58 protein-coding genes and 1 pseudogene (1 of these 59 only partly in view) are annotated in these 55,917 nt (G+C 49.7%); 44 read left to right on the forward strand and 15 right to left on the reverse strand.

The window, feature by feature from the left end:
* Both C504_RS18970 and mtaB read right to left on the reverse strand, forming a co-directional pair.
* Positions 1–255 (reverse strand): annotated as a pseudogene (locus C504_RS18970) (signal recognition particle-docking protein FtsY); the annotation flags it as partial.
* Between the two features lie 11 nt (positions 256–266).
* Positions 267–1,559 carry a tRNA (N(6)-L-threonylcarbamoyladenosine(37)-C(2))-methylthiotransferase MtaB gene (gene mtaB, locus C504_RS0113430; protein ID WP_018689876.1) on the reverse strand — a complete coding sequence of 431 codons (1,293 nt, stop codon included), beginning with the start codon at positions 1,557–1,559 and terminating at the stop codon, positions 267–269.
* Between the two features lie 149 nt (positions 1,560–1,708).
* Between mtaB and C504_RS0113435 the strand changes: the two genes are divergently transcribed.
* Positions 1,709–2,347 carry an SH3 domain-containing protein gene (locus C504_RS0113435; protein WP_018689877.1) on the forward strand — a complete coding sequence of 213 codons (639 nt, stop codon included), beginning with the start codon at positions 1,709–1,711 and terminating at the stop codon, positions 2,345–2,347.
* On the opposite strand, the gene dapF is transcribed toward C504_RS0113435, so the two are convergent.
* Together dapF and C504_RS18575 are read right to left on the reverse strand one after the other, a co-directional pair.
* Complete coding sequence (gene dapF / locus C504_RS0113440) at positions 2,348–3,226, reverse strand: diaminopimelate epimerase (RefSeq protein WP_018689878.1); 879 nt, start codon at positions 3,224–3,226, stop codon at positions 2,348–2,350.
* A 75-nt stretch (positions 3,227–3,301) separates the two neighbouring features.
* Positions 3,302–3,463, reverse strand: a complete 162-nt coding sequence (locus C504_RS18575; protein ID WP_018689879.1) for a DUF1328 domain-containing protein — start codon at positions 3,461–3,463, stop codon at positions 3,302–3,304.
* Positions 3,464–3,631: 168 nt separating this feature from the next.
* On the opposite strand from C504_RS18575, the gene C504_RS0113450 reads away from it, so the two are divergent.
* Complete coding sequence (locus tag C504_RS0113450; protein WP_018689880.1) at positions 3,632–4,279, forward strand: carbonic anhydrase; 648 nt, start codon at positions 3,632–3,634, stop codon at positions 4,277–4,279.
* Between the two features lie 101 nt (positions 4,280–4,380).
* Positions 4,381–5,289 carry a YghX family hydrolase gene (gene yghX, locus C504_RS0113455; protein ID WP_018689881.1) on the forward strand — a complete coding sequence of 303 codons (909 nt, stop codon included), beginning with the start codon at positions 4,381–4,383 and terminating at the stop codon, positions 5,287–5,289.
* Between the two features lie 53 nt (positions 5,290–5,342).
* Here yghX and C504_RS0113460 read toward each other — a convergent pair whose 3' ends face one another.
* Together C504_RS0113460 and C504_RS0113465 are read right to left on the reverse strand one after the other, a co-directional pair.
* Positions 5,343–6,146, reverse strand: a complete 804-nt coding sequence (locus C504_RS0113460; RefSeq protein ID WP_018689882.1) for a lipid II flippase Amj family protein — start codon at positions 6,144–6,146, stop codon at positions 5,343–5,345.
* Positions 6,147–6,307: 161 nt separating this feature from the next.
* The gene (locus tag C504_RS0113465) at positions 6,308–6,898 is read right to left on the reverse strand and encodes a HupE/UreJ family protein (RefSeq protein WP_026317501.1); all 591 of its coding nucleotides are present in this window, start codon (positions 6,896–6,898) and stop codon (positions 6,308–6,310) included.
* A gap of 167 nt (positions 6,899–7,065) precedes the next feature.
* Here C504_RS0113465 and C504_RS0113470 point away from each other — a divergent pair, with 167 nt between their 5' ends.
* From C504_RS0113470 to C504_RS0113555, 18 genes are all read left to right on the forward strand, one after another.
* Positions 7,066–7,524 (forward strand): Rrf2 family transcriptional regulator, encoded by a 459-nt coding sequence (locus C504_RS0113470; RefSeq protein ID WP_026317502.1) that lies wholly within the window; start codon positions 7,066–7,068, stop codon positions 7,522–7,524.
* Positions 7,514–8,392, forward strand: coding sequence for an NAD(P)/FAD-dependent oxidoreductase (locus C504_RS0113475; RefSeq protein ID WP_018689886.1), 879 nt, complete (start codon positions 7,514–7,516; stop codon positions 8,390–8,392). Before C504_RS0113470 ends, C504_RS0113475 begins: the two co-directional genes overlap by 11 nt.
* A 33-nt stretch (positions 8,393–8,425) precedes the next feature.
* Positions 8,426–9,097 (forward strand): class I SAM-dependent methyltransferase, encoded by a 672-nt coding sequence (locus C504_RS0113480; RefSeq protein WP_018689887.1) that lies wholly within the window; start codon positions 8,426–8,428, stop codon positions 9,095–9,097.
* A 224-nt stretch (positions 9,098–9,321) separates the two neighbouring features.
* Positions 9,322–10,878 (forward strand): signal recognition particle protein, encoded by a 1,557-nt coding sequence (gene ffh, locus C504_RS0113485; RefSeq protein WP_018689888.1) that lies wholly within the window; start codon positions 9,322–9,324, stop codon positions 10,876–10,878.
* A 43-nt stretch (positions 10,879–10,921) separates the two neighbouring features.
* Positions 10,922–11,365, forward strand: coding sequence for a 30S ribosomal protein S16 (gene rpsP / locus C504_RS0113490; protein ID WP_018689889.1), 444 nt, complete (start codon positions 10,922–10,924; stop codon positions 11,363–11,365).
* A gap of 222 nt (positions 11,366–11,587) precedes the next feature.
* Positions 11,588–12,163 (forward strand): AprI/Inh family metalloprotease inhibitor, encoded by a 576-nt coding sequence (locus C504_RS0113495; RefSeq protein WP_245555206.1) that lies wholly within the window; start codon positions 11,588–11,590, stop codon positions 12,161–12,163.
* A 79-nt stretch (positions 12,164–12,242) separates the two neighbouring features.
* Positions 12,243–13,379, forward strand: coding sequence for a cell division protein ZapE (zapE, locus tag C504_RS0113500; RefSeq protein ID WP_018689891.1), 1,137 nt, complete (start codon positions 12,243–12,245; stop codon positions 13,377–13,379).
* A gap of 2 nt (positions 13,380–13,381) precedes the next feature.
* Positions 13,382–13,768 carry a VOC family protein gene (locus tag C504_RS0113505; RefSeq protein ID WP_018689892.1) on the forward strand — a complete coding sequence of 129 codons (387 nt, stop codon included), beginning with the start codon at positions 13,382–13,384 and terminating at the stop codon, positions 13,766–13,768.
* 218 nt (positions 13,769–13,986) lie between these two features.
* Positions 13,987–14,949, forward strand: a complete 963-nt coding sequence (mdh, locus tag C504_RS0113510; protein WP_018689893.1) for a malate dehydrogenase — start codon at positions 13,987–13,989, stop codon at positions 14,947–14,949.
* Positions 14,950–15,014: 65 nt separating this feature from the next.
* Entirely contained in the window at positions 15,015–16,208 is a 1,194-nt protein-coding gene (gene sucC / locus C504_RS0113515) for an ADP-forming succinate--CoA ligase subunit beta (protein ID WP_018689894.1), read from the forward strand.
* Positions 16,209–16,212: 4 nt separating this feature from the next.
* The gene (locus C504_RS0113520; RefSeq protein WP_018689895.1) at positions 16,213–16,416 is read left to right on the forward strand and encodes a hypothetical protein; all 204 of its coding nucleotides are present in this window, start codon (positions 16,213–16,215) and stop codon (positions 16,414–16,416) included.
* Entirely contained in the window at positions 16,416–17,336 is a 921-nt protein-coding gene (sucD, locus tag C504_RS0113525) for a succinate--CoA ligase subunit alpha (RefSeq protein ID WP_018689896.1), read from the forward strand. Before C504_RS0113520 ends, sucD begins: the two co-directional genes overlap by 1 nt.
* Before the next feature lie 114 nt (positions 17,337–17,450).
* Positions 17,451–20,441 (forward strand): 2-oxoglutarate dehydrogenase E1 component, encoded by a 2,991-nt coding sequence (locus C504_RS0113530; protein WP_018689897.1) that lies wholly within the window; start codon positions 17,451–17,453, stop codon positions 20,439–20,441.
* A 37-nt stretch (positions 20,442–20,478) separates the two neighbouring features.
* Positions 20,479–21,690: a 2-oxoglutarate dehydrogenase complex dihydrolipoyllysine-residue succinyltransferase gene (gene odhB / locus C504_RS0113535; RefSeq protein ID WP_018689898.1), complete on the forward strand. Its 1,212-nt coding sequence runs from the start codon at positions 20,479–20,481 to the stop codon at positions 21,688–21,690.
* Positions 21,691–21,699: 9 nt separating this feature from the next.
* Positions 21,700–22,206: a hypothetical protein gene (locus C504_RS0113540; protein WP_018689899.1), complete on the forward strand. Its 507-nt coding sequence runs from the start codon at positions 21,700–21,702 to the stop codon at positions 22,204–22,206.
* Between the two features lie 27 nt (positions 22,207–22,233).
* Positions 22,234–23,643, forward strand: coding sequence for a dihydrolipoyl dehydrogenase (gene lpdA, locus C504_RS0113545; protein ID WP_018689900.1), 1,410 nt, complete (start codon positions 22,234–22,236; stop codon positions 23,641–23,643).
* 2 nt (positions 23,644–23,645) lie between these two features.
* Positions 23,646–24,128: a DUF2867 domain-containing protein gene (locus C504_RS0113550; RefSeq protein ID WP_018689901.1), complete on the forward strand. Its 483-nt coding sequence runs from the start codon at positions 23,646–23,648 to the stop codon at positions 24,126–24,128.
* Between the two features lie 214 nt (positions 24,129–24,342).
* Positions 24,343–25,977 (forward strand): BCCT family transporter, encoded by a 1,635-nt coding sequence (locus C504_RS0113555; RefSeq protein WP_018689902.1) that lies wholly within the window; start codon positions 24,343–24,345, stop codon positions 25,975–25,977.
* Positions 25,978–26,216: 239 nt separating this feature from the next.
* Here the strand turns inward: C504_RS0113555 and C504_RS17930 are convergent, their stop codons facing one another.
* The 3 genes from C504_RS17930 to C504_RS0113570 all read right to left on the reverse strand — a co-directional run bounded on the left by C504_RS17930 (position 26,217) and on the right by C504_RS0113570 (position 28,630).
* Complete coding sequence (locus C504_RS17930; RefSeq protein ID WP_018689903.1) at positions 26,217–26,432, reverse strand: hypothetical protein; 216 nt, start codon at positions 26,430–26,432, stop codon at positions 26,217–26,219.
* 75 nt (positions 26,433–26,507) lie between these two features.
* Positions 26,508–27,602 (reverse strand): TraB/GumN family protein, encoded by a 1,095-nt coding sequence (locus C504_RS0113565; protein WP_018689904.1) that lies wholly within the window; start codon positions 27,600–27,602, stop codon positions 26,508–26,510.
* A 74-nt stretch (positions 27,603–27,676) separates the two neighbouring features.
* On the reverse strand, positions 27,677–28,630 hold the full coding sequence (locus tag C504_RS0113570; protein ID WP_018689905.1) for a tyrosine recombinase XerC: 954 nt from the start codon (positions 28,628–28,630) through the stop codon (positions 27,677–27,679).
* An 81-nt stretch (positions 28,631–28,711) separates the two neighbouring features.
* Here C504_RS0113570 and rimM point away from each other — a divergent pair, with 81 nt between their 5' ends.
* The 5 genes from rimM (at position 28,712) to C504_RS0113595 (ending at position 32,553) form a co-directional block, all read left to right on the forward strand.
* Positions 28,712–29,323, forward strand: coding sequence for a ribosome maturation factor RimM (rimM, locus tag C504_RS0113575; protein ID WP_026317504.1), 612 nt, complete (start codon positions 28,712–28,714; stop codon positions 29,321–29,323).
* The gene (gene trmD, locus C504_RS0113580; RefSeq protein WP_018689907.1) at positions 29,320–30,015 is read left to right on the forward strand and encodes a tRNA (guanosine(37)-N1)-methyltransferase TrmD; all 696 of its coding nucleotides are present in this window, start codon (positions 29,320–29,322) and stop codon (positions 30,013–30,015) included. The genes rimM and trmD overlap by 4 nt, the downstream gene beginning before the upstream one ends.
* Before the next feature lie 206 nt (positions 30,016–30,221).
* A complete protein-coding gene (gene rplS / locus C504_RS0113585; protein ID WP_018689908.1) occupies positions 30,222–30,749 on the forward strand; it encodes a 50S ribosomal protein L19 in 528 nt (175 codons plus the stop codon).
* Positions 30,750–30,930: 181 nt separating this feature from the next.
* Entirely contained in the window at positions 30,931–31,707 is a 777-nt protein-coding gene (locus C504_RS0113590) for a transporter substrate-binding domain-containing protein (protein WP_425393383.1), read from the forward strand.
* 21 nt (positions 31,708–31,728) lie between these two features.
* A complete protein-coding gene (locus C504_RS0113595) occupies positions 31,729–32,553 on the forward strand; it encodes an amino acid ABC transporter permease (protein ID WP_026317505.1) in 825 nt (274 codons plus the stop codon).
* 3 nt (positions 32,554–32,556) lie between these two features.
* Here C504_RS0113595 and C504_RS0113600 read toward each other — a convergent pair whose 3' ends face one another.
* Positions 32,557–33,450 carry a DMT family transporter gene (locus tag C504_RS0113600; RefSeq protein ID WP_018689911.1) on the reverse strand — a complete coding sequence of 298 codons (894 nt, stop codon included), beginning with the start codon at positions 33,448–33,450 and terminating at the stop codon, positions 32,557–32,559.
* A gap of 145 nt (positions 33,451–33,595) precedes the next feature.
* Between C504_RS0113600 and leuC the strand changes: the two genes are divergently transcribed.
* Both leuC and C504_RS0113610 read left to right on the forward strand, forming a co-directional pair.
* Entirely contained in the window at positions 33,596–35,002 is a 1,407-nt protein-coding gene (gene leuC / locus C504_RS0113605; RefSeq protein WP_018689912.1) for a 3-isopropylmalate dehydratase large subunit, read from the forward strand.
* A gap of 193 nt (positions 35,003–35,195) precedes the next feature.
* Positions 35,196–36,389, forward strand: coding sequence for a GGDEF domain-containing protein (locus C504_RS0113610; RefSeq protein ID WP_156815953.1), 1,194 nt, complete (start codon positions 35,196–35,198; stop codon positions 36,387–36,389).
* Here the strand turns inward: C504_RS0113610 and C504_RS0113615 are convergent.
* On the reverse strand, positions 36,386–37,333 hold the full coding sequence (locus C504_RS0113615; protein WP_026317506.1) for an AEC family transporter: 948 nt from the start codon (positions 37,331–37,333) through the stop codon (positions 36,386–36,388). The genes C504_RS0113610 and C504_RS0113615 overlap by 4 nt on opposite strands.
* A 147-nt stretch (positions 37,334–37,480) precedes the next feature.
* Between C504_RS0113615 and C504_RS18400 the strand changes: the two genes are divergently transcribed.
* The 7 genes from C504_RS18400 (at position 37,481) to C504_RS0113650 (ending at position 43,297) form a co-directional block, all read left to right on the forward strand.
* Entirely contained in the window at positions 37,481–37,789 is a 309-nt protein-coding gene (locus C504_RS18400; protein ID WP_156815954.1) for a hypothetical protein, read from the forward strand.
* Between the two features lie 214 nt (positions 37,790–38,003).
* Complete coding sequence (sdhC, locus tag C504_RS0113625) at positions 38,004–38,396, forward strand: succinate dehydrogenase, cytochrome b556 subunit (RefSeq protein ID WP_026317507.1); 393 nt, start codon at positions 38,004–38,006, stop codon at positions 38,394–38,396.
* An 11-nt stretch (positions 38,397–38,407) separates the two neighbouring features.
* Positions 38,408–38,788, forward strand: coding sequence for a succinate dehydrogenase, hydrophobic membrane anchor protein (gene sdhD, locus C504_RS0113630; RefSeq protein ID WP_018689917.1), 381 nt, complete (start codon positions 38,408–38,410; stop codon positions 38,786–38,788).
* Positions 38,788–40,635: a succinate dehydrogenase flavoprotein subunit gene (sdhA, locus tag C504_RS0113635; RefSeq protein WP_018689918.1), complete on the forward strand. Its 1,848-nt coding sequence runs from the start codon at positions 38,788–38,790 to the stop codon at positions 40,633–40,635. The genes sdhD and sdhA overlap by 1 nt, the downstream gene beginning before the upstream one ends.
* A 9-nt stretch (positions 40,636–40,644) precedes the next feature.
* Entirely contained in the window at positions 40,645–41,424 is a 780-nt protein-coding gene (locus tag C504_RS0113640; protein ID WP_018689919.1) for a succinate dehydrogenase iron-sulfur subunit, read from the forward strand.
* A gap of 180 nt (positions 41,425–41,604) precedes the next feature.
* Complete coding sequence (msrA, locus tag C504_RS0113645) at positions 41,605–42,252, forward strand: peptide-methionine (S)-S-oxide reductase MsrA (protein WP_018689920.1); 648 nt, start codon at positions 41,605–41,607, stop codon at positions 42,250–42,252.
* A gap of 142 nt (positions 42,253–42,394) precedes the next feature.
* Positions 42,395–43,297 carry a 1-acyl-sn-glycerol-3-phosphate acyltransferase gene (locus tag C504_RS0113650; RefSeq protein WP_018689921.1) on the forward strand — a complete coding sequence of 301 codons (903 nt, stop codon included), beginning with the start codon at positions 42,395–42,397 and terminating at the stop codon, positions 43,295–43,297.
* Here C504_RS0113650 and C504_RS0113655 read toward each other — a convergent pair.
* Positions 43,294–43,983 carry an SDR family oxidoreductase gene (locus C504_RS0113655; RefSeq protein WP_018689922.1) on the reverse strand — a complete coding sequence of 230 codons (690 nt, stop codon included), beginning with the start codon at positions 43,981–43,983 and terminating at the stop codon, positions 43,294–43,296. The genes C504_RS0113650 and C504_RS0113655 overlap by 4 nt on opposite strands.
* Before the next feature lie 75 nt (positions 43,984–44,058).
* Positions 44,059–44,715 (reverse strand): fructose-6-phosphate aldolase, encoded by a 657-nt coding sequence (fsa, locus tag C504_RS0113660; protein ID WP_018689923.1) that lies wholly within the window; start codon positions 44,713–44,715, stop codon positions 44,059–44,061.
* A 75-nt stretch (positions 44,716–44,790) separates the two neighbouring features.
* On the opposite strand from fsa, the gene C504_RS0113665 reads away from it, so the two are divergent.
* Entirely contained in the window at positions 44,791–46,989 is a 2,199-nt protein-coding gene (locus C504_RS0113665; RefSeq protein WP_018689924.1) for a primosomal protein N', read from the forward strand.
* Between the two features lie 21 nt (positions 46,990–47,010).
* Here the strand turns inward: C504_RS0113665 and C504_RS17940 are convergent, their stop codons facing one another.
* Complete coding sequence (locus tag C504_RS17940) at positions 47,011–47,499, reverse strand: winged helix-turn-helix transcriptional regulator (RefSeq protein ID WP_245555207.1); 489 nt, start codon at positions 47,497–47,499, stop codon at positions 47,011–47,013.
* A 93-nt stretch (positions 47,500–47,592) separates the two neighbouring features.
* Between C504_RS17940 and C504_RS0113670 the strand changes: the two genes are divergently transcribed.
* Positions 47,593–47,973 carry a VOC family protein gene (locus tag C504_RS0113670; RefSeq protein WP_018689925.1) on the forward strand — a complete coding sequence of 127 codons (381 nt, stop codon included), beginning with the start codon at positions 47,593–47,595 and terminating at the stop codon, positions 47,971–47,973.
* Between the two features lie 755 nt (positions 47,974–48,728).
* Here C504_RS0113670 and C504_RS0113680 read toward each other — a convergent pair.
* Positions 48,729–48,932 (reverse strand): DUF2061 domain-containing protein, encoded by a 204-nt coding sequence (locus C504_RS0113680; protein ID WP_018689927.1) that lies wholly within the window; start codon positions 48,930–48,932, stop codon positions 48,729–48,731.
* Between the two features lie 126 nt (positions 48,933–49,058).
* Between C504_RS0113680 and C504_RS0113685 the strand changes: the two genes are divergently transcribed.
* The 7 genes from C504_RS0113685 to atpD all read left to right on the forward strand — a co-directional run.
* On the forward strand, positions 49,059–49,895 hold the full coding sequence (locus C504_RS0113685; protein ID WP_018689928.1) for a helix-turn-helix domain-containing protein: 837 nt from the start codon (positions 49,059–49,061) through the stop codon (positions 49,893–49,895).
* 42 nt (positions 49,896–49,937) lie between these two features.
* Complete coding sequence (locus tag C504_RS0113690; RefSeq protein ID WP_018689929.1) at positions 49,938–50,840, forward strand: DMT family transporter; 903 nt, start codon at positions 49,938–49,940, stop codon at positions 50,838–50,840.
* Positions 50,840–51,232 (forward strand): AGROH133_08824 family phage infection protein, encoded by a 393-nt coding sequence (locus tag C504_RS0113695; protein WP_018689930.1) that lies wholly within the window; start codon positions 50,840–50,842, stop codon positions 51,230–51,232. The genes C504_RS0113690 and C504_RS0113695 overlap by 1 nt, the downstream gene beginning before the upstream one ends.
* A 196-nt stretch (positions 51,233–51,428) precedes the next feature.
* Positions 51,429–51,986: a F0F1 ATP synthase subunit delta gene (locus tag C504_RS0113700; RefSeq protein ID WP_425393381.1), complete on the forward strand. Its 558-nt coding sequence runs from the start codon at positions 51,429–51,431 to the stop codon at positions 51,984–51,986.
* Entirely contained in the window at positions 51,986–53,515 is a 1,530-nt protein-coding gene (gene atpA / locus C504_RS0113705; protein ID WP_018689932.1) for a F0F1 ATP synthase subunit alpha, read from the forward strand. Before C504_RS0113700 ends, atpA begins: the two co-directional genes overlap by 1 nt.
* 33 nt (positions 53,516–53,548) lie before the next feature.
* Positions 53,549–54,433 (forward strand): F0F1 ATP synthase subunit gamma, encoded by an 885-nt coding sequence (locus C504_RS0113710; RefSeq protein ID WP_018689933.1) that lies wholly within the window; start codon positions 53,549–53,551, stop codon positions 54,431–54,433.
* 17 nt (positions 54,434–54,450) lie between these two features.
* Positions 54,451–55,917, forward strand: the 5' portion of a protein-coding gene (gene atpD, locus C504_RS0113715) for a F0F1 ATP synthase subunit beta (RefSeq protein WP_018689934.1). The gene runs 75 nt beyond the window's last position; the window shows 1,467 of its 1,542 coding nt (coding positions 1–1,467); its start codon is at positions 54,451–54,453; the stop codon falls past the right edge of the window.

Below are 55,917 nucleotides of genomic sequence, written 5' to 3' on the forward strand. Positions count from 1 at the left end.
CTCTGGCTCTGGCTCTGGCTCTGGCTCTGGCTCTGGCTCTGGCTCTGGCTCTGGCTCTGGCTCTGGCTCTGGCTCTGGCTCTGGCTCTGGCTCTGCGATTTGTTCGGTTTTAATGGCTTTGGCGGCCGCGTCTATCGTTTCAGCTTCCGGTGCCGTGTCATCTGGCTGTGTTTCTTCTTCAGGCACTTCGGCTGGTTGTTCCTCAACCGCCTTTTTGCCAAAAGAAAATACCTTTTTGATAAACCCGAATGCCATTTATAAAATTCCTATTGCGCGGCGACAGGCGCTGCATGACGCCCGATAAGGCGCTCACCATCATTGTTTAATACCTGAACCGCACAAATTGCACCAGCGCGGGCCACAGAACCGTCAACAAAAACGGGGGTGAAATCTTGAGTGCGCCCGATGCCGTCTTTCTCAAACAGTACTGTTTGCACCGTGCCATCAAATTTCTTTAAATGTTGTTGCCAAGCGCTTGCAGCTTTTGCGCGAAGGCGCGCGGCACGGTCTTTGATTAGGGCGCGGTCAAGCTGGGGCATTTTGGCAGCGGGTGTTCCTTCTCGCGGCGAGAATGGAAAGGCGTGAACCCGCGCAAGGCCGCAATCATCAATGATCGATAATGCGTTTTCAAACATTGCTTCGGTTTCGGTTGGAAAGCCCGCAATGATGTCTGCACCAAATGAAGCATCAGGGCGCAGATCGCGCACGGTCTGGCAAAATTCGATGGAATGATCGCGCAGATGGCGGCGCTTCATGCGCTTTAAGATCATGTCATCGCCATGTTGCAGCGACAGATGGAAGTGCGGCATCAAGCGCTGCTCGGATGCGATGGCGTCAAATAATGCTTCATCGGCTTCAATGGAATCAATCGATGAGAGGCGCAGACGCTCAAGCGATGGTACTTGCGTCAGAATTTTTTGCACCAGAACGCCGAGCGATGGTTTGCCGGGCAGGTCCGGTCCAAAGCTTGTGAGGTCAACTCCGGTTAAGACAATTTCCGAATAGCCATTATCTGCTAGCCGTTTAACCTGATCAATAATGCCGCCAATGGGCACGGAACGCGATTGGCCACGGCCATAGGGAATGATGCAGAATGTGCAGCGGTGATCGCAGCCATTTTGCACCTGAACAAAAGCACGGGTGCGCCCTTCAATCGAATCGACCATATGGGGTGCGTTTTGTGTCACCTCAAAGATATCGTTGACGCGGACTTTTTCGAACTGATTGACGCCGAATTCGGGCAAGGCGCGGTAGGATGAGGCTTTGAGCTTGTCCTCATTGCCGATCACCAGATCAACTTCATCCATCGCGCCAAAATCATCAGGATTGATTTGCGCGGCGCAGCCCGTAACGATGATGCGGGCGTTTGGCTGTTCACGGCGGGCGCGGCGAATGGATTGCTTGGCTTGGCGCACGGCTTCGCCGGTAACCGCGCAAGTATTGATGATCACTGCGCCGCCTTCAAGCTGGCCCAGACCTGCGGCTTCTGCCTCGCGCTTTACCACTTCGCCTTCATAGGCGTTTAGGCGGCAGCCAAATGTGAGTGTCTTAATTGTCATGCGTTTCGCGGTTTAAAATTGCATTGGCTTTATGAAGCACTTGGGTGCCCAATGCCAGTCATGGCCGTGATATGCAAATCGGCGTGCCTGCTTGCAAGCCCTTGTTGTTTATTGCCATGATGTTTTGGGACTAATTTGAGGGGAATATAATGCGTTTAATGAAGATTTCCATGATCTGTCTGAGTTCTGTGTTTTCATTTGGAGCACTAGCATCACCGCAACCTGCTTTTGAATGTAAAGGGGCAAGCGCAGCAACGGCGCAGCTTGCGCCTGATACGGGCGGTGTTGGTGATTTTATCTATGTCATTGATGATGAACGCTATGCTGTATCGGCGTATCCGGCTGGCGATGATGATTATCTTAATTTAGAGGCGGCGAGCGGTGAGGGTGCGCTTTATACGGGCAAACATATCCGCTTTTTCAAAGCATCCGATGCAAGCGGTTTGCAGTCAAATGTTCAAATTATCAGCACCGATGAGAGCTTTGAGTGCAAATCCACGAAGGTGGCATCCAATATAGAGGGTGCAGGCGATAAGGGCTGGGTTGGCGGCATGGCGCTAGAAACAATTGTGCGTGATGGCCCAAATGTGGATGCAAAACGGCTTGATAAACTGCCGCTTAAAGAGCCGATTGCGATTTTGCGCAATGAGGGTCAGCCTCATCAAGGCTATCCGTGGTTTCAAATCGAATATAGCGAAGGCCTGCGCGGTTATGCGTGGGGCGGCACTTTGTGCAGTGAAGGCCAGATGATTGAGGGTGTTGCTGCTGAATGCGGCGACGTTCAGTAATTACACCTCTTCGACAAGGCGCATCCATTTGCCGGTTTGGGCATCAAGCTTGCCGGCAAATTCCCACTCGGTTGGGCCTGTCATGATGACATGGCTATCGTCGCGCCATTCTATAAATAGATCCCCGCCCGGCACCGTGATTTTAACATCGCGGCCCGTTAGCTTTTTGCGCGCAGCACTAACAGCTGTTGCACAAGCTGCAGAGCCGCAGGCCTGCGTTAAGCCAACACCGCGTTCCCATGTGCGGATGATAATGTGATCATCGCTTTGCACCTGCGCGATAGAAATATTGGCGCGCTGGGGAAAAATCGGATGGTTTTCGAGCAAGGGCCCGAATCTGTCCAAATCATAAGACCAGACATCTTTTTTAACCCAAAAAATCGCATGGGGATTGCCCATATTGGCAACCGATGGCGTGTGCAAAACCGGTGCATCAATCGGGCCGATTTGTAGCTCAATGCCGGTCGTGTCACCGAACTCTTCTTCCAGCGGGATCTGGTCCCAGCGAAAACGCGGGCGGCCCATATCAACCGAAACCATACCGTCTTCGCTTTCGTCAGCGGTTAAAATGCCGCCAAGTGTTTCGAAGGTGAAATGGTTTTTTCCGGTTTCGGCGCTGAGCGCGGATACGACGCAGCGGGTTCCATTGCCGCAAGCTTCTGCTTCTGAACCATCATTGTTGAGGATCATCACATAGGCATCGGTACCCTCAGATTTAGGGTCATGAATGGCCATGATCTGATCGAAACCAGTGTCGCTTTGCGCGTTAAGCTCAATGGCTGCTTGCGGGATAATTTTGTCCGCACGTCCGCGCATATCGGCAACAATGATCCTGTTGCCCAATCCGTTCATTTTCGCAAAATTAACGTCAAGTGCCATGATTGCGTCCGCTCAGTGATATTTACACTTATATGAGCGAACGCTTGTTAAATTTAAAGTGTTTTCTTTTGTCTGCTAAGCGATGACGAGTATGCCGAAAAGCATGAGCAAGAACAGAATAAGCACAATACCAATTAATAGTTTCGCGCCACTAAGTGCAGCGCCGGACAAGCGGCTAAATCCCAAGAGACCAAGAACTGCGGCTGCGACGAGGAGTATAAGAATCCATTTAATCATAGTTTCATCCTTGTATTGTAATTGCCTTATTTAACGCACATTCTTGAATTGAGTTCCCTGAGGTCTTTTTTGCTCCTATAAACTGGGAAAACTTGGGCTTAGTCAGGGTTTTGAGATGAACTGTCAGAGACTATTGCCAAAATTTTCGCGCCGTTATATTTGAAAGCCATGACATTTCCCAAACACCTCCTCGACGGTTATCAAAATTTTGCGAACGGCAGACTGCCGGAACAGCGTGAACTTGCACGTGAGCTTGCAGAAAAAGGCCAAAAGCCTGAAACAATGGTGATTGCGTGCTGTGATAGCCGCGCGGCGCCAGAAACGATTTTTTGCGCTGATCCGGGCGAAATGTTCGTGGTGCGCAATGTTGCCAATCTCGTGCCGCCCTATACGCCAGATGGTGAGTTTCACTCGACATCTGCTGCGCTTGAGTTTGCGGTGCAAAGTCTTCGGGTAAAACATATTGTGGTGATGGGGCATGGGCGCTGCGGCGGTATTTCTGCTGCTCTAACGCCGGATATGGAGCCGCTATCGCCAGGTGATTTTATCGGCAAATGGGTGAGCCTTCTTGCGCCTGCTGCTGAAGCTGTGGGTGCCAATGCCTATATGACAGGCGCGGAGCGCCAGACGGCGCTGGAGCGAATTTCTATTCGCAACTCAATTGAGAATTTAAAGACGTTTCCTTGCGTGAATATTCTTCATGGTAAAGGCAAGCTGACACTGCATGGTGCGTGGTTTGATATTTCTACCGGCGAATTGTGGACCATGAATGATACGGGCGATTTTAAACGCGAAGATAATCCCCAAGCGGAATAATCGGCATTTCTAATATTACAATTTGGCAATGTACGAAATTGTTACTTGCCGAAAAGGCGGGTGTGTATCTGTAATGGGTCTTCACATATGGAGAGCGCCCAATGAACGAGATGTCACCGATAAAAAACCGCAAGACGGCAAAAGATTTCCCGCAGGAACTGCTCGATCTTTATGATTATTACGCGCATGGCAAAATGACCAAGCGCGAGTTTTTGGACCGTGCAGGAAAATTTGCCATTGGCGGTGTAACGGCCGCGGTTCTGCTTAATCAATTATCGCCCAATTATGCGCTGGCGCAACAAGTGCCCGCTGATGATGCGTCGATTACCACCGAACGCCTGACCTATAATTCGCCGAACGGCAATGGCGATGTGAACGGCTATTTGTGCAAGCCCGCAAATGCGACAGGTAAATTGCCTGCCATTTTGGTAATCCATGAAAATCGCGGTTTGAATCCTTATATTGAAGATGTGGCGCGGCGCTTTGCCAAAGCTGGCTTTATGGCGCTTGCACCGGATGGTTTGACATCTGTTGGCGGTTATCCGGGCAGCGATGATGCCGGACGCGAGCTGCAACAGAAGGTCGATGGCACCAAACTGATGAATGACTTCTTTGCCGGATTTGAGCATTTGTTGGCGCGTGAAGATTCAACGGGCAAAGTTGGCGCTGTTGGCTTTTGCTATGGCGGCGGTGTGGTCAATGCGATTGCCGTTGCTTATCCAGAACTTGCAGCAGGTGTGCCGTTTTATGGACGGCAACCCGCAAGCGAAGATGTAAAAGACATCAAGGCAGCGATGATGATCCAAAATGCGGCACTTGATGAGCGTATCAATGAAGGTGCAGCTGCCTATGAAGCAGCGCTAAAAGAAGCGGGCGTTGATTTTGTCGCTCATATGTATCCTGATGTGAATCACGGTTTCCATAATGATACGACCCCGCGCTATGACGCGGCGGCGGCAAAGCTGGCCGAAGACCGCACGGTTGCGTTTTTCAATGAAAAACTAAGTTAAGCTGCCTTTTGGGCCGTGATAACCCGCCCCTGTATTTGGGCGGGTTATAAAGTTCAAATTATCCGGCCAAGCCAAGCGATTAATTGCGCAGACGGTACGAGCAGCAATTGCGCGAGTATCGTGCCTGCAAGTCTGCTTAAAACCATCCATATGATGAATTTCCGGTAGTAATTCTCGCTGACTTTTCCGCCTGCAACATCATCGGTCAGACCGGCCAGATAGGGGTCGATCAGAATAAACATCATGATTGTCGCCAGCCCGTTGATAACGGCCGATAGGCTGCTTGCGGTGACGCGAAATTCTGGCTCCAGATAGCCTGCATAGATCGACGCTAATACGCCCACCGTCCAAAGCGCGGTGGCAAGCACGTTTAAGATGATGATCTTTGCTGGAAACTCACTTTTGATCGACAATTGGGTAATGTTTTGCCAGCGCGGTAGCGCAACAGAGGATGTGATTGCTGAAATGCCGCGCGGTGTTGCCAGCCTTATAATTAAGGCAGGCATGGAGCGGTTTTTGCGGAAGCTTTCAACCGCAACACTGCCAAAGCGCTGTACGGTGGGAATAAGCAGGCCGCCGATGATGGTGGCAGCGGATGCAGCCAGCAAGATGAGCATGAAATCATTCAGCAGATTATGCACCGCGTGGGCGTTGATTGTGTTTTCAACGCGCTTTGCCAGCAATGGGCCTTGGAACGAATTGGAAATCCGCGACACGAGCACCATCACATTGAAAATCGAAAACGCTATGGCAATTTGGCGACTGCGAACGCCTGCGATCCGAAACCCATAGGCGAGCGTGCCGATCAGGTGGATGATGAAGGTGAGAAAGAGAATGGCTAGAAGCTGAACGTCCACGAAAATCTATCCTCGCTGGTGCCTGTATAGGGCCTTGCGCTCTATAAAGTGCGGCAATGCGGAATGATACTGAAATTCGAACGTTTAGTCGTGGCCAATATGGCTTTACCAATTTTGTCATGAGCGGATCTTTGATTAAAGCCCGCTCATGAAGGCGATTTTTAAGCCGTCATAAGGCCGATTCCGGCGACGAATGTCAGGCCGCCAAGCACGCGCGTGATGATTACTGCAATGCGTGTGTTGTCTTTAAAAGCAGCATTGAGACCGTAGCCAATTGCGATGCCGAAGCCATGTAGAATAGCTGTGGCAATGGCAAATCCGGCAGCGTAACTGGCCTGCGTTGCCAATCCGATTTCACCGCCATGGGCAAAACCATGAAACAGGGCAAAAATGCCGACGATAGCAGCGCTAAGATAAACAGGAACTTTGACGGCCATTGCCACCAATAAACCCAATGCGACGACGGATGCCAGAATAGCAGGCTCAACGAAAGGCAATTGCATGCCTGTTAGAGCCAGAACAAAGCCGAAAATCATCGTGCCAACAAAGGCGCTTGGCACAATCCAAAGCGCTCTTTGACCAATTTGCCAAGCCCAAAGGCCAACAGCAATCATGACAAGAATATGGTCCGTGCCAAATAGGGGGTGTGAAAAACCAGCAGCAAATGACCCATGCTCATTGGGATTTAAATGAGCGAAGGCGGGTGTTGCGGTTAAGAGCATTAACGGTAGGCAAATAAGTATTTTCTTCATATCAGAACCTTTGTTTAAGTCGTTCAAGCACCCCAGAATGGGTCGTGCTGTTTAGGTATTTCACATTTTTTGAACTTGCGAAAGTTCGAAACGAATTTTTGCTGATGTGAGGCGTTGTCACTTGCCGTGTGTTGACATTTATCGCGAATCGTAACAATGAATGTTACATGAAAAAGAACAGCCGCCTTTCCGCCGTTTTGCATGCGCTTCTCCACATGGCAGAGCATGATGAACCAATGACCTCTGATGCGCTTGCGCAATGTTTGAGCACCAATCCCGTTGTCGTGCGCCGAACGATGGGGCTTTTGCGCGATGCTGAAATTGTCACTTCTGAGCGCGGCCATGCGGGTGGTTGGCGCATCGCTGTGGATTTGTCTTCTGTTACGCTGCGCCAATTGCATGAGACGCTGGGTGAGCCTGCGATTTTTGCCATCGGAAACTCTAATGAGGATTCGCAGTGCCTTGTCGAGCAGGCGGTCAATGCCGCGCTTGAAGACACATTTATAGAAGCCGAAGCCCTTCTGTTGAAGCGTTTTGGAGAAATTACGCTGGCAGATTTGGCGAGGGATTTTGCGCGCCGTCATGCGCAGTGGCACCAACAAAAGGAACTAGAAAATGAATCATGATGTCATCATCATTGGCGGTAGCTATGCTGGCTTGGCTGCGGCTTTGCAGCTTGTGCGGGCACGTAAATCGGTGCTGATTATTGATGCAGGACAGCGACGCAACCGTTTTGCCAGCCACTCACATGGCTTTCTTGGACAAGATGGTGTCGAGCCTGCTGTGATTGCACGCACCGCACGCGATGAAGTTGAAGCATATCCAACGGCGACTTTCGTTGAAGATGTGGCTGTCGCAATTTCAGGTGAGAAAGATCAGTTCTCTGTTTTAACGAAAGCGGGCGAAAATTATCGCGGGCGCCGCATTTTACTGGCAACGGGCGTTGCCGATGAATTGCCGCCCATTGATGGTTTGGCAGAGCGTTGGGGGCAATCTGTTTTTCATTGCCCTTACTGCCATGGCTATGAACTTGAGGAAGGCCAAATCGGTGTGATTGCGACCGGAGAAATGTCGACACACCAAGCCGAATTACTGACGGAGTGGGGTCAAGTCACGCTGCTCGTTAACGGGGCTTTTACGCTTGATGCTACTGCAAGGCGCTCTTTAGAAGACATGGGCGCTGTGATTGAAGAAACGCCGATTGATAAAATTACAGGCGTGGCAGATGTGCACCTTACCGATGGGCGCGTTTTGAGTTTTGCCGGCATGTTTACAGCGTCGCGCTGTTCGCCATCAACGCCGCTTGCTGAGGATGCTGGATGTGCGCTGGAAGAAACAATGATGGGTATTCAGATACAAACCAATGAGACGAAAGAAACTTCTGTCGCTGGCATTTTTGCCTGCGGTGATACGGCGCGTATTCCCCATTCGGTTTCACTTGCTGTTGGCGATGGGGCCATGGCAGGCGTGATGGTGCACCGTTCGCTTGTTTAGCCTTAAAATGAGTTGAGCAAAAAGGTTGGTTTGATGACGGATCATCCTGCGCTGTCCGGCGCTCACGAGGCAGATTATGCTGGTCGGGTGAGTAAACAAATTCCTGGCTTGGGGGATATGCACCTTATGGCAGGACTTTTGCTGGCTGAACATGTGCCGACAAATGGGCGTGTTCTTGTGCTGGGTGCAGGCGGCGGGCTTGAACTAAAAGCTTTTGCGCAATTGCAGCCAGATTGGCAGTTTGACGGTGTTGACCCGTCGGACGTGATGCTCAATCAGGCAAATCATACGCTGGGCAGTTTAGCTGCGCGTGTTCGCTTTCATGAAGGTTATATCGATGATGCGCCCGATGGCCCTTATGATGGAGCAGCGTGTCTGCTGACTTTGCATTTTTTGCCGGAAGCAGAGCGGCGCAGAACTGTGACGCAAATGGCAAAACGTTTAAAGCGCGGCGCGCCTTTGGTGGTGATGCACCATAGTTTTCCGTTAGCAGAAACAGATAAATGGCTTTCGCGTTATTCGGCCTTTACCAATGCAAAAGGCGCATCGCCCATTGGGTTGCAACAAATCGGGATGATGAAGAGAAAACTGCCCGTCCTGTCGCCCAAAGAAGATGAAGCCGTTTTACGCGATGCGGGATTTGAGGACATCGACATGTTTTATGCTGCATTCACCTTTAAGGGGTGGGTGTGCCGTAAGGTGTGAGTCTTGACTCTGGCGCACTTCTTGGTCATAAGCGCGGCTGTTCAGCGATATTTTTAAACGCCGAGCCACTGACCGGTGCGTAAAATCTTTATGATGCCGGAGGTCAACACCCGACAGCGCGATGCGCCCTCGGGTGCTTTTTGGCTATGTGCGCGGGGGTTTAACAAATTAGCTGAATGCTTATCTTGGTTTCACATGGTGTGAAATGAAGAGCAGGAACAAATATGTTTGAATCACTTCAGGACCGTTTAGGTTCGATCTTTTCTGGCCTCACAGGCCGCGGCGCACTTTCCGACAAGGATGTGGCAGCGGCGCTGCGCGAGATTCGCCGTGCGCTGATCGAAGCGGATGTTGCGCTGGAAGTGGTGCGTGATTTTACCGATCGCGTGCGCGAAAAAGCCGTTGGCGTTGATGTCGTCAAGTCCGTTAAACCGGGCCAGATGGTCGTCAAGATCGTGCATGACGAGCTGGTTGAAATGCTCGGCAGCGAAGGCGAGACAATCGACCTTAACGCGCCGTCGCCTGTTGTCATTATGATGGTGGGCTTGCAGGGTTCTGGTAAAACAACGACCTCTGCAAAAATTGCTAAGCGCTTAACAGGCCGCGATAAGAAAAAGGTCTTGATGGCCTCGCTCGATACGCGCCGTCCAGCGGCCCAAGAGCAGCTTCGCCAGCTTGGTGAACAGGTGGACGTGGTTACCCTGCCGATCATTGAGGGCCAGTCGCCTTCTGATATCGCAAAACGTGCGGTGCAAGCTGGTAAGCTTGGCGGCTACGATGTTGTTATCCTCGACACGGCAGGCCGCACGCATATTGACGAGCCGCTGATGATCGAGATGGCGGATATTCGCAAACATGCGGACCCGCACGAAATTCTGCTTGTTGCTGACTCGTTGACGGGTCAGGACGCTGTTAATCTTGCCAAAAGCTTTGACGAGCGTGTGGGCATTACTGGCCTTGTGCTTACCCGTATGGACGGCGATGGACGCGGCGGTGCTGCTCTTTCTATGCGTGCTGTTACGGGCAAACCAATCAAGCTGATTGGTACGGGCGAACGCATGGACGAGATGGAAGAATTCCATCCCAAGCGTATTGCCGACCGTATTTTGGGTATGGGCGATATTGTTTCGCTGGTTGAAAAAGCCGCCGAAAATATCGACCAAGAAAAAGCGGCCCAAATGGCCAAGAAGATGCAGGAAGGCAAGTTCGATATGAACGATCTTGCGGATCAATTGCATCAGATGAAGAAAATGGGCGGCATGGGCGGTATCATGGGAATGATGCCGGGCATGGGCAAGATGAAAGACCAGATGGCTGCGGCCGGAATGGATGACAGCATCTTTAACCGTCAGCTTGCGATCATTGGTTCTATGACCAAGCATGAGCGCGCGCGCCCTGATATCTTAAAACATAGCCGCAAGAAGCGTATTGCCGCTGGTTCTGGCACGAACGCTGCTGAAATCAACAAGCTTTTGAAAATGCACCGCCAGATGGCCGACATGATGAAATCCATGAAGGGCAAAAAAGGCGGCGGCATGATGGGCAAGATGATGGGCGGTCTTGCTGGCAAAATGGGCATGGGCGGCGGAATGCCGGGCGGTATGGGCGCTGGTATGCCTGATCTGTCTAGCATGAGCCCGAAAGAAATCGAAAATCTGCAAAAGCAGGCCGAGCAAATGGGTCTTGGCGGCGGCGGCATGCCGAAACTGCCGGGCCTTGGCGGTCCGAAATTACCTGGTTTAGGCGGCGGCGGTTTGCCGGGCCTGCCTAAAAAGAAATAACGAAACAATCACACTTTAAAGAATACAAATAAGGAAAACTAAAATGGCTACTAAAATTCGTCTTGCACGCGCTGGTTCAAAAAAGCGTCCTTACTACCACATTGTTATTGCTGACGTTCGCGCGCCACGCGACGGCCGCTTCATCGAGCGTGTTGGTAAATGGGACCCAATGTTGCCAAAAGATGGCGATGCGGTTCGTGTTGAGCTGAACGAAGAGCGTATCAAGTACTGGGTAGAAAACGGCGCCGTGCCTACAGACCGCGTTTTGCGCTTTATGGCTGCTGCTGGTCTTGCGACACGCGATGAGCGCAACAACCCGAACAAAGGTAAGCCTGGTAAAGCTGCTCAAGAGCGTATTGCTGAAAAAGAGCAAAAAGAGCTTGATAAAAAAGAAGCTGAAGAAGCGGCAAAAGCAGCAGCTGCTGAAGCTGCGGCTGCTCCAGCTGAAGAAGCGCCTGCAGAAGAAGCTGCAGCGACAGAAGAATAAGTTTCCGTATATTACGGTTATGACAAACGGGGCAGCGATGCCCCGTTTTTTTGTTGTCTATTCATTAACGTAAGCGTTGCACATTAAGCGCATGAAGCGCGCAATTTCGCGCCGATGACCGTTTATTTGAGAAACATTTATTGCGAATTTCCTTGTTTCGCCATTTTATGACGGTATGTAGTTGAATCGGGACAGGTAATTTTATTGCCAATTTGGAGTTATATGATGGGGATTTCATCCATTAAGCCGATCACGGTTTTACTGGTTGCAGGTGTTGCACTGGCTGGTTGCCAGAGTTCGCGTATAGGCGCTTTGCAAACACAATCGCAGCCTGCACCGCTGACACCTGCGCCTGCCGGTACAGTGACAAGCAATCAATTGCCGCCGCCTGTGCAGCCAAACGCTCAGCAGCCAAATGGCAATTTCCCGACTGCGCCTGAAAATGCATCCAATCCAAATGGAACAGATGTGGCCAATTTGGAAAACCCGTCCAGCATTCAAAATGTTACAACCAATGCGCCTGTTACAAAAGAAGCATTGGTTGGTGCGTGGAAAGTTTCTACCGGCGGCTCTAACTGCCAGATGTTTATGGCTTTGACCAAGTGGACGGGCGGTTTCCGCGCAGCTTCACGCGGTTGCCCGGGCGATGCGGCTGCCGTTTCGGCGTGGAATGTGTCTGGCAACAAAGTCGTGTTGAGTGATACCAATGGCAATCAGGTTGCGACATTGTTCCAATCCGGTGCAACTCGGTATGACGGGCAAACGAGCGGCGGCAGCGCCATTAGCCTTTCACGCTAATTGTTTTTACGCAATTTTGAACGGAAAATCGGTGCCCATTTTTCCTGCATTTGCTTTAGAACATATTGGACGCTGAGCCATGCCTGAACGTATCTTGCCGGGCGATTCAGTTCGTGCGCGTTACAACGAACTTGTTGCCGATGGTGTCATCATGGATGATGCCGCGCAGCATGATTTAGCCGATAAGCTTGATGATCTGAACGCGCGCATTGGTTCTGCGCGTTTGGCCGTTTCGTCCTCTTCGCTCGGCTGGCTATTTGCTAAAAGAGCACCGAAGAAGAACGTTGTTCGCGGGCTTTATATTCACGGCTCGGTGGGCCGTGGTAAAACCATGTTGATGGATTTCTTTTTTCAAGCATGCCCTGAAAAAAAGAAAAGACGCGCTCATTTCAATGATTTTATGGCCGATGTGCATGACCGCATTGGCCTTTACCGCGATAAGGTGAAAGCCGGAACGGTTAAAGATACCGACCCTATTGTGCCGGTTGCGCATGATATAGCGTCAGAAACCAAGGTGCTTTGTTTTGACGAGTTTTCGGTGACAGACATTGCCGATGCGATGATTTTATCGCGGCTTTTTACAGCCTTGTTTGAGCAAAATGTCGTGCTGGTTGCGACCTCTAATGTGGTGCCGGATAGTCTTTACAAGGACGGCTTGAACCGCAGCCTGTTTACGCCGTTTATTGATATTCTAAAACGCCATACCGATGTGACGAGCCTTGATGCGGATCAAGATTACCGCCTGTCAAAGCTGGCTTTGTCAGAGCGCTATTTTTCGCCGATCAATGCGGTGTCTGACGCTGGTATGGACGATCTATGGCAATCAATTGCTGGTCCTGAACCAAGGTCGATGACGCTTGAGGTTAAAGGGCGCAAGGTAAAGGTGCCGCAAGCGGGCCTTGGCGCTGCACGGTTCACATTTGAGGATCTATGCGCCAAGCCGCTTGGTGCGCGCGATTATATGACGATTGCTCGTGCCTATCACACGCTGTTTGTTGATCATGTGCCGATTATGGATATGACCACGCGCAACGAGGCGAAACGCTTTATTACTTTGATAGATACGCTGTATGATACCCATACCAAGCTGGTGATGTCTGCTGAGGCTGAACCGACTGAGCTTTATAATTCGAAATCCGGCACCGAAGGATTTGAGTTCGACCGCACCGCATCGCGGCTGATCGAGATGCGATCCGACAATTGGATGGAGGGTTGAACATGGACTCCTTTATATCTGCGGTCACATTGACCGTTCCAGACTATGATCAGGCGATTGAATTTTATGTCGGCGTGCTGGGTTTTGACCTGCTTGAAGACACGAAACTCAGCGATACAAAGCGCTGGGTTAAGATTGCGCCTAAGGGCGCACAAACAGCACTGGTTATCGCGCAGGCTGAGGGGCCGTCACAAATTGCTGCTGTTGGAAATCAAAATGGTGGGCGTGTGTCATTTTTTCTTCAAACAGATGACTTTATAAGTCGCTATGAGGCCATGAGAAATGCGGGCGTTACCTTTACGGAAGAGCCGCGCCGCGAATCTTATGGGCATGTTGTTGTTTTTAGCGACCCATTTGGAAATCTGTGGGATTTAATCCAACCGATTTGATCATTTGCCAACTGATTTGAATGTCTCAATTGTTGTTTTGATTGACGTTTACGTAATTCCCGCAATATCTAAACGATTGAAAATATTGCTTTCTCACTTTTCGGTTGATTTTTTATTCAATGCGAGTCACCAACACTAGGACTGCGGGAGAGTGCCTAGCTTTGCCAGTGCCTCTTTTCGCACCTTGATAACCACAAGCGATATGGAAAACTATCATTATGGCACGCAATAAAATTGCACTCATCGGCTCCGGTATGATCGGTGGCACATTGGCCCACATGATCGGCCTGAAAGAACTCGGCGATGTTGTTCTTTTCGACATTACTGAAGGCATTCCTCAGGGCAAAGGCCTTGATATTGCCGAATCCTCACCTGTGGACGGGTTCGACACAAAATTCACTGGCGCCAATGATTACGAAGCCATCAAAGGCGCTGATGTTTGTATCGTAACAGCTGGTGTTCCGCGCAAGCCGGGCATGAGCCGCGATGACCTTCTTGGCATTAACTTGAAAGTTATGGAGCAGGTTGGCGCAGGCATCAAAAAATATGCACCGGACGCTTTTGTGATTTGTATCACCAACCCGCTCGACGCGATGGTTTGGGCTTTGCAAAAATTCTCTGGTCTGCCGAAAAACAAAGTTTGTGGCATGGCGGGTGTTTTGGACTCAGCGCGCTTTACCTATTTCCTTTCAGAAGAATTCAATGTGTCTGTTGAAGACATCAACACATTCGTTCTTGGTGGCCACGGCGACACAATGGTGCCGCTCACACGTTATTCAACGGTTGCAGGCATCAATATTCCTGACCTGATTAAAATGGGTTGGACAACAAAAGAACGTATCGATGAGATCGTTCAGCGCACACGCTCAGGCGGCGGCGAAATTGTTGGCCTTCTTAAAACAGGTTCTGCTTATTATGCACCGGCAGCGTCTGCTGTGATGATGGCTGAAGCCTATTTGAAAGACAAAAAACGCGTTCTGCCATGTGCTGCGCATTTGTCTGGCCAATACGGCGTTAAAGACATGTATGTTGGCGTGCCAACCGTTATCGGTGCTGGCGGCGTTGAGCGGATCATCGAGATCGACCTGAACAAAGCTGAGCAGAAAATGTTCGACAATTCGGTTGAGAGCGTCGCGGGTCTTTGTGAAGCATGTGAAAACATCGCGCCAAGCCTTAAATAAAATTTGGAAGCGGGCCAATCGGCCTGCTTTTTCTCTATTCTTATTGAAAGACAGGACGTTCAAACATGAACATTCACGAATATCAGGCAAAGCGCCTTCTACATTCTTACGGCGCACCAATTGCTGGCGGCGTTGCAATTTATTCAGCTGAACAAGCTGAAGAATGGGCAAAGAAAATGCCTGGACCGCTTTATGTGGTTAAAAGCCAAATCCACGCCGGTGGCCGCGGTAAAGGCAAATTCAAAGAACTTGGCGAGGAAGCTGCAGGCGGTGTTCGTCTTGCGCGTTCTGTTGAAGAAGTTGTTCAACACGTCAAAGATATGCTCGGCAATACGCTGGTCACAAAACAGACTGGCCCTGAGGGCAAGCAAGTAAACCGTCTTTACATTGAAGATGGTGCGGACATTGAACGCGAATTGTACCTTTCTATCCTGATCGACCGCACAGTTGGTCGTCCGGCATTTGTGGTTTCCACAGAAGGCGGCATGGACATTGAGGCGGTTGCTGAAGAGACACCTGAGAAAATCTTCACACTGCCAATCGATCCGCTTAAAGGCATGACCGATGCGGATTCTAGAAAAATCAACCGTGCTTTGAAGCTGACTAAAGAGGCCGCTAAAGACGGGTTGGAACTTTTCCCGATCCTCTACAAAGCTTTCACTGAAAAAGACATGTCTTTGCTTGAAGTGAACCCGCTGATCGTCATGAAAGACGGCCGTTTGCGCGTTCTTGATGCGAAGGTTTCTTTTGATGGTAACGCATTGTTCCGCCATGAAGACATTATGGCGCTGCGCGATTTGAGCGAAGAAGACGACAAAGAGATCGAAGCGTCTAAGCACGATCTTGCCTATGTTGCTCTCGACGGCAATATCGGCTGCATGGTGAACGGTGCTGGTCTTGCAATGGCAACGATGGACATCATCAAGCAATATGGCGAAGAGCCAGCGAACTTTCTTGATGTGGGCGGCGGCGCGACAACTGAAAAAGTGACCGCAGCGTTTAAAATCATCACGGCTGACCCGAAGGTCAAAGGCATTCTCGTCAATATTTTCGGCGGCATCATGAAATGTGATGTGATCGCGGAAGGTGTTGTTCAGGCGGTTAAAGATGTTGGTCTTAAAGTGCCGCTCGTTGTGCGCCTTGAGGGCACGAATGTTGAAAAAGGCAAGCAGATCATCAACGATTCTGATGTTGATGTGATCGCAGCTGATGACCTTGATGATGCGGCTCAGAAAATCGTGAAAGCGATTAAAGGCTAATTGGATGGAAGCTGGCCCCCTGATCGGAACATTGCTTCCTTTTGCTGTCCTGTTCGGGGGACTGTTTCTTTTCTTACGTGCGACGAACCGTCATTATCAAAAACATGTTCATGAAGTGAACTCGGTGAACCAAGAAATAGCGGATACGAACCGTGAAATGATTGCCGAACTTCGTGAGATCAAACAGTTATTAAAGGACCGACACTAATGTCCATTCTAATCGACAAAAATACGAAAATTCTTGTCCAAGGTCTGACCGGTAAAACCGGTACATTCCACACGGAACAAGCGCTTGCCTATTTCGGCACAAAAATGGTCGCGGGTATTCACCCGAAAAAAGGCGGCGAAACGTGGACTGCAGGCGAGGGCGCTGGCGAAGCTGCCGGCACTGAATTGCCGATTTTCGCAAGCGTTGCGGAAGCTAAAAAAGCAACGAAAGCCAATGCTTCTGTGATTTATGTTCCACCAGCAGGTGCGGGCGCTGCGATCATTGAAGCGATCGATGCGAAAATTCCACTGATCATCTGTATCACTGAAGGTATTCCGGTGATGGATATGGTTGAGGTTAAAGCCAAGCTCGATAAATCTAAATCACGTCTTATCGGCCCGAACTGCCCAGGCGTTATGACACCAGACGAATGTAAAATCGGCATTATGCCGGGCAACATTTTCAAAAAAGGTTCTGTTGGCATTTTGAGCCGTTCAGGCACTTTGACATATGAAGCCGTGTTCCAAACAACCAATGAAGGTCTTGGCCAGTCTACGGCTGTTGGTATCGGCGGCGATCCGGTTAAAGGCACAGAATTCATCGATATGCTTGATCTGTTCCTTGATGATCCTGAAACAGAATCAATCATCATGATTGGTGAAATTGGCGGTTCTGCGGAAGAAGAAGCCTGCGAATGGCTTCAAGAGCAGGCCAAAAAAGGCCGTTCAAAACCAATGGTTGGCTTTATTGCAGGACGCACAGCACCTCCAGGCCGCACAATGGGCCATGCTGGTGCCGTGATTTCCGGCGGTAAAGGCGGCGCGGAAGACAAAATCAAGGCGATGGAAGCTGCGGGTATTCGCGTTTCACCATCACCGGCAAAACTTGGCGAAACACTTGTAAGTGTTTTGAAGGGTTAAGTTCGCAATAGTGAACCAAAATGACTTTCCCCCGCCACAATTCGGGGGAAAGGGAACCTGAGGGGAAACCCTTAATACAAATTTGCGGAAGATCCTGAAAGCAAGGCGATCGAAATGGCACGCACCGATAATCAAAACGACATAATGGCGCTGACCTCATTTTTGTATGGTGGCAATGCCCACTATATTGAAGAGCTATATGCGCAATATCAGGACGATCCGTCATCGGTGTCTGATGACTGGAAGGAATTCTTCAAGGATTTGAAGGATGCGCCGGAAGACATTCGTAAGAACGCGCAGGGCGCATCTTGGGAACGTGATAATTGGCCAATTGATGCCAATGGCGAACTGACATCTGCGCTTGATGGCAATTGGGGCGCTGTTGAAGCCCAGATTGAGAAAAAGATTAAAGACAAGGCAGCGGTTGCGCCGGGCAAATTGTCTGATGTTGATGTCTTGCAGGCAACACGCGATTCTGTGCGCGCGATCATGATGATCCGTGCCTACCGTATGCGTGGTCATTTGCATGCTAATCTTGACCCGCTCGGCATTGCTGGCACACGCGAAGATTATCAAGAACTGCACCCTGCGTCATACGGCTTCAAAGAAGCTGATTATGACCGCAAAATCTTCATCGATAATGTGCTTGGTCTTGAATATGCGACAGTGCGCGAAATCGTTGATATTTGTAAGCGCACTTACTGCGGCACGATGGCCGTTGAGTTTATGCATATTTCGAATCCAGAGGAAAAACTCTGGTTGCAGGAACGCATTGAAGGGCCAGGCAAGGGCGCTGATTTTACCGATGAGGGTAAAAAAGCGATCATGCAGAAGCTTATCGAGTCAGAAGGCTTCGAGCAGTTTTTGGATGTGCGTTATAAAGGCACAAAACGCTTCGGTCTTGATGGCGGTGAATCGCTGATCCCAGCGCTTGAGCAGATTATCAAACGCGGCGGCCAGCTTGGGCTGCAAGATATTGTTTTGGGCATGCCGCACCGTGGCCGCTTGAACGTGCTGACACAGGTGATGGGCAAACCGCACCGCGCTTTGTTTAACGAGTTCAAAGGCGGCTCGTTTATGACGGATGATGTGGAAGGTTCAGGCGATGTGAAATATCACCTCGGCGCATCTTCTGACCGTGAATTTGACGGTAATTCTGTCCATTTGTCTTTGACAGCAAACCCATCTCACCTTGAGATCGTCAACCCTGTTGTTATGGGTAAAGCCCGTGCCAAGCAGGACCAGCTTGCTGGTGGATCGCACCGCGCTGAAATTGTGCCGCTTGTCGAGCGCGTTAAAGTATTGCCATTGCTATTGCACGGCGATGCGGCGTTTGCTGGACAGGGTGTTGTGCCTGAATGTCTTGGCCTATCTGCGCTTCGCGGACACCGCGTTGGTGGTACAATCCACTTCATCGTCAACAACCAGATTGGCTTTACGACGAACCCGTATTTCTCGCGTTCATCGCCTTATCCATCTGACGTTGCGAAAATGATCGAAGCGCCGATTTTCCATGTGAATGGCGACGATCCTGAAGCGGTGGTTTTTGCGGCCAAGATTGCGATTGAATTCCGTATGAAGTTCCATAAGCCGGTTGTCATCGACATGTTCTGTTACCGCCGCTTTGGTCACAATGAAGGCGATGAGCCGTCGTTCACACAGCCGCTGATGTATAAGAACATTCGCAGCCACAACACGACTGTTTCTCTGTACGCTGATAAATTGGCCGCCGATGGTGTTATGACCAAGGATGAAGTCGATCAGCAGAAAGCTGAATGGCGTGACCATTTGGAACAAGAGTTTCAGGCGGGCGACGAATATAAGCCAAACAAGGCCGATTGGCTGGACGGTGCATGGTCTGGGCTGGCACGTGCGAGCAATGAAGACGAGCGCCGTGTTGGTAAAACCGCTGTGGCAATGAAAACGCTAAAAGAGATCGGCAAAAAGCTCTCGACGGTTCCGGATGATTTGAAGGTTCATAAAACCATTCAACGCTTCATGGATAACCGTGCGAAAATGGTTGATACTGGTGAAGGTATCGATTGGGCGATGGGCGAAGCTCTGGCCTTTGGCTCACTTGCGCTTGAAGGTTATGGCGTGCGTCTTTCCGGTCAGGATTGTGAGCGCGGTACATTCTCGCAGCGCCATTCGGTTCTCTACGACCAGCAAGACGAAACGCGCTATACGCCTTTGAACAATATCAAAGCGGGTCAAGCGCGCTATGAAGTCATCAACTCGATGTTGTCGGAAGAAGCGGTGCTTGGTTTTGAATATGGCTATGCATTGGCTGAACCAAACGGGCTAACACTTTGGGAAGCGCAGTTTGGCGATTTTGCCAATGGCGCGCAGGTTATCTTTGACCAGTTCATCTCATCGGGTGAGCGTAAATGGCTGCGTATGTGCGGTTTGGTTTGCTTGTTGCCGCATGGCTATGAAGGCCAAGGCCCAGAACACTCATCAGCACGTTTGGAGCGTTTCCTTCAAATGTGTGCGGAAGATAATATGCAGGTGGCGAACTGTACAACGCCGTCGAACTATTTCCACATTCTGCGCCGTCAGATGAAGCGTAACTTCCGTAAGCCGCTCATTTTGATGACGCCAAAATCATTGCTGCGCCATAAAAAGGCGACATCAACTTTGGCAGAAATGTCCGGTGAAAGTGCATTCCACCGTCTGCTATGGGATGATGCGGAATATCGCAAAGACCATGAGATCAAATTGGTCACAGACAGCAAAATCCGCCGTGTCGTTCTTTGTACGGGTAAGGTTTATTACGACCTTGAAGAAGAACGCACAGCACGCGGTATTAACGATGTGTATTTGCTTCGTATCGAGCAGCTTTATCCATTCCCTGCCAAAGCGCTGATCAATGAATTGTCACGCTTTAAAAATGCAGAAATGGTTTGGTGTCAGGAAGAGCCGAAAAACATGGGCGCTTGGTCGTTCATTGATCCGTATTTGGAATGGGTGTTGGCGCATATTAATGCCAAGCATCAGCGCATTCGCTATACGGGCCGCGCTGCGGCGGCTTCTACGGCAACAGGCTTGATGTCCACGCATAAAGCGCAGCTCGCGGCTTTCCTTGATGATGCTTTATCTGAGTAAGCTGACCAACTTATTTTAATTTAAGAGAGATAGAATAATGGCCACAGAAATTCGCGTACCAACCCTTGGTGAATCCGTTTCAGAAGCAACTATTGGCAAATGGTTCAAAAAAGTTGGCGAAGCATTTAGCGATGGCGAAACATTGGTTGAGCTTGAAACTGACAAAGTAACGCTGGAAGTGCCTGCACCGTCTGCTGGCACGTTGAGCGAAATCACTGCGCAAGAAGGTGACACTGTTGAAGTGGACGCTCTACTTGGCATGATGGAAGCTGGTGATGGTAAGGCTGCAGCACCAAAAGAAGACAAAAAAGAAGAAGCGCCAGCAAAATCTGAACCTGCAAAATCCACGTCTGAGACAAAATCTGGCGATATGCCTGCAGCACCATCTGCGGCAAAATTGTTGGACGAAAACAACATCTCGAAAGATGATGTTGATGGGTCAGGCAAGCGCGGTCAGGTGCTAAAAGGCGATGTGCTTGAAGCATTAAACCGTGTGCCAGAAGCACCGGCTGCACCGAAGGCTGCACGCGCAGCATCGGGCGATGATGCATCGCGTGAAGAGCGCGTAAAAATGACACGCCTTCGCCAGACAATCGCGCGACGCTTGAAAGACGCGCAGAATACAGCGGCCATGCTGACTACTTATAACGAAGTCGACATGACTGCCGTTATGGAAATGCGCAAAAAGTACAAAGATCTTTTCGAGAAAAAACACGGTGTGAAGCTCGGCTTTATGGGCTTCTTCACGAAAGCTGTTTGTCATGCATTGCAGGAAATTCCAGCGGTTAATGCTGAGATTGATGGCACTGATCTTATCTACAAGCACTTCTGTCATATCGGTGTTGCGGTTGGCACAGAGAAGGGTCTTGTTGTGCCAGTTGTTCGCGATGCGGACGCAATGGGCATTGCCGATGTTGAAAAAGAAATTGGACGTCTTGGTAGAGCCGCACGCGATGGCCAGCTTTCTATGGCTGATATGCAAGGCGGTACATTCACGATTTCCAATGGCGGCGTTTATGGCTCGCTGATGTCATCGCCGATTTTGAACGCACCGCAGTCCGGTATTTTGGGCATGCACAAAATTCAAGAACGTCCAGTGGCTGTGAACGGCGAAGTTGTTATTCGTCCAATGATGTATCTGGCGCTTTCTTATGACCACCGCATTGTGGACGGCAAAGATGCCGTGACATTCCTTGTGCGCGTTAAAGAAAGCTTGGAAGACCCAGAACGTCTGGTGCTTGATCTTTAAGGAGCGGTCATGAGACTTCTTGCAGGCATGGTTGGTTTGTGGGTGGCAGTGCTGCCATCCATTACCCACGCTGCGTGTCCGCAAGAACTGGCGGTTTATGAAGCTGACAATGGTAATCTTTTGGAGTTCAGCGGCAATAGTAATGCCGAAATGGGATTTCATCAGATTGGACTTTTGCTGCAAGCCAATGATGATCAAGAAACACCGATTATTCTGGATGCTTTCGTTGAGAAAACGCATGGGCTTGGACAAGCTGAAATGATTGTGCGCTATGGCTGTCCCGATGGTGATATTCCGCTCGATGATCTTGATGAATGTACGATCTATCAAAGTGTTGTTTATGGCGCTGATAATGCAGGGCTGATTGGTGAGTTGCCGGCGGCGGGCAAGCCTGCCGCTGAAACTATCGTTTTACCGAATTTTACCGCCGATGTGTGGATGCACCCGGCTTGGAAAGAAATAAGTGGGCCGAAACGTCCCGCAGAAATTTTTCAGCTTTCGGGCTGTATGGAATAAGGCGCAGAGGCGCGAAAGGAATTTGATATGTCATATGATGTGGTAGTAATCGGCTCCGGCCCTGGCGGATATGTTTGTGCAATCAAAGCAGCGCAGCTTGGGCTTAAAGTCGCAATCGTTGAAAAACGTGCGACGCTTGGCGGCACATGTCTGAACATTGGCTGTATTCCATCCAAAGCGATGCTGCATGCTTCTGAAGTTTTTCATGAAGCGGGTCATTCAATGGCAGCGCTTGGCGTTGATGTTGGTGCACCAAAACTCAATCTGAAAAACATGCTGGCGCATAAGGATGCGACGGTTAAGGCCAATGTTGATGGCGTTGGCTTTTTGATGAAAAAGAACAAGGTTGATGTCTTTACTGGCACCGGCAAAATTGCAGGCGCTGGCAAAGTTGTTGTCACAGGCGATGATGGCAAGGACCAAAGCCTTGAGACAAAGAACATTGTGATCGCTACTGGTTCTGACGTTGCGGGTATTCCGGGCGTTGACGTTGCGTTTGATGAGAAGACGATCGTCTCTTCAACAGGTGCACTTGATCTGACAAAAGTGCCTGCGAACCTCGTCGTTGTTGGCGGCGGTGTGATCGGTCTTGAGCTTGGTTCTGTATGGCAGCGCCTTGGCGCTAATGTCACGGTTGTTGAATATCTCGACACGATTTTGGCTGGCATGGATAAGAGCGTTTCCAAGCAGTTCCAGAAGATGCTTGAAAAGCAGGGCATGAATTTCAAAATGGGCGCGAAAGTGACCGGCGTTACGAAAGCTAAATCAGGCGCAGAAGTAACATTTGAACCGGCTAAAGGCGGCGATGCTGAAACGCTAAAAGCTGACATCGTGCTGGTTGCAACAGGGCGCAAACCGTACACCGAAAATCTCGGGCTCGAAGAAGCAGGCGTTAAGCTTGATGATCGCGGCCGCGTGGCGATTGATGGTCATTGGAAAACAAATGTCGATGGCATTTACGCGATTGGCGATGTTGTTGTTGGCCCGATGCTTGCGCATAAGGCTGAAGATGAAGGCATGGCCGTTGCTGAAATTATGGCTGGCCAAAAAGGCCATGTGAATTTTGATGTCATTCCATCTGTTGTCTACACTCAGCCCGAAGTTGCCTCAGTTGGTAAAACCGAAGAAGAGCTAAAGGCTGCAGGCGTTGAATTTACTTCAGGCAAATTCCCGTTCACTGCCAATGGCCGCGCCCGCGCAATGCTGGCAACGGAAGGTTTTGTGAAAATTATCGCCGATAAGAAAACCGACCGTGTTCTTGGTGTTCATATTATCGGCAAAGGCGCTGGCGAACTTATTCATGAGGCCGCTGTCTTGATGGAGTTTGGCGGTTCGTCAGAAGATTTGGCACGTACATGCCATGCGCACCCAACAATGAGTGAAGCTGTACGCGAAGCTGCATTAGCAACTGCATTTGGCAAACCGATCCATATGTAAGGATGAGCCCGCGCGTTCATGAAGTGAACGTCAATTTACCTCATCCGGCGTTACCGGATGGGGACTGGGCTGATGGTTTTAGCGTCGTGGTTGACCAGCCTTTTGATAATGCGCGTTCTGCTGGTGATGCGATTATTGCAGCATTTCCAAAATGGATGTCTCCGGCTTTGTTTTTGCGAAAAATTTTGGTGGCTCCCTTCGGTTTGAAGGGCGCTATACATCATAATGGTTCAGACCGTGTGGGCATATTTCCTATCACCTATGAGGCGAGCGATGCGCTTTATGCGGGCATTGATGAGACGCATTTGAATTTCAGAATTGTCGTTGAAATTGAAGACCATGCGGGCGGCCAGCAGGTTTTGCTTAAAACAATTATCAAGCGCCATAATGCGTTGGGCCGATATTATTTACGTCTTATAATGCCGTTTCACCGCAGAATCATCACGTCAGCGCTCGCAAAGCTGAATGAGACAAAGCTGAATTAGAGACAATGCTTCACGCATAACCAGAGATTTCGCTGTACAGTTTTATGTCAGAACAATGGTTTCTTGCGGTTTTCCACTGAATTGTCGCTTAAAGGGTCTCATTGTTCGCATTCAGGTGCTAGGGGTTGCCTGCACAATACACTAACCTCGTATATGGTGGGTTTTTCGAAATCCTTTGATGAACCCATTCGCGTTAAACAGAGGAGGGTTAATCATGGCAGAACCTACTGCTGCTGAAATCGTAGAAGATGTTCCACATCCGGTGGATACAGACTACGAAATCGGACAAAACAATATCACACCACTTGGACTGGATATTCACAATCCGGTATTTCTTATATCTGGCCTTTCGGTCGTAGCATTTGTTCTTGTTACTTTAATGTTCAAGGAAAACGCTGCGGAGTTTTTTGGTTGGTTGCGCAATACGCTGACGTCAAAATTTGACTGGTTCTTTTTGCTGGCTGGTAACGTCTTCGTACTTTTCTGTATCGCGTTGATGATTACGCCTTTGGGCAAAATTCGCCTTGGCGGCGATGATGCAACACCGGATTACGGCTATATGGGCTGGTTTGCGATGTTGTTTGCTGCCGGTATGGGCATCGGCTTGATGTTCTTTGGTGTGTCAGAACCAATGTCGCACTTTGCGTCATCTATGGGCGGCACGACAGTTGAGGGTGCTGCACGCACCGACTGGGCACCTCTTGGTGCTGCAGCGGGTGACATCGTGGCTGCACGTGACCTTGGCATGGCGGCGACGATCTTCCACTGGGCACTGCATCCATGGGCGATTTATGCCGTTGTTGCGCTGTCGCTTGCGTTCTTTACGTATAACCGTGGTTTGCCGCTTACATTGCGTTCGGCTTTCTACCCGATCTTGGGTGAACGCGTTTGGGGTTGGCCTGGACACATCATCGATATTATGGCGGTTTTTGCAACTTTGTTCGGTCTTGCTACGTCGCTTGGCTTTGGTACTGAGCAAGCGCTTGCCGGATTTAATTATCTGTTCGGCTGGAGCACAGGCGATGGCGCGAAGGTTCTTTTGATCGCAATCATCACAGGACTGGCACTTGTGTCTGTTTTGCGCGGATTGGATGGGGGCGTTAAAGTCCTTTCCGAGATCAATATCGGGCTGGCAGCATTGTTGCTATTGTTCATTATTGCTGTTGGACCAACGGCAACGATCTTTGAAACGATCATTTATGGCGGTGCTGCTTACGTTAAAGAAATCATTCCATTGTCGATGCCATTTGGCCGCGAAGACACGAATTTCAGCCAAGGCTGGACCGCGTTTTATTGGGCATGGTGGATTTCATGGTCGCCGTTCGTTGGTATGTTTATTGCCCGCGTTTCACGTGGCCGCACGATCCGCGAATTTATCTTCTGCGTCATCGTTATCCCAACTGTAGTTTCTATCCTTTGGATGGGCGCTTTTGGCGGTACGGCAATCAGCCAAGTTATCGCTGATGCATCTGCACCGGTTAAAGATGCAGCACTAGAACTCAAATTGTTCGAAATGCTGAAACCATTGCCATTGGCAAGCATCACGTCGTTTATCGGCATCATCCTCGTCTTGGTGTTCTTTGTGACATCATCTGACTCTGGATCGCTGGTTATCGATACGATCACGGCTGGTGGTAAAACCGATGCGCCCGCTGCTCAGCGTGTATTCTGGTGTACGTTTGAGGGTATCGTTGCTGCAACATTGTTGCTGGTTGGCGGTAATCAAGCATTGGATGCTTTGCAGGCGATGGCGGTTTCGACCGGATTTCCGTTCGCAATTATCTTGCTGGTGATGTGTGTGAGCTTGTTAATAGGCTTGATGCAAAGCCTGCGCGAAGGAAAAAGCTAAACACAAAAAACCCGGTGATCGGGGAAAATCACCGGGTTTGACGCCGTTTGGCTTAAATTTGGGAGGAAGCCTTATTGCTTTTAACTGGAGGTCAAAGCGTTCTTTTATGGCGTCTTGTTACTTGTAAACGCAGTTCGGCTTGGTTCGTTCCCTAAATAAGCTGACGTTATTTCGTGATAAAATTAAGGCCCGTATCGTTGCAGATACGGGCCTTAATTATTTGTGTGAAATTGTTATGTTTAATTCGCGTCCGGTGCAGGTGCATCGGGTACGGCTTCTTCAACCACATCAGGTACATCAACGCTGATATTGACATCTTTAGAGCCGTCCATTGCGCCGCCTGAATATAAATAAGCTCCGCCTGCAATCACTGCGAGCAAGATAAGCACAGCAACGATCCATCCGCCGCTACCACCAGACTTTACGACTGTTGTATCCCGTTTTTCGTCAACCATGATATTCTCCTTTTATACCCCTTAAACAGAAAGGGGATAAAAAGGTTCCAATCTCACTTTTGGCGAGAGAAGAATCTACTGAACGGCAGTGACGGTGTAACCTGCATCTTTGTAAAGCTGAGCCAAACCGTTTTCACCTGGCAGGTGCAGCGCGCCTACAGCGATGAAGGCATTGCCGCGCTCTAAAAGAGGCGTTGAGCGCTTTAACATTGTTTTGTTGCGTGTATTGACCATCGTTTCTTCAAACTGCGCATAGCCTTCGCTGGAGGCTGCATCCGTTTGACCAGCCATATCTGATACAGCACGTAGCATTGGCCAGACAGTGCCAGTTTTGCCTTCGGTATAAAGAATGATCATTGTCTCGGTCACATCTTTTACGGTGTCACCAAGTGCCAATGTGTCGATCAAGCCTTTAACGTGAAACTTCATCGGCAGGGATGCCATTGCATCAAATTGCTCAATCAGTGTTTCAAGGCCGACAAGTTCTTTGCCGTCCTTTTCGGCGCTCTGTGCCAAGGCTAAATCAAGAAAAGGCTCGCCTGCTTGTTTGCGTTCAAACTCGCATTCAGGCAGCGCAAACATGCCGGTCAAAAGCCAAGGCTTCATTCGGTCGATAAGCGCAAGCTGCATACCGCGTTCAGCAAGGTTTTTGGCTAGAACGTCTTTTTCTTCTTCGTTCAGGAAGTCGGATAGGCGCTTGTCATCAACGAACATTGTCAGCTCTGGTTTTGCCATTAATGCGACCTGCGCGGCGGCAGGATCAAGTATCTCAGTGCTTTCAATGGCAACAATATCAGCGCCATCAAGCGCTGCTTGGGCAGCTTTTGGTAATGAGATAACGCGCGGGTCTGTCATGTGCATCGTGCCAAACAGGTAAGATGGCGCGCTTCCGGCTTTTTCAAGCTTGAATAAAAGACCTTCACCAAAGGGTACTTTGGCCGCTTCGCTTTCAATCGCCGCAAAGCGTTCCGGATTATCGGCAGCAAATTTTTGCATGAGGTTATTACCTCCGCATGTTTTTGCTGGTGCCTCGGCTTTTGCCTGTGTTGCGGTAAAAGCCAGTAGCATTGTTACGGCAAGCACAGTGGCATGAATCGCGCCAATAATAACAAGCGAGGCATCTGAAATGCGATCAACGATCGCGGCGGTGCGGGTGTGATGTGTTTTCATGGCGATAGAATAGTCATGAAAAGACGATTATTTGGTTAAAACAAAAGGTGCGTTTTAGCCTATTTATCCATTTTTTAACCGCGCGGATGGGCGGAGCGATACGCATCGAGCAAATGCTTGGTATCAACGCCCGTATAGACCTGCGTAGTGGAAAGGCTGGCATGGCCAAGAAGCTCTTGAATTGTACGCAAATCACCGCCAGAGGCCAGCAAATGCGTGGCGAATGAATGCCTGAGCGCATGGGGTGTAGCGCTATCTGGCAGGCCAAGCGCACCGCGCAAACGCCGCATATCGCGTTGAAGAACAGCGGGTTGCAACGCACCGCCGCGCACACCGCGAAACATGGGTGCGCCCTGATGCAGATCATAAGGACAAAGCTTGCGATATGCGTTCACGGCTTTGAAAACGACCGGCAAAAGCGGCACGGTTCTGGTCTTGTTGCCTTTGCCGGTAATGGCAATAGATTTTGCGTTTTCATCGCGCAGTGCCATGCCATCCAGTGAAAGCGCTTCGCCAAGGCGAAGGCCGCAGCCATAGAGCAATGTTAAAATAGCGATATTGCGCGCCCGCACCCAAGGTTCTTCAATTAGCTGATCGCTGTCCGAGACAACGCGCAAAGCGTCCGTCGCGGTTAATGGTTTGGGTAGTGATTTTGGTTGGCGCGGCGCACGCATGGCGCTTGCGGCTGTCGCATTGGCAAGGCCAGCATTTTCTAAATAGCGCAGAAAAGAACGCACACCCGCAAGGCCGCGCCCCAATGTGCGTGCACCCGCGCCATTTTGGCGTCTTCGGGTTAAAAATGCGCGCAAATCCATCGGCTTTAAATTGGCTACAGATTTTAGATCGGCCGTGTCACCGAAATATTCCGAAATGAAGAATAAGAACTGGCGTGTATCGCGCTCATAGGCATCAAGCGTGTGCTCTGACAAACGCCTTTCTTGGCCAAGCTTTTTTAGCCACGCAGAACGATGCGCCAAGAGCTTTGGCGATGCGGGCAGAAGCAATGGGCTGTTCGGGTTGTTGTTCATGGGGCCATTGTAATGCGGCAAGGTTACCGCATCGTTGCGATTTATATTGGCTTGGCCGCCAAAAACCATTATCCGAGCATTATGAGTAAAAACGATCTTGAAAATCCGGTTCTTCTTGGTGTCATTGGTGCAGCCCATGGCATCAAAGGGCAGTGCCGTGTGAAAAGCTATACGGGCGACCCCGAAGCGTTGGGCGATTACGGCACTTTATATGCCGAAGATGGCCGCGCTTTTGATGTTGCCGATATTCGCAGCGCGAAAAATGTTGTCGTTGTGACATTTAAACAGGTCAAAGACCGTAACGCTGCCGAGGCGTTAAACGGCACCGAGCTTTATGTCGACCGCGAACAATTGCCCGATGACATGCTGGATGATGATGAGTTCTATGTTGAAGATTTAATCGGCATGGATGTTCTTGATGCAGCTGGCACCCATATTGGTGCGGTTATGGCTGTGCCGAATTTTGGTGCTGGCGATATGGTTGAAATCGCGATGCTGAATGAAAATGGCGGCCTTTCGAACAAGACCGATCTTTATCCATTCACCAAAGCGGTTGTGCCGACCATTGATATGGAGCGCTGGGCGATAACGCTGGTGCCACCATCTGAAATTATCGTGCCGCCGGAAGGTTCAAAAGAACGCGAAGGCGACCCTGATAATGAGGGGCTTGATGTTGAGGGCTCTGAGGAATGAGTTTTCGCGCATCGGTTCTCACGCTTTATCCCGAAATGTTTCCAGGCACGCTTGGGCAGTCTTTGGCCGGACGTGCGCTCGATAATCGAATTTGGGAACTGGACGTTACGCAAATTAGAGATTTTGCTGAAGGTAAGCACAAGAATGTGGACGACACGCCATCTGGCGGTGGGGCAGGCATGGTGCTGCGCGCCGATGTTGTGGGCCGCGCGATTGATAGCGTGTCATTGCCGGATGATCCGCGCCCACGGCTGATGATGAGCCCGCGCGGCAAACCGCTCACGCAGGCGCGTGTACGCGATTTGAAAGACGGGCCGGGCGTGGTGATTGTCTGCGGGCGTTTTGAAGGGCTTGATCAACGGGTGATTGATGCGCGTGATCTGGAAGAGGTTTCCATCGGCGATTATATTTTGTCGGGCGGCGAGGTTGCAGCACAGGTGCTGCTTGATAGCGTTGTGCGATTGTTGCCCGGTGTGATGGGCAATGACATATCGGGCGAGACAGAGAGCTTTGAGACTGGCTTGCTAGAGCATCCACATTACACCCGTCCGGCTGAGTGGGAGGGCTTGAGCATTCCCGACGTTTTGTCCTCTGGCAATCACGGCAAAGTGGAAGAATGGCGGCGGAAGCAGGCTGAAAAGCTGACCAAAGAACGCCGACCAGACCTTTGGGAAGCTGCACAGAAGAAATAGGCGCAATAAAAATGCGCCCAAATAGGTGACAAAGCCTATTATCTGATGTATGTGCGCGCTCAACTCGGACAAAGATCCGAAAATGACGTCAATTAGCAATTACGAGCATGACTACCGCTCCGACCTTCTGGGTCAGGTTACACGATAAAATTATTGTGGGCCGTTCGTCGAGCGCTCTGGCAGTTCAAAAGAACAGGAAAAGACAGATGAATATTATTCAGCAGCTCGAGCAAGAGCAGCGCGCGAAAATCGACGAAAAACGCACATTCCCAGAATTTTCTCCAGGTGATACTGTACGCGTTCAGGTTCGCGTTACAGAAGGCAAGCGTACACGTTTGCAGGCTTATGAAGGCGTATGTATTGCCCGTTCAGGTGCAGGCCTTTCTGAAAACTTTACAGTGCGTAAAATTTCTTACGGTGAAGGCGTGGAACGTGTGTTCCCAATCTACTCACCATTGGTTGAGGCTGTTGAAATCGTTCGCCGCGGTAAAGTACGTCGTGCGAAACTTTACTACATGCGTAACCTACGCGGTAAGAAAGCCCGTATTGTTGAAAACACTGGTGTTCGTGCCAAGCGTTTGAACGACCTTGAGCGTCAGGCAATGCTCGATCAAAAAGCAGCGCAAGAAGCTGAAAAAGTTGCAGCAGCAGAAGCACTAGCGGCTGAAAAAGCAGCGGCAGAAGCAGCTGAAGCAGCAGCGGCAAGCGCAGCAGAAGAAAACAAAGACGCATAAGTCTTTTAAATACTGATTTTTGAAGAAGGCGCGCTGAAAGGTGCGCCTTTTTTGTTGAATCGCATTGGGAGGCCTTGCGCGGATTAGTATCGCAGTCCATTTTGCGTACAAGCTAAATACAGCCATTCTCTTTGTGACAGATGGGGACTTTCCGATGATTACCAAACGCGTATTCTTATCTATGGCAGCTATGGCTGTTGGCATGAGCGCAAGTTTTTCTGCATCCGCGCAGGATCTGCCCGATCTGGGCGGCAAGACAATTACTGTTGTAACTGAAAATGCATATCCGCCACTTCAGTTCATTGATCCGAAAACAGGCGAGCAAATCGGCTGGGAATATGATGCTGTTGCTGAAATCGGCAAGCGGCTCAATGCCAAAATCGAATATCAAAACACGTCATGGGATGCGATGATCCAAGCGGTCTCCGATGGCCAATATGATATGGGCATGACGGGTATTTCCATTAAAGAAGACCGCAAGGAAAAAGTGGATTTCTCAGACTCTTATCTGGTGTCTGAAATGTTCATGCTGGTGCGCGGCGATGAGGATCGTTTCACCGATTCTAAAAGCTTTGCAGCGTTTGAAGATGGTTTGGTTGGCGCGCAGCCGGGCACAACACCATTTTACACAGCGGTTTACGATGTGCTTGACGGTGATGAAGCCAATCCGCGCATCAAGTTGATGGAAACATTTGGTGCAACGGTTCAGGCATTGCGCGCTGGCGATGTGGATATGGTTTTGACAGACGGTGTTGCCGGTAAAGGCTATGTTGATGCATCTGACGGTGCGCTAAAGCTTTATGATGAAGCGCTTGGCACAGATAATTTTGGTTTCATTTTTCCAAAAGGTTCCGAAAATGTTGCGCCGATCAATGCGGCTATCGCATCGATGAAAGCTGATGGCACGATTGATGCGATCAACAAAAAATGGTTCCTTGATTATAAGCTTGGCGAATAGGCTCGGGTATATCCACTCTTGTTGAACCCTGAAAAACACAAGTCGCCCGACAAAAAGTCCGGCGACTTTCCTTATTGGCTTGTCGCGCTTGGCGCTATAGCGGTTGCGCTGGCTTATGTTATCGCAACAAACCAGCTTTATTCGCAAATTGCGAACGCTGTTTCCAAAGGCGTTTATATTACGGTCTTTGTAACGCTTGTTGGGTTCTTTCTGGCGACGATGCTTGGCTTGATTTTCGCGCTGATGGGCCTGTCGAAATCGCTCGTGCTTCGACAAATCGCACGGTTTTATGTCGAGGTCATACGCGGCATTCCGATGCTTGTGTTGCTTTTCTATATTGCATTTGTTGGCGCGCCTGCATTGGCTTGGCTCATCGATACGATAACGCGACCACTGCAAGAGGCGGGCGTGATGGGCGAATTTCGCACCCGTGATATTTCGTTGATGTGGCGCGCGGTTTTAGCGCTGATGATTGGCTATTCAGCCTTTATTGCAGAAGTATTCAGGGCCGGTATTTTGTCGGTTGATGAAGGCCAAGTTGAAGCGGCCGAAGCGCTGGGCTTGTCGCCTTGGCAGCGTTTTCGTTTGGTTGTTTTCCCGCAGGCAATTCGCACCATATTACCACCGCTTGGCAATGACTTTGTCGCGATGGTGAAAGATTCGTCGCTGGTGTCTGTGCTTGGCGTTGCAGACCTTACCCAGATGGGCAAAATCTATGCGTCCGGCTCATTCAGGTTTTTTGAAACCTATTCTATCGTGGCTTATATTTATCTGGTGCTGACGATTGGGTTGTCGCTTGGCCTGCGCCAAATTGAAAAGAAATTGCGCAAAGCGCAGGAGCGCTGATATTTAAGCGTTGAAAATCAGCGCGCTCCCCAAAATAACAAGAATAGCACCAATCCATGCGCCGATTGCGGGGGCTTCTTTGGTACGCCACCACAAAATTGGCAATAGCAGTGCTGGCGTTGTTGCCGACAAGGTTGTGATGACGCCGACCTTTCCGCCCGATAGCGCAAAGAGCAGCAGGGTCATGCCAAGGCCCATGCCGAGAAGGCCGGATAAAGCTACCTGCGTCCAAATGGAAACGCTGCCCGGATTGGCCTGCTTGAAGTTTTTATGAGGCAGAAGCATCAAGGCCCAAAGTCCAAATGCGGCAGTGCCAACGCGCAAGGCCGATGCTGCAACAGGGTCAACGCCTGTCTCCATAATCGGTCTTGCAATTAGCGCACCAATGGCCTGTGCAAGGGCTGCTAATGTGCCGAACAAAATACCGACCCAAAGCGTGCCGGTGATGCTCTCCCATTTGTGGAGCTGTGTTTTGCGCTTTCCGAAAATAATGGCGAGAATGACGCCGATAATTGTGATGGACACACCTAGAAATGTTTGCAGTGCCAGTGCTTCGCCCAAAAACAGATAGCCAAGCAGAACTGAAATCGGCGCATTCATGGAAAACAAAATGGCTGTTCTGCGCGGACCCAAGCGGTTCATGGTTAGGAACAAAGCGGTATCGCCAAGAAAAATACCGATAAAGCCGGACCAGAATAAAGCCCAAAACGCATCGCCTGTTATGCTCGACCAAGTGCCGAACAGCGTTGCCCAAGCGATAAGCGCGACAAAAACGATTGTCATGCGCCAGCGGTTAAAGGCAATTGCGCCTAGATGCTTGGCCGGATCGGCGGACAGAATGCTGGTAAAGGCCCAAGTTAGGGCGGCGAGCATAGCAGCTGCTTCAAAGATAAACATAAATGGCAGCCTCACCCGTGCTTAAAAATTAGCCATGCGCCAATTATTACACGCGCGTCAAGCTGTATTGGTGGCCTTGACCCGACCCTAAAGTAGGGTGCATATCAGCGCTAATAATTTCACTGTATATTCAGGACGAAACGCTATGACCGGACCGCGCACGCTTTACGATAAAATTTGGGATGACCATCTTGTCCATCAGGCAGATGATGGCACTTGCCTTCTTTATATTGATCGCCACCTTGTTCACGAAGTGACGAGCCCGCAGGCTTTTGAAGGTCTACGTCTGTCTAATCGCACCGTGCGTGCGCCAGAAAAGACATTGGCTGTCGTGGACCACAATGTTCCAACATCACCGGATCGTCACCTTGGTATTAAAAACGAGGAAAGCCGTATTCAGGTTGAGGCATTGGCCAAAAACGCTGCTGATTTTGGCGTTGAATATTATTCAGAGAACGACAAGCGCCAAGGCATTGTTCACATTGTTGGACCTGAGCAAGGTTTCACATTGCCGGGCATGACAATTGTTTGCGGTGATAGCCACACATCAACGCATGGCGCATTTGGCGCTTTGGCGCATGGTATTGGTACATCTGAAGTTGAGCATGTTTTGGCGACGCAAACGCTGATCCAGAAAAAAGCTAAAAACATGCTTGTGCGTGTTGATGGTGTGGCACCGGAAGGTGTGACAGCCAAAGACATCATTCTGGCTGTTATTGGCGAAATTGGTACAGCTGGCGGCAATGGCCATGTGATTGAGTTTGCAGGTGAAGCCATTGAAGCGCTTTCAATGGAAGGCCGTATGACGATCTGTAATATGACGATTGAAGGCGGTGCACGTGCCGGCCTTATCGCGCCAGATCAGAAAACATTTGATTATATTACGGGTAAGCCACGCGCGCCTAAAGGTGCAGCGCTCGATATGGCGCTGGATTATTGGAAAACATTGCAAACGGACGAAGGCGCACATTACGACAAAGTTGTTGTGCTTAATGCTGCTGACTTGCCGCCAATCGTTTCATGGGGCTCTTCGCCAGAAGACGTAATTTCCGTTGACGGTGTTGTGCCAAATCCTGATGACATCAAGGATGCAAATGCGCGTACTTCTAAATGGCGCGCATTGGAGTATATGGGCCTTAAGCCTGGCACTAAAATTACTGACATTACATTGGACCGCGTGTTCATCGGCTCATGTACTAATGGGCGTATTGAAGATTTGCGCGCTGTTGCCAAAGTTGTTGAAGGCAAGAAAGTTGCATCAACTGTTGATGCGATGATCGTTCCAGGTTCTGGTCTTGTTAAAGAAATGGCGGAAGCTGAAGGTCTGGATAAGATTTTTATCGACGCTGGATTTGATTGGCGTGAGCCGGGCTGTTCAATGTGCCTTGCAATGAACGACGACCGCCTGAAACCTGAAGAGCGTTGTGCATCAACATCCAACCGTAACTTTGAAGGCCGTCAGGGCTTTAAAGGTCGCACGCATCTTGTTTCGCCTGCAATGGCTGCTGCCGCTGCAATCGCGGGTCATTTTGTGGATATCCGCACACTTTAAGCGTTTTTAAATTCCGACTTTGAAGCCCGTTTTGCCCTGTGTGAAGCGGGCTTTTTGCTGCTTTTATTGACGTTACGGAACTTTTTTCATAAATCATAAACCATGTTGATTGGATGCTGTTGATAAAACACGGCATTTTAAAACAATTGATAATACTTTGCCTTATAGTTCGCCCAGAACCACGGGGATTATAGTGAGCAGCCAATTATACTTTCAATTGATCACGCCATTGATTTTCCTTGTGTTCGCAATGGGATTTGGACTGATATATCGCTATACAAGTGATCAGGATTCAGCCCGCTATTTTGCAATTTCATACTTATTTGGCGCTATCGCTTTTGTGCTGGATATTTGCCGGAGTTTAATACCGGGCATCATCGATAATATGGTCTCGAACTTGGCCTATATGTTGTCAGCAGGCCTGTTTTCTGTCGCTCTCATGGCGCATTACCGCCGAAAAAAACCTTGGGCTGTATTGAGCATTATCGGGTTGGTTGCGCTTTGCACGTCCTATTATTTCATGCTCATTGATGATGACATGGCCGTGCGGGCACTTGTCTTGAATTTCTTTGGTTCTTTGCTGCTTGGATATCCGGTCATTGCTCTACGCGGCATGAAAAGGCGTCCGATAGACCGCTTAATCTATTGGGTGGTCGCATTCACAGTTGTGCAATTTCAATTGCGAACAATAATTGTTCTGATGATCGAAGGAAGCACGCTTTCAGAAGAAACCTATTCTGGATCGCTTTCGGCAGTAACATTCCAACTTCTAACATCTGTTTCAGCGCTGCTAATGGCTTTGGCTTTGTTTGCTATGTTTGGCATGGAAATCGTGTTGAAACTTCGCCGTAATAGCGAGACCGATATTCTTACTGGATTGCTGAACCGTCGCGGTGTTGAAGCAAAATTACCAGAATTTGAAAATGCGCTTGCCAATGGTGTTAAAAGTCACGGCGTGCTGGTGTTAGATATTGATCACTTTAAAGAGGTTAATGACACTTTTGGACATAGTGCCGGCGATGAGGTGCTGGTTGCCTGTGCAAATCTGCTTAAAGAGCTGAAGGTCGAGCAATCGATTGTCTCTCGCGTGGGCGGTGAAGAGTTTAATGTGGTTCTATATAATGTAGACGAGAATACTGCAAAATTGGTGGCGGAGTATGCGTGTAGTGCATTCTCCAATCTTACACATCCAGCGATTGATAATAAGGTTGTCACGGTCAGCATTGGTGTCGCTTTATGGGACGTTGATGCAAGCTTTGCCGAAGCTACACGCAAAGCTGATACAGCGCTTTACCGCGCCAAATCTGGCGGGCGTAACCGCGTCGTTGTTGCGCGCACGAAAATTGTTCAATTCCAGACCAGAGGTGCGGAGCGCCGCGCCTCTTAAACTGGAATTATAACGCTTAAGGCATAGAGCCACACCGTTGCCGTGAGTACGGAAAGTGCGGTGCAGATCAAAAATGCTGATGCAGCTAAACTGACAGCGCGGTCATACATCACTGCAAAAATGTAAATGTTCATGCCAGGCGGCATGGCCGCGAGTGTGACAACTGCGCGTACCGTTTGTGGCTCTAGCCCAAAGATATAATGGGTAAGCCCAAAGGCAATGGCGGGATGCACGATCAAAGACAGACAGGCAACCAGCATGCTTTCAGACAGGCCAGCGCTGATCTTATATTTTGTCATCGCAGCGCCAATGCCAACCAGCGCCACAGGTATGGCAGCGGTTGCCAGCATATCAACAGCAGAAATGACGGGTTCAGGCAGTTGAATGCCTGAAAAATTCATGGCGACGCCGATCAAAATGCCGATCATCAGAGAGTTGGCGAGGATGGATTTTCCAGCGGTTTTTAATGTGGTGGCCAAGGATTTTCCATCACGCCGCATCAGCTCCATTGTGACCATGCCAAGAATATATAGGCTTGGCGCGTGGAAGGCGATGATACCAAAGGCAGGCGTTAATGCTTCGCTGCCAAATGTTCGCTCAATAATGGCAATGCCTAAAAGTACCGAATTGGAAAATGTTGCGGCAAAGCCAACGGACACGGCTTCACCGGGCCTGCGCTTGAAGATTTTTCGGGCCAGAATAATGCCAAGGACAAAGCAGGAAACGGCACCGGTATAAAACCCAATGAGTGCAGGCGCAGAGAAGGCGGCCGCAAAATCAAGGTTGAGCATGGCGCGAAATAAAAGCACCGGCACGGCGACCTTAACGGCAAAACTGTTAAGGGCATCACCAACCGTATTGGGAACATAGGCTGTGCGCACTGCACCATAGCCGATAGCGATCAGAATAAAGACCGGCAGAACGGCCAAAAAAATAGAGAGCAATTGCATATCCTTTATACGCGGGTAATCTATGACCTATCGCGTAAACCGCAAGGAAATAATGTGCTTCAGTTTTGCAGTATTCAGACTATTGCGCGGTGCTGTGGGACATTGTATTTTAATGCGATGAATCGCTATCTTTACAAAATAATGGGTCTTTCAACCCTCATCGCCACTGTTACCCTTAGCGCTTGTTCGTCATCTGGCGGCGGCGGTGTTGGTAATTCAGTCCAGCCAGCTTTAGCGAAATGGCGCTGTACGGGCGGCGTTACGATGACGGTGCGCCGTGAAGGCGCAAATCTTTTGGTGTCTGATTCGCGCGGTGTTGAAACAGAGTTGCCTGCCGATCCGCCTGGTCAACGTGAGCGTTACAGTAAAACTGGTTATGCGTTGGTTTTTGAAGGGCGCAATGCCAGCTGGTTTGCCAGCGGCAAAGCACCAACTGATTGTCAGCGTTAAGGCGTTTGATGCGAATCACGAGCCTATATGTGCTTGATTTTGCGCAATTGTGATCAATTTCAAGAATGGATTGATATACTTTGGTGCTGTTTTTTTAAGATTAGGGCGTTTCAAACGGTTCAGGACTTTGACGTACTCCAATATCGGGTTTAAAGACTTGCAACAAAGGTGGCAATTTTGTGATTGCCCCATAGTTTAACTCGGGGGATTTCTCGTGTCTTCGACGTCTACGAAGCGGCCGCTTTCACCGCATCTTTCTATTTATAAGCCTATCCCGACAATGGTCATGTCTATCATGCACCGTATTACGGGCGTTGCTCTTTATACAGGCACATTGCTGGTTGCGTGGTGGCTCATTGCTGCTGCATCAAGCGAAGCCTACTTTAATTGGGTGAACGGCTTTTTTGCCTCATGGTTCGGCATTCTCGTCATGTTTGGTTACACATGGGCACTCGTGCTTCATATGCTTGGCGGTATTCGCCATTTCGTCTGGGACACTGGCGCCCTGATGGATAAACACACATCAACCAAACTTGCTTATGCTTCGATGATTGCATCTATCGTCATCACGGTCCTGATCTGGATCGTTGGTTTTAGCGTTACATAAGGGGATCGAATATGAGTATGCTTACACCTCTTAAACGCGTTCGCGGCCTTGGTGCTTCTAAATCAGGCACCGAGCATTTTTGGCGTCAACGCCTAACGGCCCTTGCCAATGTGCCGCTGCTGCTGGCGTTTGTTTGGATTATTGTTACGACCATTGGTCAGCCTTATGAGGCTGTGCTTGCAACGCTTGGCAGTCCGTTTGTTGCGGTCATTCTACTGCTCGTTATTTTGAGCGGCTTGTATCATGCCAAGCTTGGTATGCAGGTTGTCATTGAAGATTATGTTCACACAGAAAGCAGCAAATTTGTGCTGCTGATCCTCAATATCTTTTTCACAATTGTCATTGCTGCTGTCAGCATCTTTGCCATTCTAAAAATGGGTTTCGCCAACTAATGAGCACGCAAGATTCAAAGGCGACCGGTTCTGCCGGCAAAGCCTATAAATTTGAAGACCATAAGTTTGATGTTGTTGTTGTTGGTGCAGGCGGCGCAGGTTTGCGCGCAGCGCTCGGCATGGCCGAACAAGGTTTTAAGACAGCCTGTATTTCAAAAGTTTTTCCGACACGCTCGCACACGGTTGCAGCGCAGGGCGGCATTGCTGCTAGCTTGAAAAATATGACGCCGGATTCATGGCAGTGGCATATGTATGACACGGTCAAAGGCTCGGACTGGCTTGGTGATGTTGACGCTATGCAATATCTGGCAATGGAAGCTCCCAAAGCGGTTTATGAGCTGGAACATTATGGTGTTCCGTTTAGCCGCAATGAAGAAGGCAAAATCTACCAGCGCCCATTCGGCGGCCACATGCAGAACTATGGTGAGGGACCGCCCGTACAGCGCACATGTGCTGCGGCAGACCGCACAGGCCATGCTATTTTGCACACGCTTTACGGCCAAAGCCTGAAGCACAATGCGCAGTTCTTTATTGAATATTTTGCGCTTGATCTGATCATGGATGATGATGGCACCTGTACCGGTGTTGTTGCATGGAACCTTGATGACGGCACGATCCACCGCTTTTCTGCGAAGATGGTTGTTTTGGCGACGGGCGGTTATGGCCGCGCATATTTCTCGGCAACATCAGCGCACACATGTACTGGTGATGGCGGCGGCATGATTGCACGCGCCGGATTGCCGCTTCAAGACATGGAATTCGTACAGTTTCACCCAACCGGAATTTATGGCGCAGGCTGCCTGATTACGGAAGGTGCGCGCGGCGAAGGCGGTTATCTGGTTAACTCCGAAGGCGAGCGCTTTATGGAGCGTTATGCGCCATCGGCAAAAGACTTGGCATCCCGCGATGTTGTCTCACGCTGTATGACGATGGAAATTCGTGAAGGGCGCGGTGTTGGCAAAGATAAAGACCATATCTTCCTGCATCTGGACCATTTGGACCCTGCGGTTTTGAACGAGCGATTGCCGGGTATTTCTGAATCAGCGAAAATTTTCGCTGGTGTGGATGTTACCAAAGAGCCGATTCCGGTTCTGCCAACAGTTCATTATAATATGGGCGGTATTCCGACCAATTATTGGGGCGAAGTTTTGAACCCAACCGCTGACGAGCCGGACCGTGTAACGCCGGGCTTGATGGCTGTGGGCGAGGCTGGCTGTGCATCTGTGCATGGTGCGAACCGTCTGGGTTCTAACTCGCTGATCGACCTTGTGGTGTTTGGCCGTGCAGCGGCTATTCGTGCGGGTGAAGTGATTGACCGCGAAAGCGCGATCCCTGATATCAATGAGAAATCTTGCGATAAGATCATGGAGCGCTTTGACCGTCTGCGTCATGCTGATGGTGGCACGCCAACGGCTGAATTGCGCCTGACTATGCAGAAAATCATGCAGGAAGATGCTGCCGTATTCCGCACGCAAGAAACGCTTGAAAGCGGTTGTCGCCGGATGGACGATGCTTACAAACAGCTTAGCGATTTGAAAGTCACCGACCGCTCGATGATCTGGAATTCTGATCTGGTGGAAACATTAGAGCTTGAAAACTTGATGGCCAATGCGATCACAACTGTTTATGGCGCGGAAGCCCGTAAAGAGAGCCGTGGTAGCCATGCACGTGAAGATTATGTGGATGGTCCTTATGGCGGCCGTGATGATGAAAACTGGCGCAAGCATACGCTGAGCTGGGTTTCGGATGCCGGAGAAGTGACGCTTAAATATCGCGGCGTACACACAGAGCTTTTGCAGCCGGGTATCGATCTGGCAAAAATCGCGCCGAAAGCACGGGTGTATTGAGGAAATAAAATGGCTGAATTAACACTCCCAAAAAACTCGACGATGTCTGAAGGCAAAAGCTGGCCTAAGCCGGAAGGCGCGAAGAATATTCGTGAATTCCGTATTTACCGCTGGTCGCCAGATGATGATGCCAATCCGACAATCGACACCTATCATATTGATATGGATGATTGCGGGCCGATGGTTCTTGATGGTCTTTTGTACATCAAAAACAAAATCGATCCGACGTTGACATTGCGCCGTTCATGCCGCGAAGGCATTTGCGGTTCATGTGCGATGAACATTGACGGCACAAACACGCTGGCCTGTACCAAGGGTATGGATGAGGTCAAAGGCACGGTGAAAGTCTATCCGCTGCCGCATCTGCCCGTGGTTAAAGACCTTGTGCCAGATTTGACGAATTTTTACGCGCAGCACCGTTCGATTGAGCCTTGGCTTAAAACAACAACGCCAGCGCCTGAAAAAGAGTGGAAACAGAGCCATGAAGACCGCCAGAAACTGGATGGTCTTTATGAATGTATTCTGTGTGCGTGTTGTTCAACGTCTTGCCCATCCTATTGGTGGAATGGCGATCGTTACCTCGGCCCTGCGGTCTTGCTACAAGCCTATCGCTGGTTGATTGACTCGCGCGATGAAGCAACAGGTGAGCGTCTGGACGATCTGGAAGATCCGTTCCGTTTGTATCGTTGCCACACGATCATGAACTGTGCGCAATCATGTCCAAAGGGCTTGAACCCTGCGAAAGCTATTGCTGAAGTTAAAAAGATGATGGTTGAGCGACGCGTATAAGCACCGAGCACACTCTATATTTTTGAAAGCCCGTGGCCCAAAGCTGCGGGCTTTTTGTTATGGTCGTTTGTGCCATGCCTTGATCACGTTTGTTTGAAGCCAAGTTTAATTGCGCTTCGAAACTTAAAGCATAATGTGTGCGTTAGATTGTTAGATATAAAATTTAAATGGAGTCTATGCATGCTCAAATCCACATTAAAAGCTGGTTTACTCGCCGCACTATTTGCGGCGGGTGCAGCGACAACAGCCACTGCTGAAACCAAAACAGTGGTTGTTGCGGGTGGATGTTTTTGGTGTGTTGAATCTGATTTTGACAAGGTCAAAGGCGTTACAGCAACCACATCCGGTTTTGCTGGCGGCACAAGCCCCAACCCAACTTATAAAAGCCATGCGGGTCACTATGAAGTTGTCAAAATCGATTATGATTCCGATGTCACGGACTATAAAACGCTGGTGACGACTTTTTTGCGCACGATTGATCCAACCGATGGTGGCGGGCAGTTCTGCGACCGCGGGATGACATATGCGCCAGCGCTTTTTGCCTCTACACCTGAGGAAAAATCCGCCGCAGAAGCAGCACTTGCCGATGCATCAACGCAGCTTGGTAAAAAACTACCTGTACCTGTAAAGGGCGCGCCAAACTTTACGGCTGCTGAAGACTTCCACCAGAACTATTATCGTAGCCAAGAAAATCAGCTGACGCGTTTTGGCCTTATCAAACGCGCTGATGCTTATAAGAAGTACCGCGCAGCGTGCGGGCGCGACGAAACGGTTAAAAAAGTGTGGGGCAATGCTGCTTATCAAGGCGTTGCTGGCCACGGCAGTTAAAAATAACACGCCTCGTATCAAAAATTGAAACCGCCCTGCGCATGCATTGACGCAAGGTGGTTTTACGGCCTATGCGCTTGTGTCATAAGGTTGTGACATTAATTAGCGATAGGGGACCATATGCCAACCGGAACACATGGCTATGGACAATCAGACCACAGTGGCTTTTTTCGATATGCTTGCGCAGCGTAGCGCGGGCGTGGCGCGCCACGAGGATTTGCACATCGTTGATCAATTGATCAATGAGCGCGGACATACACTGATTAAACATTGGATTTGGCCTGTTATCAAAAAGCCGCTGCATGGTGTTTTGCACTATAAGCAGGCTGTGAAGATGGCTGACGAAGTGCAGGGCATGAGCGGGCTTGAGTGCTTTGAATATGTTAGCCAGCTTTTGAGGCTTGATGTGCCGGTTCAAGGCATTGAAAACATCCCTGAAAAGGGTGGGTTCATTCTTGTGTCGAACCATCCAACCGGTATTGCCGATGGTATTGCGGTTTATGACATGATCAAAAACAAGCGCGATGATTTGGTGTTTTTTGCCAACCGCGATGCGATCAGGGTCAATCAAAGACTTTCTGAAATTATCATTCCAGTGGAATGGCGTGCAGACCAAAAGTCGATGGCGAAAAGTCGCCAAACATTGGTGCAAACCAATAATGCTTTTAAAGACGAACGCGCGATTATGCTGTTTCCGTCTGGCCGTATTGCTTATTGGACCAGAAATGGGCTGACCGAGCGGCCTTGGATGGCGACAGCATTGCAAATGGCCAAACGCTATAAAGTGCCGATTATTCCAATGAATATGAAGGCGCGCAATTCAGGGCTTTTCTATCTTTTAGCGCACCGTAATACAGAGCTGCGCGATATGACCATTTTCCATGAGCTGCTCAACAAAAAGGGTAAAATCTTTGAGATGACGATTGGCCAACCGATTGATACATCGGCGCTCGAAGGTGATGTTCAAGATCTAACCGTGACATTGCAAAAGCACTGCGAGATCACGCTGCGCGATGACCCAAAAGCTGTCTCGCCTTTTGGTTAGTCGTCCTGTTTGGCGTAGTTAGGCATTACCAATATTTCCGAGACATTGACATGTTCGGGCTGTGAGACTGCATACATCACAGCCTGCGCGATGTCTTCTGCGTGAAGTGCTTCGGTCGCACCATCATCGAAAAATGGTGTGTCCACTTTGCCAGGCTCAATTAATGTGACCCGCACGCCATCATCTTTGACTTCTTCGCGCAAATTACGCCCATAGCCTGTGACCGCCCATTTGGTTGCGCCGTAAACCGAGCCTTTAAGCGTTACGCGGCCTGCGACTGACGAGGTCAATATAAAATGGCCCTTTGACTTTTTAATTTCATCCAGCGCGGTGCGGCAGGTCATGATGCAGCCATAGATATTGGTGAGAATCATGTCTTTCCAGTTTTCAGGATCACCGCCAGCTGTGCCTGATCCGGTTGCGCCAAAACCTGCATTGGCAAAAACAACATCAATAGAGCCGAAAGTTTCAACGGCGGTACTGATGAGCTTTTCCTGATCGCCGTCTTGGGTCACATCGCATGCGACAGCGATGGCATATTCCGGTCCGCCAAGCTCTTTTGCTAATTCTTCAAGTTTTGATTTTGATCGTGCGGCCAGCACAACGCGGTAACCTGCATTGCGTGCGCGGCGTGCGGTGGCAGCGCCAATGCCGGAAGATGCGCCCGTGATGAGAAAAGTTTTCATAAAAAAGCTCCGGTTATTGCTGGGTACCCATGCAACGACCGAAGCTTGTTTAAGTTCCGAGATTTAAGGCGGCGATTAACCCGCGATATTCTGTCCGGTTTTTGCCCAGTCAGCTGTGAACTGCTCAAGGCCTTTATCTGTAAGCGGATGCTTAACAAGCGCTTTCAATGTTGAAGGCGGAATTGTTGCAACGTCTGCACCGATAAGAGCAGCTTCTTTAACGTGATTTACTGTGCGGATAGAGGCCGCAAGAATTTCAGTTGAGAAACCGTAATTGTCATAGATCGTGCGAATTTCGCCGATCAATTCCATGCCGTTGATCGCCATGTCATCAAGGCGGCCAATAAATGGGGAGATGAATGTCGCGCCAGCTTTAGCAGCAAGCAAAGCTTGGTTTGCAGAAAAGCAAAGTGTGACGTTTGTTTTGTAACCGTCAGATGTAAGCGCTTTACAGGCTTTCAATCCGTCCATTGTGAGCGGCAGCTTGATGCAGATATTGTCTGCAATTTTGGACAAGACGGCGGCTTCTTTCATGATCGTTTCATAATCGCTTGCAGCGACTTCTGCTGAAACGGGACCATCGACTTCTGCGCAAATTTCTTTAGTCACTTCAAGAATGTTGCGACCAGATTTAAGAATGAGCGACGGATTAGTTGTCACGCCATCGAGAAGGCCAGTTGCGTTCAATTCGCGGATGTCGCCAATATCGGCTGTGTCTACAAAGAATTTCATTGTTTCTGTCCTTTGTGTTTCTATATGAAGGTTCTAACTTGTCGTTTAGACTAAACTAGCGGCAAGGTCACGCCTATGGTGAACGATTCGATAAATAAAATTAAAACGATTAGTATTTTGGTGCCGACACCTTCGCCGGTCCCTTATAGCTATGCTCTACGCGCTGACCAAACTGCCGGACCTGGGTCTATTGTACAGGTGCCGCTTGGCCCGCGGCAGGTTTCTGGCTTGGTGGTGGAAGATCTGCCAGATGCCAAGCCGATTGATCCGGCAAAGCTGCGTGAAGTAACGCAGGTTTTCGATTGTCCGCCGATCACCCCCGACATGTTACGCTTTATTGACTGGGTTGCCAAATATACATTGTCTGCACCGGGCATGGTGGCACGCATGGTGCTGCGCTCGCCGACCGCATTTGACCCTGAACCACCGACCAAAGGCATTGTCGCAACCGGTACGCAGCCGGAACGATTGACCGATGCGCGCAGGCGGGTGATGGAGCAGGTCGCAGAAGAGCCGCAAATGGCTTGGACGCGCAGCGGGCTTGCCCATGCCACAGGCGTAACGACCTCGGTGATTGATGGTTTGACCAAGCTGAATGTGTTTTCTGAAATTGAAATTCCGGCTCGTCCGATTGTTGCAAAGCCTGATCCATCTTTTGGCGAACCGGAACTGATCGGCGATCAGCGCGATGTTGCCGAAGGGTTGGCTGCAACTGTTTCGGAACAGAAATTTTCTGTCACGCTTTTGGAAGGTGTCACAGGCTCGGGTAAAACCGAGGTTTATTTTGAAGCGATTGCGGCGGCGATTAGCCAAGGCAAGCAGGTGCTTGTGCTGTTGCCAGAAATTGCGTTGACGCAGGTATTTCTTGAGCGTTTCCACGATCGTTTCGGGGCCGAACCTGCGCCATGGCATTCTGATTTGGCACCGCGCACACGCGAACGCGTCTGGCGACAAGTAACCGAAGGCCAAGTGCAAGTGGTGGCCGGCGCGCGCTCGGCGCTTTATCTTCCGTTTCAAAATTTAGGGTTGATCATTGTCGATGAGGAGCATGATGCTGCTTATAAACAAGAGGACCGTGTTTTTTATAACGCACGCGATATGGCCGTTGTTCGGGCGCATTTGGGCGGCTATCCGGTTATTTTAGCCTCAGCCACGCCATCGGTTGAAACGCGCCACAATGCGCAAGAAGGCCGCTATAAATATGAGCGCCTTGATAAGCGCTATGCCGATGCTGCCCTGCCAACGCTGAAAGCGATTGATATGCGCAAATCGCCGCCACAGCGCGGTGGGTTTATATCGCCAGCGCTCATCGAAGCGATGCAGGAAACGCTTGAGCGCGGCGAGCAGAGCTTGTTGTTTTTGAACCGTCGCGGCTATGCACCGCTCACACTATGCCGTGCCTGCGGGCATCGTTTCGAGTGTAGTAATTGTTCGGCTTGGCTGGTGGAGCACCGTTTTCGCAAACAGCTTGTGTGCCACCATTGTGGGCATAATGAACATGTGCCTGAATCATGTCCTGAATGCGGAACCTTTGACCATTTGGTTGCGTGTGGCCCTGGCATTGAGCGCATCGCCGAAGAAACGCTTTCGCACTTTCCCGATGCGCGCATTATTGTGCTGTCGTCCGATATGACGGGCGGGGTAAAACGCTTGCGGCTAGAAATGGATGCGATTGCCAAGGGCGAAGCTGATATTGTGATCGGCACGCAGCTTGTTGCCAAGGGACACAACTTTCCAAACATGACGATGGTGGGCGTGGTTGATTCTGATTTGGGTCTTGCCAATGGCGATCCGCGTGCCGCCGAACGCACGTTTCAACTTTTATCGCAGGTGACTGGCCGTGCAGGGCGAACCGGTAAAAAGTCCGTCGGTTTGCTGCAAACTTTTCAGCCGGAACATCCTGTTATGCAGGCGATTATATCGGGCGATATGGATGCGTTTTATGAAAAACAAATTGATGAGCGCGAACGGGGTAAAATGCCGCCATTTGGCCGTTTGGCCTCGCTGATCATTTCGGCAGCGACAAGGCTGGAGGCGGAACAACATGGCCGCGCTTTGCGCGGTGCAGCACCTATTGCCAAAGATGTGATGGTGCTCGGGCCTGCCGAAGCGCCAATTGCGATGGTGCGCGGGCGTCATCGGTTCCGTATTTTGGTCCACGGTGATCCACGCACAAATGTGCAGGCTTATTTGCGTGAGATGATTAGCAAGGCACCGCGTCCGCGCGGGTCGGTTAAAGTGCAGATCGATGTCGATCCGCAGAGCTTTTTGTAAGCGTAGCGATCTTAATTCAAATTATGAAAATCTAATTTCAGGCGCGGTGACACTGCTTAGCACTGCGCCTGTGTTTATAGCGCTATATATCGACCTTGGCGGGCGTGCGGTCTCATCCACGCTGCGTGCCACCCAGCTTCTGGATTCCATGGATTTTAGGGATTGCGACAACGCTCGGTCGGTTATTGTGTGTAGGTTTCGTTTGATGTCATTGAAGTGACACGGCACGTGAAGCGATGTTAACACCGGCAAAGTCCAAGACTTACGAAGCAAATCCTGCCCTTCTCCTGCCGATAGAGTTTGAATTTTGTTCGCAATAGCAGCGGCGGCAATACCTTGTTGTGTGAGCCGAAATTCAGGGCGTAATGGATGGTCATAACCGGGGTTTCTTTCCATTAGCCCTAATTCGATTAGATGATCCAGACTTTGTGTGAATGCGGTTCTGCTGGCGCCTGTTGCAGCCAGAAGTGTAGCCTGACGCCCAGCAATGCCAGCGTGCAGGTTCGACAATATGGGGAGAGCCCACGCTCTTGATGTGATGTTGACAAATGTTTTTATGTCCATAAAGTATAGTTAGTATATTTAATGACAAAAGGAAAGACCATGTCACTTATTTCGTTGGATAACACCATAAACATCGCATTGTCGGTTAAGGATCGGCATGTAAGCGCTGCGTGGTACGAAAAAATGCTCGGGTTTAAGACGATCTACCACGCAGACGATGCAGGTTGGTCAGAACTGCAAACAAACACTCAAGGGGTTACAATCGGGCTTGGAGAGCACACTAAGCCCGTGCCGGGCAATTGTGTTCCTGTGTTCGGCATAGCTGATTTGGATTCTGCAAGACAAAAGTTGGAACAGGCCAAAGTCAAATTTGATGGTGAAACCGATGTGATTGAAGGCATGGTCAAGACCGCAACCTTTTATGACCCTGACGGCAATGCTATGATGCTCGCTCAAGATTTGACAAATGGAGCCGCATGATTGGCAGCTGCAAATGCTGCGGCATATATTCAGATGGGTATTGCCGCAGCCGAACTCTTTTAAAGGGTATAATTCGGCTCTGTCGTTGATGAATATCTAAACTGCTCGGCGCGGGGCAGTTAAAGTGCAGATCGATATCGATCCGCAGAGCTTTTTGTAACTCCGCGGATTTAGTTATTTACTATTAGCGTATTGTTTTGCTTCGTGAGTCGTAGCCGCCCCAAACTTTTGTTGTACTTGACCCACTCGCGCTTACATCGAAGCGATAGTTAGAAACAGAATTTCCAGTCGTGTTACAAGGCGGTAGAAATTTGTGATTTACCGTTGTTGTGCCTGAAGCGTTTGACATAACGCGTGTGCGACGGTGCTCGTATGTGTTTCCGTTGCTAATTTTGTCCCACATACGTATTTTAATTGGAACGCCGCCAACTGCAGAGTGCTTAATGGTCAATGTTGGAGCTGTGCCTTGCCCTCCAAGTTGTTTGCAAACGTTGTTTAAAGTGAGAGGCGAAACAGAAACCGACGAGATTTGAAAATTAGAACTTACTGAAGCTTCGCTTGAGCTGCCCGCTGTTTCACTGCACGCCATAAGCGCTAGTGATGCTATGCCTGATAATCCAACTGATAGATATGATTTCATAGTGCCTCCCGATATTAATACTTTACGAAGCGTAACTGTTGTGTGCGGCTATTGTTCTTGTCAATAGTTCCAAAGTTAATTCATTCTAGTAAAGATTAATTATGACACTTTTATTCTACGCTCTGCGGCCCCAGCGTATTTTTGACCAAAACCGTTCATGGATAAAATAGAACACAAAGCCTGTCGCGCTGGCGGACAGTGCAAGCATGATCGAATCAATCAGATTGCCGGATTGAAAAAGCGCAAGCAGGGTCATGGTCGCTATGCCAAGTAATTGCCATGTGATGGCTTTGACAAATGTTCTGCGCGGCAGTTCCAATGTGGGCTCCTTCGATTCGAATGTGTTCAGATGTGGTTTACGTACCGCATATTTTGGCTTGCCGGAATTTGGAAAGAGTGAAACATTAAGTCCATAATGTTTAAAAAAAACACCAAAGTAGATTAAATGAACAAGCTAGATAGAGCCGCATTATTTCGTGACCGTGTTGTCGAGCGGCTCACTGCTGCGAAAATCAGCCGTTCACAGCTGTCGCGTGATGCAGGTATTGACCGTTCAACTGTTGCGCAAATTCTCAATGGTGAAGATGCGCGCTTGCCCAATGCGCACATAGCGGCTGAATTTGCGGCGGCACTCGGTGTAAGCGCTGATTGGTTGCTTGGCTTGTCGGATCGTTCCGAGCGGGCAGCGCAATTGCTGAGCGCAGGTTTGAATTTTGCCGATGCACAGCGCACGCCTGCCGATGAGCAATTGATCGCTTGGCACCGTGAGGCGGCGGGGCATAAAATTCGCGCCGTACCGACAACGCTGCCTGATATTTTGAAAACCGGCGCGATGCTGGAATGGGAATATGAGTTGTTTCAGGACAAAACGCCTGAACAGGCCAGTGCGGCGATGCGCGATACAGCCGATTGGCTACAAGCCCCGGGGTCGGATTATGAAATTTGTGTACCGATAGAGACGGTGAAATCATTGGCGCGCGGCGAGGGTTATTTTGAAGGAATACCCAAGGATGTGCGTGTTGAGCAGATAATGCATATGGCAAAACAATGCGGCGATCTTTACCCGTCCGTGCGGCTTTATTTATTTTCCAGCCGCAAAGTCCATTCTGCGCCCTTGGTAATTTTCGGACCGTTGATTGCCGCTGTTTATGTCGGGCAGTTCTATATGGTGTTTCGAGAGCGCAAACAGGTGCAGGGTTTAACCCGTCATTTTGATGAATTGGTGCGTGCCTCTAGTGTTGATGCACGCTCGGCGGCGCAGGTTATCCGGTCTTTTCTTTAAGGGGTAAATCTGCCAGAGCGATTGAAGCACTTATTCGGACATATGATCTTGCAAACCAAATCTCCTATCGCAGAAATACCAATGCCGCCGATTGCTATTGGTATTGCGCTGTTTTCGTTCTTCTGTTTTTCACTGCTCGATGCGTCAGCCAAATGGCTTGTGGTTGGTGGGCAGGCAGTGTTTTTTGTTGTTTGGGTCAGGTTTGCGATTCAAGCTCTGTTTTTGCTCCTGTTCTTTAAGGGTTGGATTAATCCAAAACTATGGAAGATGGAGCGGCCTGTGCTGCAGGTTTGCCGTGGACTTTTACTGCCCGCGATGACGTGCTTCAATTTTCTTGCGCTTCAATATTTGCAACTTGCCGAAACAATTTCTGTGCTGCTTGCTTCTCCTATTGTGGTTGCTGTTCTGGCTGGTCCTATGCTGGGTGAATGGGCAGGGCCGCGCCGATGGATTGCGATTTTTATCGGATTTATCGGTGTGTTGATTGTTGTGCGGCCGGGAACAGATGTTTTTAGCTGGCCGGTCCTGCTGATCATCGGCTCAATGCTGTGCAATTCGTTCTATCTGGTGCTGACACGAAAGCTGGCTTCGGTTGAAACGCCGGAAAGCCTGATCTTTTATTCCTGCTTCTTTGGTGTGCTTATCTTTGCACCACTTGGTATTCCTGAAGCGCAGATGCCGCAGCAAATGTCTGACTGGTTTGCTTTTGCTCTAGCGGGCATGGCGGGCATGGTTGGCCATATGGGGTTGATTAAAGCAAGCAAGCTTGCCGATGCGGCAAAGGTTACGCCGTTCATCTATACGCAGATCATATGGATGACATTGCTCGGGTTTCTTATTTTTGGTGATCTGCCTGACGGCTGGACCGTATTGGGTATGATGGTTGTCGCGGGGTCGGGCCTTTATCTGTGGTACCGCGAGCACAAACTTAGAAAGAGGGCATAATGCAAGAAGTGATTATCAATGAGCCTGCAGGCGAATGGTTTGCGCTCGCATCGGCATATATAACGATTGGCTTCGGACTGATTCTTCTTTTGGCACCGCGCAAGGCATTTCAGATTTTGCGCTTGCGCACCGCTGAAGGTGTGCCGGAGGCTTTATCGGAAAGTCGTGCGACAATGGCTGGGTTCTATTTTGGCGTCGGTATTCTAGCGATTCTCTTTAGCCAGCCGTTATTATGGCTGACGCTGGGCGCAGGCTGGGCATTCACCGCATTAGGCCGTTTGGTTTCGATTATCGTTGACCGTGGCAACACGCGTTTTAACTGGATTTCGATAGCAATGGAGGCCGCATTGGCGGCTGGACCGCTGATTTATGGCTATACAGCGTTATTTTAAGCCTTTTATATGCGACAAAAGAGTAGGTTCAACACCTTGCACCATGCTAAACCCTATGCTAGATCGCCATCATCTTGCTTAGGGGTTGCGGCTTGTAGATCCTAAGTGTTTAAAAAAAACAATTTAATCAACGTGTTAGGGCTTTAATCCGTTTTGGAGCCCTTTAACATTATCTAGCTAAGAGAAGTGATTGCCTGTGGCTACATCGTCTCCTACCTCTCAAGTTGCCGCGCGTTATGCGGGTTCATTGTATGAACTTGCTGTTGATGCGAAGGCTGCAACCAAGGTCGAAGCATCGCTTGATGCGTTCGAAGCTATGGTTTCCGGCAGTGCCGACCTAAAGCGCCTTATTGAAAGTCCTGTCTTTTCATCAGACGATCAAGTGGCAGCAATTAACGGCATTACTGCCAAAGCAGGTTTTCACCCGCTTGTTACAAATTTCCTCAAAGTAGTTGCTGGCAATCGCCGCCTCTTTGCAGTGCCTTCCATCATTAAAGCATTTCGTGAAATCGCAGCCGATGGCCGCGGTGAAGTGTCTGCTGATGTGACTGTGGCCACAAAGTTGACTGCTGCTCAGGAAAAAGAATTGAAGGTTGCATTGAAAGATGTTGCCGGCAAAGACGTGACGCTCAACGTAACAGTTGATCCGTCAATTCTCGGAGGTTTGATAGTGAAGGTCGGCTCACGCCAGATCGATACATCACTAAAGACCAAACTCTCCTCACTTAAGATTTCGCTCAAAGAGGTCGGATGATGGACATTCGCGCGGCAGAGATTTCTGCAATACTTAAAGACCAAATCAAGAATTTCGGCAAAGAAGCTGAGATTTCCGAGGTTGGACAAGTTCTATCTGTAGGTGACGGTATTGCCCGTATCTACGGTTTGGACAAAGTTCAGGCTGGTGAGATGGTCGAATTCCCTGGTGGCATTCGTGGCATGGCGCTCAACCTCGAAGAAGACAACGTAGGTGTTGTTATCTTTGGTGCTGACCGTGACATTAAAGAAGGTGACACAGTTAAGCGTACAGGCGCGATTGTGGATGTGCCGGTTGGTAAAGGTCTTCTTGGCCGTGTTGTCGACCCGCTCGGTAACCCGATTGATGGCAAAGGCCCTATCAAAGCTGAAAAGCGCATGCGCGTTGACGTTAAGGCGCCGGGCATTATCCCACGTAAATCTGTTCATGAGCCAATGTCTACTGGTCTTAAAGCTATCGATGCTTTGATCCCTGTTGGCCGTGGTCAGCGCGAACTTATCATTGGCGACCGCCAAACAGGTAAGACAGCGATCATTCTTGATACATTCTTGAACCAGAAGCCAGCACACGAGACAGGCACAGAAAGCGAAAAGCTTTACTGTATCTATGTTGCGGTTGGTCAGAAGCGTTCAACTGTTGCCCAGTTCGTGAAGGTTCTTGAGGAGCGCGGCGCGCTTCCTTATTCAATCATCATTGCTGCGACAGCATCTGATCCTGCTCCACTGCAGTTCCTTGCACCATTTGCAGGCTGTACAATGGGTGAATATTTCCGCGACAACGGCATGCACGCTTTGATCGGTTATGATGACCTTTCAAAACAGGCTGTTGCTTATCGTCAGATGTCACTTCTTCTTCGTCGTCCTCCGGGCCGTGAAGCTTATCCTGGTGACGTTTTCTATCTTCACTCACGCCTTCTTGAGCGTGCAGCGAAATTGAACGAAGACGAAGGCTCTGGTTCATTGACGGCTTTGCCGGTTATTGAAACACAGGCGAACGACGTTTCTGCTTATATTCCGACTAACGTGATTTCGATCACTGACGGTCAGATCTTCCTTGAAACGGACTTGTTCTTCCAGGGTATTCGTCCTGCTGTGAACGTTGGTCTATCGGTTTCTCGTGTTGGTTCTGCTGCGCAGATTAAAGCGATGAAACAGGTTGCTGGTTCTATTAAGGGTGAGCTTGCTCAGTACCGCGAAATGGCTGCGTTTGCGCAGTTCGGCTCCGACCTTGATGCTTCCACACAGCGTTTGCTGAACCGTGGTGCGCGTTTGACAGAATTGCTTAAACAGCCACAGTTCTCGCCGCTTAAAACGGAAGAGCAGGTTGCTGTTATCTTTGCTGGCGTGAAAGGTTATCTTGATAAGCTTCCAGTCAACAAGGTTGGTGAGTTTGAGCAAGGCCTTCTGACGCATATGCGCGGTGAAGGAAAATCCATTCTCGAAACGATTGCAAAAGAACAGAAGCTAACTGATTCAACAGAAGAAGCGCTGAAATCTGCAATTGAGGCATTCGCAAAGAGCTTCGCTTAATTTAGCGAGGCTCTTAGGTAAGGGTTATAAGATATGCCTTCATTGAAGGACCTTAGAAACCGCATCTCGTCGGTTAAGGCAACGCAGAAAATCACAAAAGCCATGCAAATGGTTGCTGCTGCAAAATTGCGCCGTGCGCAAGATGCGGCAGAAGCTGCGCGTCCTTATTCGCAGCGCATGGGTTCGGTGCTTGCTAATATTGCAGCCACTGTATCGGGTGAAGATGCGCCGAAACTGATGACCGGTACGGGAAGCGACAAAACGCATTTGTTGATCGCTTGTACATCCGAGCGTGGCCTTTGTGGCGGCTTTAACTCATCTATTGCGCGCTTTGTGCGTGATGATGTGCGTAAGCTTCAAGCTGAAGGCAAAGAGGTGAAAATCCTCTGCGTCGGTAAAAAAGGGTATGATATTCTTCGCCGTGAATTTGCAGCGTTGATTATTGACCGTATCGATTTGCGTGAAGTGAAGAATATCGGCTTTGCAAATGCTGATGCTATCGGCAAGCGCGTTATGACGATGTTTGCTGCAGGTGAGTTTGACGTTTGCACATTGTACTATTCTGAGTTCCGCTCAGTGATCAATCAGGTGCCAACGGGTCTTCAACTCATTCCAGCTGCTGCGCCAGAAGTTGACGAGACAGAAGCTGCTAATGCGGCATCTGCGATGTACGAATACGAGCCAGATGCCAGTGCCATTTTGGATGATCTCATCCCGCGCAATATCTCGGTTCAAATTTTCCGCGCATTGCTTGAAAATGTTGCTGGTGAAATGGGCTCAAAAATGTCCGCTATGGACAATGCGACCCGTAACGCCGGTGAAATGATCGACAAGCTGACAATGAGCTATAACCGCCAGCGTCAGGCGCAAATTACTAAAGAACTTATTGAAATTATCTCGGGCGCGGAAGCGCTGTAAGGAAAAGGGTAGTCAAAATGGCAAAAGCACCAGCAAAAGCTGCGGCTCCGGCTAAGGCACCAGCTAAAAAAGCGCCAGCGCGTAAGGCACCAGCGAAAGCTGCTGCATCAAAAGCGCCGTCACGCTCAGCAGCGGCAAAGTCCGGTGCAATTGGCACGGTTTCTCAGGTCATCGGCGCGGTTGTGGACGTTAAGTTCACGGATAATCTGCCAGCGATTCTTAACGCGCTTGAAACTGACAACCTCGGCAACCGTTTGGTTCTCGAAGTTGCACAGCACTTGGGCGAGAACACAGTTCGCTGTATCGCGATGGACTCAACTGAAGGTTTGGTTCGCGGTCAAGAAGTAAGAGACACAGGCGCACCGATCTTGGTTCCTGTTGGCGAAGAAATGCTTGGCCGTATCATCAACGTTATCGGCGAGCCGGTTGATGAAGCTGGTCCGATCAAGTCAAAAACTTTGCGTCCAATTCACGCTGAAGCGCCTGCTTATGTTGAGCAATCAACTGAAGCTGCGATCCTTGAAACTGGCATTAAAGTTATCGACCTTCTCGCACCATATGCGCGTGGCGGTAAAATTGGTCTGTTCGGTGGTGCTGGTGTTGGTAAAACGGTTCTTATTCAGGAATTGATCAACAACATCGCGAAAGCGCATGGTGGTTATTCTGTGTTTGCTGGCGTTGGCGAGCGTACACGTGAAGGTAACGACCTTTACTACGAATTCATCGATTCTGGCGTTAACGTCAAAGGCGGCGGCGAAGGCTCAAAAGCAGCTCTCGTATACGGTCAGATGAACGAGCCGCCAGGTGCGCGTGCCCGTGTTGCTTTGACAGGTCTTACAATTGCGGAAGACTTCCGTGATAAAGGCCAGGACGTGTTGTTCTTCGTTGATAACATTTTCCGCTTTACACAGGCCGGTTCAGAAGTGTCAGCGCTTCTTGGCCGTATTCCTTCAGCGGTTGGTTACCAGCCAACACTTGCAACTGACATGGGTCAGATGCAGGAGCGTATTACAACGACGCAAAAAGGTTCGATCACTTCGGTTCAGGCGATTTACGTTCCTGCCGATGACTTGACCGACCCGGCGCCTGCGACATCGTTTGCGCATTTGGATGCGACAACAACGCTTAACCGTGCGATTGCTGAAAAAGGTATTTATCCTGCGGTTGACCCGCTTGATTCAACATCACGTATGCTTGACCCACAAATCGTTGGTGAAGAGCACTATGAAGTTGCCCGTATGGTGCAGTCTACTTTGCAGCGTTACAAATCGCTTCAAGATATTATTGCTATTTTGGGTATGGACGAGCTTTCTGAAGAAGATAAGTTGGTTGTTGCGCGCGCACGTAAAGTTGAGCGCTTCCTTTCTCAGCCGTTCTTCGTGGCTGAAGTGTTTACAGGCGCACCGGGTAAACTGGTTGCACTTGAAGACACAATTAAGGGCTTCAAAGGCTTGGTAGCTGGTGATTATGACCATTTGCCAGAA

Source organism: Ahrensia kielensis DSM 5890, assembly GCF_000374465.1.
Taxonomy (GTDB): domain Bacteria; phylum Pseudomonadota; class Alphaproteobacteria; order Rhizobiales; family Rhizobiaceae; genus Ahrensia; species Ahrensia kielensis.

What these genes read in the sequence shown, in the direction of transcription:
- mtaB (WP_018689876.1), bottom strand. Translation starts at nt 1,559, where the DNA reads ATGACAATTAAGACACTCACATTTGGCTGCCGCCTAAACGCCTATGAA.
- C504_RS0113435 (WP_018689877.1), top strand. Translation starts at nt 1,709, where the DNA reads ATGCGTTTAATGAAGATTTCCATGATCTGTCTGAGTTCTGTGTTTTCA.
- dapF (WP_018689878.1), bottom strand. Translation starts at nt 3,226, where the DNA reads ATGGCACTTGACGTTAATTTTGCGAAAATGAACGGATTGGGCAACAGG.
- C504_RS18575 (WP_018689879.1), bottom strand. Translation starts at nt 3,463, where the DNA reads ATGATTAAATGGATTCTTATACTCCTCGTCGCAGCCGCAGTTCTTGGT.
- C504_RS0113450 (WP_018689880.1), top strand. Translation starts at nt 3,632, where the DNA reads ATGACATTTCCCAAACACCTCCTCGACGGTTATCAAAATTTTGCGAAC.
- yghX (WP_018689881.1), top strand. Translation starts at nt 4,381, where the DNA reads ATGAACGAGATGTCACCGATAAAAAACCGCAAGACGGCAAAAGATTTC.
- C504_RS0113465 (WP_026317501.1), bottom strand. Translation starts at nt 6,898, where the DNA reads ATGAAGAAAATACTTATTTGCCTACCGTTAATGCTCTTAACCGCAACA.
- C504_RS0113470 (WP_026317502.1), top strand. Translation starts at nt 7,066, where the DNA reads ATGAAAAAGAACAGCCGCCTTTCCGCCGTTTTGCATGCGCTTCTCCAC.
- C504_RS0113475 (WP_018689886.1), top strand. Translation starts at nt 7,514, where the DNA reads ATGAATCATGATGTCATCATCATTGGCGGTAGCTATGCTGGCTTGGCT.
- C504_RS0113480 (WP_018689887.1), top strand. Translation starts at nt 8,426, where the DNA reads ATGACGGATCATCCTGCGCTGTCCGGCGCTCACGAGGCAGATTATGCT.
- ffh (WP_018689888.1), top strand. Translation starts at nt 9,322, where the DNA reads ATGTTTGAATCACTTCAGGACCGTTTAGGTTCGATCTTTTCTGGCCTC.
- rpsP (WP_018689889.1), top strand. Translation starts at nt 10,922, where the DNA reads ATGGCTACTAAAATTCGTCTTGCACGCGCTGGTTCAAAAAAGCGTCCT.
- C504_RS0113495 (WP_245555206.1), top strand. Translation starts at nt 11,588, where the DNA reads ATGATGGGGATTTCATCCATTAAGCCGATCACGGTTTTACTGGTTGCA.
- zapE (WP_018689891.1), top strand. Translation starts at nt 12,243, where the DNA reads ATGCCTGAACGTATCTTGCCGGGCGATTCAGTTCGTGCGCGTTACAAC.
- C504_RS0113505 (WP_018689892.1), top strand. Translation starts at nt 13,382, where the DNA reads ATGGACTCCTTTATATCTGCGGTCACATTGACCGTTCCAGACTATGAT.
- mdh (WP_018689893.1), top strand. Translation starts at nt 13,987, where the DNA reads ATGGCACGCAATAAAATTGCACTCATCGGCTCCGGTATGATCGGTGGC.
- sucC (WP_018689894.1), top strand. Translation starts at nt 15,015, where the DNA reads ATGAACATTCACGAATATCAGGCAAAGCGCCTTCTACATTCTTACGGC.
- C504_RS0113520 (WP_018689895.1), top strand. Translation starts at nt 16,213, where the DNA reads ATGGAAGCTGGCCCCCTGATCGGAACATTGCTTCCTTTTGCTGTCCTG.
- sucD (WP_018689896.1), top strand. Translation starts at nt 16,416, where the DNA reads ATGTCCATTCTAATCGACAAAAATACGAAAATTCTTGTCCAAGGTCTG.
- C504_RS0113530 (WP_018689897.1), top strand. Translation starts at nt 17,451, where the DNA reads ATGGCACGCACCGATAATCAAAACGACATAATGGCGCTGACCTCATTT.
- odhB (WP_018689898.1), top strand. Translation starts at nt 20,479, where the DNA reads ATGGCCACAGAAATTCGCGTACCAACCCTTGGTGAATCCGTTTCAGAA.
- C504_RS0113540 (WP_018689899.1), top strand. Translation starts at nt 21,700, where the DNA reads ATGAGACTTCTTGCAGGCATGGTTGGTTTGTGGGTGGCAGTGCTGCCA.
- lpdA (WP_018689900.1), top strand. Translation starts at nt 22,234, where the DNA reads ATGTCATATGATGTGGTAGTAATCGGCTCCGGCCCTGGCGGATATGTT.
- C504_RS0113550 (WP_018689901.1), top strand. Translation starts at nt 23,646, where the DNA reads ATGAGCCCGCGCGTTCATGAAGTGAACGTCAATTTACCTCATCCGGCG.
- C504_RS0113555 (WP_018689902.1), top strand. Translation starts at nt 24,343, where the DNA reads ATGGCAGAACCTACTGCTGCTGAAATCGTAGAAGATGTTCCACATCCG.
- C504_RS17930 (WP_018689903.1), bottom strand. Translation starts at nt 26,432, where the DNA reads ATGGTTGACGAAAAACGGGATACAACAGTCGTAAAGTCTGGTGGTAGC.
- C504_RS0113565 (WP_018689904.1), bottom strand. Translation starts at nt 27,602, where the DNA reads ATGAAAACACATCACACCCGCACCGCCGCGATCGTTGATCGCATTTCA.
- C504_RS0113570 (WP_018689905.1), bottom strand. Translation starts at nt 28,630, where the DNA reads ATGAACAACAACCCGAACAGCCCATTGCTTCTGCCCGCATCGCCAAAG.
- rimM (WP_026317504.1), top strand. Translation starts at nt 28,712, where the DNA reads ATGAGTAAAAACGATCTTGAAAATCCGGTTCTTCTTGGTGTCATTGGT.
- trmD (WP_018689907.1), top strand. Translation starts at nt 29,320, where the DNA reads ATGAGTTTTCGCGCATCGGTTCTCACGCTTTATCCCGAAATGTTTCCA.
- rplS (WP_018689908.1), top strand. Translation starts at nt 30,222, where the DNA reads ATGAATATTATTCAGCAGCTCGAGCAAGAGCAGCGCGCGAAAATCGAC.
- C504_RS0113590 (WP_425393383.1), top strand. Translation starts at nt 30,931, where the DNA reads ATGGCAGCTATGGCTGTTGGCATGAGCGCAAGTTTTTCTGCATCCGCG.
- C504_RS0113600 (WP_018689911.1), bottom strand. Translation starts at nt 33,450, where the DNA reads ATGTTTATCTTTGAAGCAGCTGCTATGCTCGCCGCCCTAACTTGGGCC.
- leuC (WP_018689912.1), top strand. Translation starts at nt 33,596, where the DNA reads ATGACCGGACCGCGCACGCTTTACGATAAAATTTGGGATGACCATCTT.
- C504_RS18400 (WP_156815954.1), top strand. Translation starts at nt 37,481, where the DNA reads ATGGGTCTTTCAACCCTCATCGCCACTGTTACCCTTAGCGCTTGTTCG.
- sdhD (WP_018689917.1), top strand. Translation starts at nt 38,408, where the DNA reads ATGAGTATGCTTACACCTCTTAAACGCGTTCGCGGCCTTGGTGCTTCT.
- sdhA (WP_018689918.1), top strand. Translation starts at nt 38,788, where the DNA reads ATGAGCACGCAAGATTCAAAGGCGACCGGTTCTGCCGGCAAAGCCTAT.
- C504_RS0113640 (WP_018689919.1), top strand. Translation starts at nt 40,645, where the DNA reads ATGGCTGAATTAACACTCCCAAAAAACTCGACGATGTCTGAAGGCAAA.
- msrA (WP_018689920.1), top strand. Translation starts at nt 41,605, where the DNA reads ATGCTCAAATCCACATTAAAAGCTGGTTTACTCGCCGCACTATTTGCG.
- C504_RS0113650 (WP_018689921.1), top strand. Translation starts at nt 42,395, where the DNA reads ATGGACAATCAGACCACAGTGGCTTTTTTCGATATGCTTGCGCAGCGT.
- C504_RS0113655 (WP_018689922.1), bottom strand. Translation starts at nt 43,983, where the DNA reads ATGAAAACTTTTCTCATCACGGGCGCATCTTCCGGCATTGGCGCTGCC.
- fsa (WP_018689923.1), bottom strand. Translation starts at nt 44,715, where the DNA reads ATGAAATTCTTTGTAGACACAGCCGATATTGGCGACATCCGCGAATTG.
- C504_RS0113665 (WP_018689924.1), top strand. Translation starts at nt 44,791, where the DNA reads ATGGTGAACGATTCGATAAATAAAATTAAAACGATTAGTATTTTGGTG.
- C504_RS0113670 (WP_018689925.1), top strand. Translation starts at nt 47,593, where the DNA reads ATGTCACTTATTTCGTTGGATAACACCATAAACATCGCATTGTCGGTT.
- C504_RS0113685 (WP_018689928.1), top strand. Translation starts at nt 49,059, where the DNA reads ATGAACAAGCTAGATAGAGCCGCATTATTTCGTGACCGTGTTGTCGAG.
- C504_RS0113690 (WP_018689929.1), top strand. Translation starts at nt 49,938, where the DNA reads ATGATCTTGCAAACCAAATCTCCTATCGCAGAAATACCAATGCCGCCG.
- C504_RS0113695 (WP_018689930.1), top strand. Translation starts at nt 50,840, where the DNA reads ATGCAAGAAGTGATTATCAATGAGCCTGCAGGCGAATGGTTTGCGCTC.
- atpA (WP_018689932.1), top strand. Translation starts at nt 51,986, where the DNA reads ATGGACATTCGCGCGGCAGAGATTTCTGCAATACTTAAAGACCAAATC.
- C504_RS0113710 (WP_018689933.1), top strand. Translation starts at nt 53,549, where the DNA reads ATGCCTTCATTGAAGGACCTTAGAAACCGCATCTCGTCGGTTAAGGCA.